Source organism: Dapis brunnea BLCC-M229, assembly GCF_050015995.1.
Taxonomy (GTDB): Bacteria; Cyanobacteriota; Cyanobacteriia; order Cyanobacteriales; family Microcoleaceae; genus Trichodesmium.
Genome location: NZ_JBNHEP010000180.1, coordinates 1 through 48,707 on the forward strand (window position 1 = coordinate 1; position 48,707 = coordinate 48,707).

Below are 48,707 nucleotides of genomic sequence, written 5' to 3' on the forward strand. Positions count from 1 at the left end.
ACTCTCCTGAAATATCCATTGAATGGCAAATTCATAACTTCTTTCTAATGTCCGCGTTTTATGCTAAATAAATATGTTGATAAAGCATAGGGAAAAAAGGGGGGAGAATAGCTCTCCTCTCCTTGTCGGAGAGGGGCTGGGGGAGAGGTCTTAATTTATCAAACTTACCCACAAAATAAATCTAGACACCCTACTACTTTAAGAATTTAAAAACTTGAGAAGGAGCATTTTTTAATAAACAATAATCTGCTGGGATGGTATTTTATTTAAAGGTAGACTAGGAAAATTTATTATCTGAATGTCACTGGAAAATAACCAACAAAACAACTTCAAAAATAATCTATTACAATGGCAGGAAAAATTAACTTCAACAATTCAACTAGGGATATTAATTCTAGGATTAATTATCTTTCTAATTGTGATGTGCTGCTTGAATATTTACTCATTTTTAGCACTAACCTCTCCGATAGAAGCTGATTTACTAATAGTTGAAGGTTGGATGTCAGACTATGCGGTCAAATCGGCGATCGCAGAATTTAATCAAGGTAGTTATCAAAAATTAATTACTACAGGTACACCGATAGGTAAGGGATTTTATCTATCAGAATATAACAACTTTGCCGAACTAACCGCAGCAACTCTGATTACCTTGGGTGTCGCTCCAGACCGAGTGGTGGCTGTACCCACTCCTCAAGTTACCAAGTATCGCACTACTGCTTCTGCTATGGCAGTGAAAGAATGGCTTCAAACTTCTAATCTCAAAGTAAACTCTATCAATATTTATACTTTAGGACCCCACGCTCGTCGTAGCTGGATGATTTATCGGAATGTTTTTAGTCCAGATATTCAGGTAGGTGTGATTGCTCTTGAACCCAAAGGTTATAATACTCACAGATGGTGGCAGTCGAGTGCAGGTATGCGGACTGTTATTGGGGAAGCGATCGCTTATTTTTATACCCGCTTCGTTGACTGGAAATCATGATCGATATTATTTTTTCATAGAAAAGCTTGCCTCCCTAATCATACCGGGAGACAAGTATAACAATTTATGGAAAACAGTTAAAAAAGAGGCGTTGCTGAATAAATGTTATGATATCTAGGAGTCAAAACTCAGGAGTCAGGAGATAGATTCAAGTTTTTTTCCGAACCAAAAGTGGGAACTAGATATGATTTGCACTTAATTAATGACTCTTACATATCTCAGTAGCGGAGTTTCTTTCATACCTAAAATTAGCAACGCCAACAAAGATAATTTTATTCTTGTTTGCGCTTGATAAGAGAACCAATAGCTAATGCACAAACTGCTAACAAACCTAATGTACCAGAGTTTTCAGGAACAGTTTCTCTTTCCACTTCCATATTTACAGCTAGAGCATTGATATCAAAACCATCACGATCTGCTGCAACTTCTGACAAATCTACTAATCTGACATATTGATATAAGTTGCTGTTACCAATATCTAGGGTGGCTCCCCCTATATAAGCTTCATCAGCAATATTCTCAATCACACCAATACTCAACCAATTTTCTAAATCATTTCCCACGAATACTTCTACTTTTTCATCATAGTCACTTTGAGAACTGTGATTTCCAAAAGTAGTCTCCCAAACTTTTACCTGCTCAGAAAACATCCCACCAAAACTAAATACAGCTTCTCCTGCAAAACCAAGGGCAAGAAAATTCTCTGTACCACTAGCTTCAGGTGCGCCAAGTGCATTATCTATGTTAGTTCTAGCAGCAATTTGATCTGAATTGTTGTATGTAAACTCGCCTTGAGTGTAGGACTCTACTATTTCTGCATAAGTGAAACTAGCTGCATGGGTGGAATTTGCAGAGATCGCTACTCCGATAGAAATAGGAAGTGCTATAGCTGCTTTGATTGCATTGTTCATAATTACTTACCTCTACTGTTATGAAGAAATTGGTAGATGCAATCTTTAAATAGCTAGCCTAATATATTACTTTTGACAATTCTTTGAATGCTCTATTGCATTTAACAGTTACCAATTTACTTGCAATAAAAGCTTAAAGACATCGGCTATTATACTGATATTTTATCTAGGCCAATTTACAATAATCATATAAAAAATTTAGGAAGTAGGGAATAAGGTTCATTAATTGATAATGGAGAATGAATAATTACCTCTGGTTAAAACCGTAACGGAATTGAATATCAGGAAATATCCTAGCACTTTTCTCGCATTGGTGATTGGATATGGTGTTTAGTGTTCGGCACAACGACCGCTTTTTCCCCTTGAAAATGTATTAATACCAAATCCGGTTATCAAAAGTACCTTTCCCCATCTCCCCATCTCCCCAACAGAATACTCTATAAACCTGATTTAGTATAAGGTGCGCCTAAACGCACCTCCAAAAATATTAATATATAGTTGATTTAACTAAAGTCTACCTTTAAAAATCCCACATAACGGGGCGATCGTCTAAAGTATCGGTCACTATCCGCCCAATAGCATCAATTTCTGCCAGCTCATCTGAGGATAATTTAACATCCGCAGCTTTAGCATTAGCAGTCGCTTGTTCCGCATTTCGCGCTCCAACAATAGCATTTGTCTGAGGTTGGGCAATCAACCAGGCGATCGCTAGTTGAGCCATAGTGCATTGTTTAGCTTCAGCAATGGGGCGCAGTTTTTCTATAGCTGTTTGCACTCGTTCGTAGTTTTCTTTAATATAAAATAATCTATTTTTAGCACGATGATCGCCTTGGGCAAATTTGTGGTCTGGTCCAAATTTACCTGTTAATAATCCCTGTGCTAAGGAGGAATAAGCAATAATAGAAATATTATTTTCAACACAGTAAGGCATTTCTTCTTTTTCTATTTTTCGCCAGAACAAAGAATAGGGTGGTTGCAGACTATCAATTTGACCATATTGAGATGCTTCTGCTATTTGTTTGCTTGAGAAATTAGAAACACCAATTGCTCTAATTTTACCCTGTTCTTTCAGTTTATTTAGAGCATTCATTGTTTCTTCAATTGGTACAATTTCACTGTTAAATGCACCAGAAGGCCAATGAATTTGATAGAGGTCAATATAATCAGTATTGAGATTTGTCAGAGAGCGATCGCAAGCTTCTATTACTTGGTCATATTTCATATGATTGGCAAAAACTTTAGTCGCTAAAACTACTTGTTCTCGGACATCTCCCAATGCTTGAGCAACAATTCTTTCTGAGTAACCATCTCCATAAACTTCAGCAGTATCAACTGTCGTAATACCTGCATCAAAAGCCGCTCTAATAGCTTTAATAGTCTCAGAATCTTCAATATCTGCCCATCCACGTTTTCCAGCTTGCCATGTCCCCATAATGATTGGGGTAATTTTAATTTCAGATGTGCCTAATGTTCGCTTTTCCATCATGGTTTGCTCATTATTTTGACTACAACTACAGCTATAACATATTGTGCATAAAGTCAAGATAAATAATTAATTTGCAAACATTAAGTAGCTTGGCATAATTAAAATTTCACTATGTCATTGCGACTTATACTCCGTGGAAGGAAGCAATCTCAATGATTTTTGCTGATTTATATTAGACTTCTTGCAGAAGTCAGGGAATAGGGAATAGGGAATAGGTATGGAGGGAGATGAAATTGTTGATTTTAGATCTTGAATTGATATAATTAAAACTTTTGCAAGAGGTCTATTTTGTTAAATAGACATCTCCGGAAAAGAGGGAACACTTAACACTTAACTGGGAACACTTAACCCACCCCTAACCCCTCCCAGGAGGGGAGTAATTGATAATTTCTGGATGAAAATTGATTTGATTTTTAATTTTCACCAGATGTCTAATAGTTATACCATTTCGACCTGATGTTGCGCTTAATAAAAGATAACAGCTATTAGTAAAATTCAGGTTTAGGTAAGAATTATTAAGCGCATTGTTACAGAGAAATAGTATTAGGTTTATTGATATCTACTAGACCGACACACCTAAAATAGTGCATTAGCTTTTTTCGTAATCACCCCATCACTCCATCTCCCCATCACCCCATCACCCCATCACCCCATCGCCCCATCGCCCCATCGCCCCATTTTCTAATGCACAAAATTAGCTGTGTCAGTCTACTACCTACTTAATGATGTTGTTATGTAGGTATAGCGCTACTTGAATCGGGAATAGGGAATAGGGAATAGGGAATAGTAAAGTGTCAAAGGGTTTCAGGATGTATAAATGTCCTAACCTTAATGCGTAGCGCTATAGTGGTGAAAAAGTAGTGATCTTCTTAAAAAAAATGGCGTTGCTGAACCAAGGGATGAATCTTTGCACAAAAGGTAAATTCTATCTTTTACTTCCTCTTTCTCTAAAGCTATAATTCCAGGACGCAAAAGACCCAACGCCCCCCACACCGACCACACGGACCACACTAATTCATCCCGCAAATATGCAACGCCAAAAAAATTAAGTGGGCAAGCAAATACTATTCCTCTCAAACTAAGAATTAGATATATTTTCTGTTGCCTGTTGCCTGTTGCCTGTTCCCTGTTGCCTGCCTCCACAATAAATCACAATCATCAAATGACTACCCTTATGTATAGATATTATTTGGTTTTTCAGTATATTTATTGAGTCCAAAAAATATACTTAAGTAATCGCCAATTCCTGATTTTTAATCCCAGATAAATATTAGTAAATATACGGTAGAAATTTGGCTTAAATTATGTTTTATTGAAGAAAAGGTTACTATTTTAGCTATTAAATGGTTAAGCTAAAGAAAGGTTAGAGGCAAGGGATTAAGTATTAAATAGTCTTATACAAAAATTTAAAAGAGAGGTAAATATATGGCGTCAAAATTGTTAGGCATGACTAAATCTATTCTTTTCATAGATCCAAATGTAGAAGACTATCAAATTCTTGTTCGTGGAACAAATCCCAATATTAAAATTGTTATCCTGGATACCTACCGCGACAGTATCCAACAAATTAGAGAAACTTTGGTTCGCAACCGGGGAGTGAAAACTGTTCATATAGTTTCTCATGGTGCCCCGGGATGTTTATATTTGGGCAATAGTCAATTAAATATTAATAGTATTAATAATGATTATTCTCAAGAGTTAGAAGCTTGGTCAGTTACTAATATATTGCTCTATGGTTGTAATGTCGCTGCGGGAGATGCTGGTACAGAATTTTTAGAAAAGTTGCAGCAACTAACAGGTGCAAATATTGCTGCGACCGCAAGACCAACTGGTAATGCTGCTTTGGGTGGTGACTGGGAGTTGGAAGTTATTAGGGGTGAGTTGGAGGTAGATGTACCTTTCACTCAGGAGACACAACAACAATGGAATTATGTTCTAGATCCATTTGAGGAAAAACCTGCCTTATTCCAAGTAATTAGTGGTGTACTTTTTCGACTTAACCCATTAACAGGAGGTTATGAGGAGATTGGTGGTACTGGTACACCAAGGTATAATGCAGCAGGTTATAACCCTAATGATAACTACATCTATGGTTTTGAAGTTAGTAATAGTAATCAGAAACTTCTGAGAATCAACTCAACTGGTACTGTTGAGTATGTCAAGAATGATGGTACAGTTACTACAGATGAAAATGATGCGGATATTTTTACAGTTAATCTTTCTCCAAATCCTACTGCTGGAGATATAGACCGAGACAATAATTTATGGATAACTAACGTCAATAGTAAAACATCAATACTTAGAATCAATCTTGATAACCCGGAAACAACAACAATAAATTTGACTGGCACACCTCCCAGTGGTGAGATGCCAGTAGATTTAACTTATATAACTTCTCAAAACAGTTTTTATGGCATCAGCAGTAACGGTGAATTAGTTACAATTGATATCTCTGATATTAATAATGCTACGATTAGCACAACTACAATACAGTTAGATAGTGGTGGAAATTTAGGTGCAGCAGGTTATGGTGCAGCTTGGACTGACGCAGAAGGAAAATTATATGTTAGTGCTAATACGGGACAACTCTATCACATCAGAGATTTTGCCAGGGCTCCAGTAGCTGAAGAACTCCTTCCTACAGAAACTACCATAAGTAATGATGGGATCTCCGAACCCTGGCTAACATCGGTTTTTGACATCCCACTAATAGACCTAGATGGTACCGATACCCCAGGAACTAACTACGAAACAACATTTACAGAAAACGGTGGTGCTGTTAATATAGTAGACATCGCGACAGGTGAGACTACAACAGATGGTTTACTTACTACTAATGGCTTGATTATTCGAGATTACATAAACAATGGTACTACTGCTGATGGCGATAGATTACAGGAAGCAACAATCACCCTGACTAATCCTATTGATGGTGACAATGAAAAATTTTTGGTTAATGGTGTAGAATTAACAAGTTCAGCTACAGTAACAGGTACAAACATAACTGCTACAGTAACTACAAACGGGGATGGCGAAAAAGTAGTTACTCTAACACCAACTACAGGAGATATCGCCAGCGTTGATGATTTTGAAACAGCACTAAAAGATATTCAATACCAAAACACCAGCGAAAACCCAGATACTACAGACAGAATTTTAGAGATAGTTCTTGGGGACGAAAATAGACACTTATCATCTGACATCTTCGGACAGGATAGTAACGAAGTTCATACTACTACAATTCAGGTTACTCCAGTTAATGATCCCCCCGTAGCTGATGACGAGTCATTCACCATGAACGAGAATGACAGCTCAATAACCCTAGACTTATTAACAGGAGACACAGACCCCGACGGCGATGACCACAACCTCAGCATCAAGTCCATCAATGGCACAGACCTAACTCCAGCTACAGCTCAAACAATCACCGTAGACAACGGGACAGTCAACGTAGCAGCAGATGGAACTATCAGTTTTACCCCAGATGCTGACTTCAATGGAGATATTATCTTTGATTATGTAGTCCAAGATGAGAATGATGGAGAAGATACAGGTACAGTAGCAGGAACAGTTAACCAAGTCAACAATAATCAGGAAGAAAACACGACACTCAATCCTGGAGACATTGCATTTGTTCAGTACAATGCTGATGGCACAGATAACTTTAAATTTGTCGCTTTAGTTGATATTCCTGCATCAGAAGAAATTAAGTTTACCGATAAAGGTTGGCTGGGCGATAATTCTGGTTTCCGTACAAGTGAAGGAATTGTTACATGGACAGCACCAGCAGGTGGTATTTCAGCGGGAACTATAGTTGAGATTGACAATACTCCATCTGCTTCTGTGGGAACAGTTTCAGGTAGCAGTTTGAACTTTGCTGCTACTGGCGACCAGATTATTGCTTATCAAGGTACAAATACTCCTATTGCTGCTCTGAATAATGAAGGAGCAGCAACCTGGCAAGCTGATGCTACTAGCACTACCACTTCTGCCTTACCCCAAGGTTTGGTTAATGGCACCAATGCAGTTGCGATTAATGAAATAGACAATGTAATATACACCGGAATTACAACGGGAGATAATGCAACACTTTTAGCAGCAATTAATGATAGTGCTAACTGGACAGGATCTAATTCGACGAATCAAACTTTTACTGGAAATTTTACCATAGGTAGCGGTGGTAATTCAACTCAAGCAACAGTCGAATACCAACTAGAAGTTTCTCAAGGTATTGGTGGTAGCGGTGATGACAAGGGCTTGGGTATAGCCACCGACAGCAATGGTAATGTTTGGGCTACAGGAGAATTCCAGGGCAGCATCGACATAGACGGAGATGGCAATAATGATTTGACCAGTAATGGCGAGGAGGATGCCTATATAGCTAAGTTCGATAGCAGTGGCAACTTGCTGTTTGCCCAAAATATCGGCGGTAGCAGTTGGGACAAGGGCTGGGGTATAGCCACCGATAGTAATGGTAATGTGTGGGCTACAGGAGAATTTTGGGGTAGCATCGACATAGACGGAGACGGCAGTAATGATTTGACCAGTAATGGCACTGTTGATAGCTATGTAGCCAAGTTTGACAGCAATGGCAACTTGCTGTTTGCCCAAAATATTGGTGGTACGGCTGGTGACTATGGCTATGGTATAGCAACCGATAGCGATAGTAATGCCTGGGTTACAGGATATTTCAAGCGCAGCATTGACATAGACGGAGACGGCAACAATGATTTGACCAGTAATGGCGTTGACGATAGCTATGTAGCGAAGTTCGACAGCAATGGCAACTTCCTGTTCGCCCAAAATATTGGCGGTAGCAGTTTTGACCATGGCTACGGTATAGCCACAGACAAAGATGGTAATGTATGGACTACAGGATATTTCCAGGAAAGTATCGACGTAGACGGAGACGGCAATAATGATTTGACCGGTAATGGTAGTTGGGATAGCTATATAGCGAAGTTCGACAGCAATGGCAACTTTCTGTTTGCCCAAAATATCGGCGGTAGCAGTTTAGACCGCGGCAATGGGATAGCCACTGACAGCGATGGTAATGTTTGGGCTACAGGATTTTTCTCTGGCAGCATTGACATAGACGGAGACGGCAACAATGATTTGACTGTTAATGGCCATCAAGATAGCTATATAGCGAAGTTCGACAGCAATGGTAACTTGCTGTTTGCTAAAAATATGGGCGACCTAGGCCATGGCATAGCCACCGATAGTAATGATAATGTGTGGGCTACAGGCACTTTCTCTGGCAGCATCGACATCGACTCTGACGGCAACAATGATTTGAGTAATAATGGTTCTTGGGATAGCTATGTAGCGAAGTTCGATAGCAATGGTAACTTGCTATTTGCCCAAAATATCGGCGGTAGCAATGTTGAACATGGCAATGGCATAGCCACAGACAAGGATGGTAATGTGTGGGCTACAGGAGAATTCGGGAGCAGCATTGACATAGACGGAGATGGCAATAATGATTTGACCAATAATGGTAATGTTGATAGCTATATAGTTAAATTTTCTCCTCTCTCTCCTCAAGACACCACTCCTCCCACAATAGCAACCCTCACCCCCGCCGACAATACCACAGATATTGCCATAGGGGCAGATTTAGTCATCAACTTTGATGAAAACATCCAAGCAGGTACAGGCAATATTGTTATCAAGACAGCCAGCAATGACTCAATAGTAGAAACCATAGATGTAACCTCTAATTTAGTCAACATCTCTAACGATACCGTTACCATCAACCCCACTGCTGACCTAGCAGAAGCAACAGAGTATTATGTCGAGATAGATGCAGGAGCAATACAAGACACTGCGGGCAATGATTTCGCTGGAATCTCCGATAACAGCACTTGGAACTTCACTACTGTTAGTAGTAATGAACCAGTCGAGTTTGATTTCAACGGCGATAGCAAAGCAGATATTCTCTGGCGAAATGACACTACCACAGAAAATCAAATCTGGGCAACTAACCCGACCAATATTCAAGGTCTTCCTAATCGTAGCAGTGATTGGAGTCTCCACCAAATAGGTAACTTTGATAACGATACTTCTATCGAAATACTCTGGCGTAATAATAACAGTGGAGAAAATCAAATCTGGAATGTGGATGGTACAACTCAAGTTAGCGGCTTACCTACTCGGAGTAGCCAATGGCAACCCCTACAAGTAGGAGACTTTGATGGCGACAATATTGATGAGCTTTTATGGCGTAATACTAACAATGGAGTGAATCAAATCTGGGATGTAGATGGTACTACTCAAGTTAGTGGCTTACTCACCAGAAATAACAATTGGACGCCAGTAGCAGTAGGAGACTTCGATGGCGACAATATTGATGAGCTTTTATGGCGTAATAATACCACTGGTCAAAATCAAATTTGGAATGTGGATGGTACGACTCAAGTTAGGGGATTACCTAATCGCAGTAGTAATTGGGAACTAGCTCAAGTAGGAGACTTTGATGGAGACAACATAGATGAGCTTTTATGGCGTAATAATACCACTGGTCAAAATCAAATTTGGAATGTGGATGGTACGACTCAAGTTAGGGGATTACCTAATCGCAGTAGTAATTGGGAAGTAGCTCAAGTAGGAGACTTTGACGGGGACAACATAGATGAACTGTTGTGGCGTAATAACAGCACTGGTCAAAACCAAATTTGGAATGTGGATGGTACAACTCAAGTTAGGGGATTACCTAATCGCAATAGTAATTGGGAAGTAGCTCAAGTAGGAGACTTTGATGGAGACAACATAGATGAATTGTTGTGGCGTAATAATAGCAATGGTCAAAATCAACTGTGGAATGTAGATGGTAGTGTGGGAATTAGTGGTATTTCATCTCAAACAATTGATTGGCAAGTTATTTGAGCCGAATCATTTTTGAGACAAATGATATAGTTGGGTTGATTTATTTCTGAAACTAGAGAAGTATTTGAATATGTCAATTACTAAAAATCAGCCATTAGTTAGTGTTGTCATCCCAACCCATAATTCCGTAAAGTATATTTGTCAAGCTATAGAAAGTGTATTGCGTCAGACTTATCCACATTATGAAATAATTGTTGTGGATGATGGTTCTGACGACAATACCAACAAAGTATTACAACTGCATACAAATCCCATCCAATACTTTTACCAAGAAAATCAAGGAGTTTCAGTAGCTCGTAATCAAGGACTCTACCATTCCCAAGGGGAGTTCATTGTGTTTTTAGATGCTGATGATTTTATGTTGCCACATAAATTAGAGGAACAAGTCCGGTGCTTTCAAAGCTATCCCCATGCAGGAATTATTCACAGTGGTTGGCATTTGGTTAATCAATATGGGGAAAAATTCGCCAATATAGAACCTTGGCAAAAAATTCCACAGTTGAACTTGGAGACCTGGTTACGTTGGAAACCTGTCATACCGGGTCCAATGATGTTTCGTCGAGAATGGTTAAATTGTGTAGGTGGATTCGATCCAGCTCTAAAATATGCAGAAGATAAAGACCTAATATTTCGTCTAGCATTAGCAGGTTGTGAGACAGTTTGGTTACCCCAACCAACGATTTGTTATCGTCAGCATAGTAGTAGTAAAAAAAAGAATAATATATTAGAAGTATTCAAAACTCAGAAATATGTACTAGAAAATTTCCTTGCGAAACCTGATATTCCAGAAAATATCCGCAAAATAGAAGACGAAATTCGTTATTATACACTATTGTGGATTGCTTGGTCTGCTTATAATTATGGTCATTTCACAGAAATGAAAGCATATTTACAGGAATCATTAAACTATACATCAGATGTGGGTATAAAAGTAATTGTAAATTGGATTGAAAATTTTCAGAAGTTTTCTTCGGCAAAAGGCGAAATCCTAGATACTTACTCTATAACTAGCTCTCTTGAATGGAAACAAGCAATACGCCAAGCTCTAAAATTAAATTTTCTCTCCAGTCTGACTGACAAAACTAGATAGGGTTTTCTCAATAAAGTCTTTTTAAGGAGTAATATAAAATTCGGATAATTACTATAGCTTGCGTCATTGCGACTGGAACGGAGTGGAAGGAAGCAATCTCATGGGTTTCGCGAGATTGCTTCCTATCGTCGCTGCGGACGAGTGTTCAAACGGATTCTATATGAGTGGGTGCTTCATGTATTGTCAAAAGCTCGCTTTGGAGTTGGGAGTGGTACAGAAGTAATAGGGGAAAAAGATTGAAAAATACTCTAATACCATTTTCATAAAATATTGCAGAGCGTGACAGAACAGGTAAAAGGAGATAGGAAACACCGGAATCAGGAAAGATAAATAGACAAAAAATGGAGGAAAAAACTTTAATGAGTGACAATGAATGCAAGCCATAAAGTATTAAACTGTAGGAATAAATCACAAAGAATGAATGTAACAGCCTTTTTTGAATTTGGTATAATATAAAATTCGGATAATTACTATAGCTTGCGTCATTGCGACTGGAACGGAGTGGAAGGAAGCAATCTCATGGGTTTCGCGAGATTGCTTCCTATCGTCGCTGCGGACGAGTGTTCAAACGGATTCTATATGAGTGGGTGCTTCATGTATTGTCAAAAGCTCGCTTTGGAGTTGGGAGTGGTACAGAAGCAATAGGGGAAAAAGATTGAAAAATACTCTAATATCATGTCCGGTTGAACAGTTATAAATAATTAGGGAGGAGTCAGGAGACAGGAGACAGGAGACAGGAGGTAAGAGGAACAAGTTTTTTTATCACTAATTATCCGGACATGATATAACTCACCCCATCACCCCATCACCCCATCTCCCCATCACCCCATCTCCCCATCACCCCATCTCCCCATCTCCTCATCCCCTCATCTCCCCATCCCCCCATCTCCCCATCCCAAATGGGTTCTATACAATAACGCTCTTTTGAACTGAAACAGTTAAAACTTTCTCAATGACTTGCTCCCATTCAGGTATTTTGGTTAATCGATCGGCATCAATAGTGTAGCCATATTCAGAAGCAAATCTAATAAAACTATCAACCCAGTCTGAAACAGTTTGCTCAGTAGAATAAGGAGTATAGTTAAAAGCTCGCTCCAGATATTTAGCCATTTGAGTTAGGTTTTTGTGGTGATACATAGACCATGCACCCCACACCCAAGTATTGTATCTAGCTCGACTTTCGAGAATACGCATCCAGTCAGGTACTTCAGGTAAAGAAAAATAGTTATCCAAAACCAACTCCAAATGTTCAACAAATTTGGGTGGGGTACTTGCTACCGTTCCCTCCTCCAAACGCAAACAATATGTTGGTTGACGTAACCAAGCGGTTTCAGTAAACTTAATACCCATACGAATCACAAAATCTACATCTGCAATATCTTCTTTGAGATGAGTGTTGAAACCTCCTAAAAGCTTAACCCGATCGCTACGAAACATCATCGCTTTTGTCGGAGCATATTTATAAATTTTCCATAGTTTCCAAATATGCCAATCTAACTCTGGTAAATCACACCAAGGTTTTACTGTTAAAGTAATTTCTCCACTGGAGTTAACAATTTGCCAACCACTATGAACAAAGTCTATTGAAGATGCACCTTTGTCAAAGCAGTTAACCTGTAATGCTAATCTCTCAGGTAGAAAATAACTATCAGGATGTAAAAATGTTATAAATTCACCTTGTGCTAGGTTAATACCATGATTTAGTGCAGCTAATATTTCTGGTTTCTGACCTTCAAGATAAACATATTGAATTTTATTCTGGTAAGGCTCTAAAATAGGACGAACTATATCTTTGGGTCCATTATTAACAACAATAATTTCGTAAGAGGTATATGTCTGCCTGAGAACACTTTCGATCGCTTTTTGAGTATATAAAGGTCTATTACGCGCAGGAATAACAACACTAACTCTAGGAGTATTATTGGACTGCTGAAATTTCAGACACCAGGTTGCATCAGATGTTCGACAGGAAAGAGGATATCCACCTAGCTCTCGGTTTCTCTGAGCTTCTATACCATGAAATGCAGTAAACTGACCCTTTGGCAAATGAGCATAGTCATGGTTTTGATGGACGCACATAATTACTTCACTGGCATCCACTACAGGATACTTCTTGATTAGAGCATTGTAAACCATCCACGTATCCCAGGCAGCACGTCCAATTGCAAATTCAGGTAACTGAGCAAATAAATGTCTAGGGTATGTAAAATAATCCATACCATAGGCTGTATTTAATACAGCTTCCTTATTTACTAATCTCCTTAATTCATTTTCCCAATTTTGTTGATTAAAGTCTATAAGAGTAGTGATGTTTATATTCCACCTTCTTCCTATAATCAAGAATTCTTCTAGCAATGTAGACACATACTTGACACTAGGAATAAAATCACTAACAAGCATGATGTCAGAATTAACATATGTCAAAATATCGTGGCTTGCTAGCTTGTGAGCTTGAGCAAACATATCACTGAGTAAAGGTGTTCCATACTCGTTGTGTTGAACATTAGGCACATGGCGTACACCTAATTCTTTAACAATATCTTCTGTACCTTCCTCTTCTCCAAAAATAATAATCTCTGGTTTTGGTTTGAGCAAAGTCCAGCTTTTAATTGCATTTGTTTGAATCACCCCAATGTGTTCTTTAAATGGTTTAGGTATAGCAAAAATTGTCATACCATTTTTTGCTGGTAGACTAGCTTGTCTGAGAGTTTCTTGGCTTTTGCTAGAAATCAGTAATAAGTTTCTGTTGGTACCTTCTGAAACAACTTGCCTAGTTTCTGATTTTGTTGGGGTTATAACTGAGTGTTGTTTTTGAGTGTGAATATTAGTTTCTTTTCCTAAATACCTTAATTTTTCCTGTGCTTCAGAAAAATCAGGCTCTGCTGCTAGAACTTTTGTTAATGCTTCTTCTGCTAAATCTAGTTTACCTAACTCCAAAGCAGATTTTGCTAAATACCAAGATGTACGCCAGTGAGTTCCAAGTTCATTAGCCTCAGCAAATTCAGCGATCGCTTCTGAATGTTTTCCTTGTTGTTGTAGCACTAACCCTGACCATAACCTTAAATACCCATTTTTCTGATAATAAGAACGATAATGAAAGATGCCACCTGCACCCTTACTGTAGAGTAATGGAGATGATTCGGCAATTTTTTTATCTGCATCTAAAAGTTCTTGAATATCTTGTGAAGTCATACTCACTAAGAATTGAGACTCTGTATTACCTATAGACTGAATAAACAAGTCTGCAGCATATAATTTCTGGGATTGATTAGCTTTTTTACCCCAGTTCTTTTTAGCCTTTGGCGATCGTATTAACTTTTGATAAAGTTTATGTGTTGCCTTAGCTGCATTTTCTCCTCCAAACATCTGCTCTGCGTATTTTCGAGCATTTTCCCCCAGTCTTTGCCGTTCTTCCGGGTGATGATATAAGTATTCAATTGCCTGCTTGTACTCTAACTCACTCTTGACAATCAGACCAGTGTAATTATCAACCACTGTTCGACTAGCTCCACCATAGGGAAAAATAACTGCAGGTATTCCTGCATACATAACTTCCTGTAATACTAGCTCAACAGTTGAATAGTTATCCTTGCAAAGAGGATAGCCAAAAACATCCATTACTTCAATTACAGAACGAATATCTTCTACATAACCTTGAAACTCAAATCTTTCTTTGACTTGTAAAGCTTCCACCTCTGTCTTTAATTTTGCACAAGCATCTCCTTTACCGCAAATAATAAACTTAATATTTGGAATATTAATTCCTGCACTCATTGGTACATAATTAGGGTGCATTTTCACGAATCCTACTGTACCGATGTAGCCAACATTAAAAGTATTGTGTGGTTTAGGAGAAAAATTAGCTAGTCGCGCAAAATCTGTTGCTCCATATATCATCCCAGTTTTTTCTAATCTGATTTTCTCTGGCAATTCTTGAAAAATCGTACTTTCGTGAGCATAGGGACTTGTAGCGAGAGCAAAATCAGCATAATCAATTAACTCCTTAGTAATAATTTGCGGTGGATAACATCCAGCTACATTGAACTTGATTAGTAGTCGCATTGGTGGAAGTCCAGAGCGTATAAACTCATAGATTTCTGGGCTATTCCAAAAATGCAAATGTACTATATCTGCATTGCCAATTTCCTGTAGAATTGCCTCGCGATTTAGCAGAGCTATTACATTTATACCAGCTTCTTCCGCTATTTTAATAGCAACTGGATCGGCAGAAAGTAGAGAAACAATACGTTGTTGATAATCTGAAAAGATTGATAAATATTTTGCTGTAGCTATTAGGGAACGAAAAGCTCCTCCAACAGAAGCTTGACGAATGATATGAAGAATTTTGATCATAATTTAGTAGTAGACATCTCCAGAAAAGAACGAACAGGGAACAGGAAACAGGAAACAGGGAACAGGGAACAGGAAACAGGGAACAGGGGGGAGTAATTGATAATTTATAGATCAGAATTGATTTGATTTTTCATTATAAAAGAGGGAACAGGGAACAGGAAACAGGGAACAGGGGGGAGTAATTGATAATTTATAGATCAGAATTGATTTGATTTTTCATTATAAAAGAGGGAACAGGGAACAGGAAACAGGGAACAGGGGGGAGTAATTGATAATTTATAGATCAGAATTGATTTAATTTTTCATTTTTGGAGAGATCTAGTGGTAAGCAAGTATTAATGAAGTCAGAAGTCAACCCACCCCTAACCCCTCCCAGGAGGGGAAGTAGGGGATTTGAGCAAGGCTCCAAAAATATTTCGCCTTAAAAGGCGGGGTTTTAGACCCATGTTATTTTGATAATAGGTAGTAGGGAAAAGAGCACACTGGAACTGGGATATGGGAGCCTTTTCTCAAACCTTTAGCAATAGAGAATCGAGAACACCGGAGTCGGGTATAGTTCTAATATCCTCACTATTTTAATATTACTCATAAATAACAAACTAAATTTACTCAAATTTAAAAATATTTTCAATTAAAAATTAGCTCATTAATTACCATTCATTTTTTATGAATTTACTGGTAGTTCTAGATACAATATAATCAAAATTTTTGATTGTAAACTTATTTTTTAAATTGTTGTAAAACGCAATATCCATCCCATTTTTTTGTTTAATAATGTCAATTAACTCTTGAGATACTTCTCGTTTATTTTTTCTATTTTTAGTTACTTTCTGTTTTGTATATGATTTATTTTTCCAACCCAAAATATTTTGTAAAACTTGTAAAAAATCATCAAAATTATCTTGTGTTCCCACTGCTAAAAAGTGATTACAAATATTTTGATAAGCTAAATCCATAGTTTCTTTTGCACTTCCTACCATTGAGCCTGCTATTTTCTTAACCTGTTCATTTCTAGGGCAATTTCTAGACAGTACAAAATCTTCTAAGCTGATATCTTTAGACAAAAATTCATTGTGTAGTCGATGAGCTGGTTCTTCACGAATAAAATAATACATGGAAATAATTCGATCGACTGGTTCTCGAATAAGAGTTATATAAATTGCTGGTTTAGCTAAATATTTATGAAGGCCGTATGGCATATGTCCTACATAACAATGAACCCTTTTGTTATCATACTCAGATATCTTTTGGGCTGCTTCAAGAGGAGTTTGGCTAACTTTAAGAAAGTGTACTTTTTCTTGAGAATATTGACTTAAAATCACAGAACGTAGAGTAGTCCCTGCTGTTTTTGGAATATGGGGAAATATCAATATTTTACTAGAAAGTTTTTGTTGGATATCAGATATATTCATAATTTTTGCACTCTTGAAAAATATAATAATTCTGCATTTTAGCTTATTAAAAGCTATATTTTTTCATTAGCTAAGGTAGAGTATAGCGTTTCTCAGGCTAATGAGGTACACCTATTTTTATATCTTTTCTATTCCCTATTCCCTGTTCCCTATTCCCTATTCCCTAAAACAAAGAAATTTTGTACCTTACCAGCATGGGAATTGCTATATTGTTTTAGGAGAAAGCAAAAATCTTTTAACTAGACTGAATTAATTAACTTTTTTTGAGCTAAAGCTTCAGCAAGTTTTTTATATACACCTATACCAATATCAGGTCTAAGTTGAATGGCTTTTTTGTAACAAGCAATTGCCTCGTTTAATTGACCTTCTTGTTGTAATGCTTCTCCGAGTAGATTGTAGACTCCATGAAATTTGGGGTTGAGTGTAATAACGTAACGGTAATTTTCTATTGCTTCTTGAAATTTTCCTTGCTTCATTAGTAAATTTCCTAGCTGATGATAGGCAATGAAATAGTCTGGAGAAATTTCAATTAAGCTCTTGTAAACTGTGATTGCTTCTTCAAAGCGACTTTGTTTAGTCAGAGCATTTCCCAATTTTTGGTAAGTTTTGGTGTAATTTGGGTTGATATCAATAGCATTTTTATATACTTTAATTGCTTTCTCGCAGAGATATTGTTTACTTGGAATATCAACTTCCCCCCATTCCATTTTTTTAATTAGAGCATTTCCCATACTATAATTAAATAAAAAATATTTTGGCTCTATGCTAATAGCATGATTATAATAACTTAGACTTAAGTCAATATTATTTTGTCTATCCAATTCTTGAGCAAGTACCCAATAAATCTCGGAACTATCGGGAAATCTTTTGATTGCATCTTGATAACTGTCTATATAATATTTTGAATTATTAGTAATAGCATAATTTTCTTCAATAACTTGTTTTAATTTTTTATATATATCAACTGATTCTGGTTGTATTTCCAATGCAGATTTATACATTAGAATAGCATCTTTATAATTTCTTTTTTGCGAAAAAATATCACCTAATTTTTGATATATTTCACAACTAAGAGGTTTTATTTTAAGTGCTTCACGATACCAGTAAATCCCTTCATCTAACTGTTCATCTTTAATAAAGATATCTCCAATTTCATCATAATACTTGAAACAATTAGGGTTATATTTTATAGCTAACTTATATACCGTTGTTAATTTGACATCCCACTGTGTTCTGGTTAAATTTACTTCTTCTATTTTTGCTAACGAACAATATAATTGTTTGTTTAATTCTAGAGCTTTTTTATACATACTAATAGCAATATCAAACTTATTTTGCTTCGTTAGGAAATTTCCTAGTTGCAAATAAGCTTCATAACTACTTGAATCAATTTCTGTGATACTTTGGTAGATAATTATTGCTTCATCAAATTTAGCTTTTTGAGCTAGCACATTAGCTAACTCTATACATAAATTAACATCTTGCTTGATTTCCAAAGCTGCATAATAAAGTTCTATATTTTGGGGATGCTTTTGAATAGCTTTTAAATAATAATTATACGCCAATTCTTGACTTCTTCTTACTTGCTGGTGTAGTGAGTTTGCTAACTTCTCTTCAATACTAGGTAAATCAAAATTTAGAAGTATAGCACAGCGATAAGCAGCTATTGCCTCATCCCAATCCTTCAACCTAACAAAAACATCTCCCAATTTATAATAACCCCAAGAAAAATCAGGATTCAACTCAACAGCCCGACGATAAGCAACAACTGCTTCTTCCCACTTATGTAATTTAACTAAAACATCTCCTAAATTATTATAAGACCAACAAAAATCAGACTTTAATTCTATCGATTTATCATAAGCAGCAACAGCATCTTCTAGCTCCTCTCTTTCCTGCAATAAATTACCTAATTTATGATGCACCTCCCATAATTCGGGTTGAATTTTAACGGCTTTTCTATAAACCTTTATTGCCTCTTCTTTCTCTCCTTTTTCTACCAAAGTATCACCTTGAAAATGGTAATCATCTGCCAAATTTGAGTCTACTTTAATTGTATCACCAGCAGCAACTTTTTCTAAATGCGACTTCCCTTGTGTAGCTAATATTTGCCCAAACTGCTCCGCTATTGTTAACTTCCCTCTAGCTTCTTGCTGCTGAAGCTTATTTTCTGCATCTGCCAAATACTGTTTTATCTCTTCCCAGTCAGGAGCTAACTTAATTGCTTTTTGGTAAGCAGCGATCGCTTCCTCCAATTCTCCCTTTTTCACGAAAACTTTTCCTAAGCAGAAAAAATTCTTTGCTTGCTTAACATTCATTTTTTGCACCCGATGATTTTATGAGTGTTTTAGGAATAAATCAATTTTTGGAATTTCCTGGTACCTCTTTACCTCAATTAGTATAATTCTTAAATGTACCCGATGGCCAGTAAAGGAGCATCCAAAATAATGTAGCCATGTAAAGGATGGCCACACTACAAGCTTTGTTTGGTTTGACATGAAGACAAACCTACGAGGTGATTAACTGTTGACTAAAAACAGATTTATACTAAATAGGAGGCTTGAAATACTAAATCGAATATTTTTTCATTCATTTTGCATAGGAACTTATTGACCTCCTGCTCCCTGTTCCCTGTTCCCTTTCTTAACAATGAATCAGGACTACTTTTTCATTCTTCTTGACTTTAATTATTTCTATAAGCAGGTACACAAAATTAATTACACATTTTTCCAAATTGAAACCTTTTTACTGCAAGGGTTCTAGAGAATTAGAGTAGGAAATCAATTCTGTGTAGGTGCTTAGTTTTTTCTATATAAAAAAATAGATTGTCCATGGGGTTCTTTTTCTGCTCTCCATTGGACCCCAGCCATATTCAATTCTTTTTGTGTAAATAAAGATTTTACAGGTACTAAACAATCTACGCCCAAAGCTTGCTGAATTAAATCTATAACGTCACCTCCGAAGATACGCACATGGTCTTTCTGCCCAAACTTTTTTGAACGTTCTTCATCAGACAAATATGGATTTAAGTTTTCAGTAGTAGTTCTTTGTTTTGAACTAACAGGAATTGTAAAAAGCATAGTCCCTCCTGGTTTTAAAATCCGATCAAAACCGCGTAAAACACCTTTGACAGAACAGAAAAGATGTTCAAGTACGTGGTTATGCAATATTAAATCCCATTGATCTGAAGGCATAGAGTATAAATCTTCACAAATATCCAAACGCCTAACTGTCTTTTTGGAATTTTTGTATTTTTCAGGAAACAAATCACAAACTTCATACTTTTCACCGTGACTTTCACTAAACAAGTTAATTAAACACTTTTCAGGAGCAAAATGTAGGATACAGTCGTTAGTACGAGGAATTCCCAGTTTCACCATAGTCATATAAATCACTCTAGTACGTTCTAGCGATCTACAACTCAAACACATATAATAAGGACGTCCAGTTAAATGTTTAAATGTTTGACCATTACAAATTGGGCAAGTTACTATGTTCATATTCAATTTCAATCACCTTATTCACATTTTATTTGGTAGCAATTAGAGATTATTTAGATAAATACTTCCGATCTATAGCTTTTCGGGAAAATCGTATTTGACTTCTTATGGCTTTAACATTTGAGATCATCAAACAACTTAAAATCATCGACATAAAGTTCATTAATAACTGCATCTAAGTCATCAACTAAGAAGGCAGAGACACTTGGTAAACTACCTTCTTTGACAAATCTATCATGAATTTTATATGCAGGTAAGTCAGCAGCATCATCATCATATTTTTTGAACAATGATGTAGCATTTACTTTTTTGCTAAAAAATTGATCGGCAACTTTCTTATCAAAAAGATGTTTTGCATTTTCATACAAATCATCAAGCAACCAAAGATGATTATACTTAACAGGAGCTAAATGTTCTTTCTGAGACCAAAAATGACAATCAAGGTTGTCATAATCTATTTTTGTTAAATACTCTGACAGAAATGCCCGGAAAGTTAATAAATGAGGTGAAATATCTATATTATCCTTGATAGAATTATACATATCAGACCTTTGTTGTTTGCCAAAATTCTGAATAAACTGATTTAGGTAGGCTGATACAACTCGTGAATATGGGTCTCTAATAATTGCTATTCTATTTTCAAATCTGTCTATTTCTTCTACAAGGTTTATTTTGTGGTATTTCACCATAAAACGATGAATTGTCTGACAATTGTTTAAATACTTTTTCATAGGAGACTTCGCAGCAAAAATTTTTTTAAAACTACTGCAAGCATTTTTTCTTATATAGGTGTAAACAAAATCAACACCATTTAATTTCAAGTGAAAATGATCGTAAGTTCTTTTTGGCATAGTAAGTTCTAATTAACTAATTTTATTTAGTGATTTTGAGCGACAAAACAAACTTTATTTGTTCAATAATTGAGATACTAGAAGATTCATAATGGTTGGTGTTGTTTCAGTAAAATAAGATGGAAAATATTTACTATTTGATACTTTGGGCATTTTGTTATATGTATACAGCTCATAAAAAAGTTCCTCATATCGCCTCGCTTGAATCATAAAGCTGAGATTTTTTTGTGCATATTTCCGGCAATTTTGAGACATATCTTTTCCGATCAAAGTCTTGTAAATACCTTCTGCTAAACCTTCTACATCTCCGATCTCAACAGTATAACCAGTAACTCCATCTTGAGCCATGTCAGGAATAGCTCCTGTTTTAAAACCGACTACTGGAGTTCCGCAGGAAATTGATTCTGCTGTAGTATTAGAAAAAGTTTCTTCCAAAGAAGGCACAATTACAACGTCAGCAGCGGAATATGCAACTGCAAGCTTTTGATTATCATTAATATAACCAATACTCTTATTGTCAAATTTAATCGCCTTATTAGCTGGTGTTTCATTACCTAAAAGCATCACAAATGGATTTAAGTCTTTGTATTTTTGCATCATTATTTCAAAAGCAGTAATTACCTCTTTATATCCTTTAACTGTACTAGAAAATGAAGGTACATAACCTATTATTTTTCTGTCAAGAGGCAATCCAAAAGCTTTGCGTGCTTCAAGCTTATTATGAGGTTTAAATACATCTGTTTCAATTGAATTAATTATCACCTCAATTCTACATTGATTGAAGTAAGGCACCCTTTTAATAATTTCTGCTGTATGTTTACTGATCGTGACAATAGTTATATTATCAAAATTGTAATAACGCCTTTTGGCATTCAATATCTTGCGAGGATAATCATCAAATGTATCAACAAGTTGGGGACAATTTCCACACTCATTTTGCCATTCGTTACAACCATGAAAATAATGACAACCTCCTGTAAGTGGGTGCATATCACGGATAGTCATTAATAATGGCTTACCTATCCTGCTTAATTGAGCAATATTTTCTATAGACAAGAAACGTGCTGCCCAATGTAAAGAAATCACATCAGCTTTTTCAACCATTGATGCGAGTTGCGTAGAAGTAAGAAATGGATGATTAAGACTAAAGATGGTAAATTCTGGTTTACTAAGTGAGGATTGTTGCAAGAGATTCCAAGCATTCCATGAATTTACATTTGGAGTAGGGTTATCTACAACTTTTACATTGGGATACTTTCGATGATTTCCACCTTTTGTATACATGGTAGGATTAATACTTGTGAACCTCAAGCCTTTATGCACTCGAAAAGCTGCATAACCAGCACCTTGTACTGTTGCAGAAGAAAACAATGCTGCATTTAATTTAGACTGAGTTACCTTGATAATTTCTTTTGCCAATGAAATAGATTGCTTTTTGTTTGAGAAAAATGATAGTCTTTCTTTGGCATATTTACTGTTATCAGCAAAGCATTCTCCCTTTTCAAAAAATTCTTGCAATGCTTTTCCTATAGCAATTCCGTCTCCATGGGGAACTATTTTCGCAAACTTGTTTTGGCCTCCTATAACCTCTGGTAAACCACCAGCATCACTACTAATAACTGGTAAACCAGCAGAAATTGCTTCTAAAATTGCTACTCCAAATGTTTCAGACTTCTTGAGTTTATCTTTAGAGTACGTTGAAGATTGTATGTATATATCGAAAGACTGGAAAAATTCTGGCTGTTTTGAGAAATCAACAAATGGAATTAGGGAAACCTGTGCAGCTAGATTTAATTTTTCAATTTCGGCGACTGTTTGTTTATAATAGTCTTCACCTTTACCATAAACAATTGTTAAATGTACATCTTTATAACAGTTATCTCTAAAGTACTTGAGTCCCTCTAACAAATAAAGATGACCTTTCCAATCTATCAATCTACCAATATTCAAAAGATTTAGTGTGCGGTCTTTCTTGAAATAATTGGATTCTTTCCTATAGGCAAAGAAGCGGTCGTGGACTGTATTGGGAATCACTGCAATCTTATTATTGGGAATTCCATGACTTTCTAATTCACTTCTTAGATAATTAGAAACTGTTGTAAAGAATGTATTTTCACGTTGGCAAAAATCTTCGAGTAAGTATTTTTTATACTCTGGTTTTTCACTGATTGAAAAAACATCAACGCCATGAGTCATGCTTATAGCTGGCACTGAAATACCAAGAGGCTCTATCCGTTGTCTGAGTTTCCATTCATTTACAGCAAAGTGCGCAATTATAACATCTGGATTAATCTTTTTAAAGATATACTTATATAATTCTACTCTTACTTCTTCTCGAAACCCTGCCCAATGAATATGTAAGCTTTTTTCATATGGTCTTTCTTGGGCTAGAAATTTATTGTCAAATAGTATGTAATTGTCAAATACAGTCTCTTTTTCTAGACGAGTCAGCAAATCGTAAATGAAAGTTTCAGAAGGCGTGGAAAAATTAAAAACGTAATGAAGAATTACTTTTCCATTAGTTTGTTTTTTCTTAGCCACTGCAGCATCAATAGACTCAATAATTTGGGAAAAATCACCATATCTTGTATTTATTCTGATGGATGATTTCGGGATAGATAGGAGGTCAGAAACTTCAATAAAAATCGGGAATAGGTTATTTGATTCTGTGTGGGATAGTCGAAAACCATCTCGGTATTTGAAACAGTAATCAATATATTTACCAAGACACCGAAGAAAAAATTCTTCCTGGGAGTATTTTTTAGCGATCGCCAGCATATTTGAGATTTTCTTTGGATCGAATCGAAGTTTATATATATCCTCCGCTTCTTGTGGATCTAGAAATTCAAATACTTCCCTAGTGCTTTCGATAATCTCAGAAAACATCAATTCTTTTCTCTTGGCATTACTACCAGAAGAAAGTCCGCCATGAGAGAAGTTAAACAAAAACTCTGTTACTAGGTCAAACTGTTCGCCATTTTGATATGCTTCCCGCTTCCATAGCATATCGCTGACAATTCGATATTTTTCAGAGTATTTGCCAATCCTGTTGTAACAATCTCGATGAACCAGAAAAGAAGCATGATTAATGTTAAGATGACCCAGGAAAATACCTTCATTCATTCCTGGTGTTACCCATTGACTATCGCCGTGATTGCAATAAGTGTATACAACTGACGAGCCTTTTTCTAGTGCCATTTTAACCGACAAACTGACAAAATCAGGAGCATACCAGTCATCAGAATTTAAAACGGTAATATAATTCCCACGAGCTAGCTCTAATCCCCTATTCATGGCATTATAAATTCCACCGTCTGGTTCAGAAACAAAATAATCAATTTTGTCGCTGTACTTGCTAATCAAATCTAGAGTAGGTCGATCACTACCCCCATCAATGACAATATACTCAATATTAGAATATTTTTGATTGATTACAGAATTAATGCAACGCTCAAAGGTAGTTGAGTTATTATAAACAGCAGTAATAATTGACACGAGAGGCTCTTCTGGAGTGCCACCTTTACTACCGCGAGATAATCTTAGCCCTCCTTCCGCCTGCCTTTTTCCTGTTAGATCTGGATAAGTATTATACTTTCCACACACTAAATTAGAAGTCTTCTGTAATGGCTTTATTTTTGGGGTATTGATGAAATCTTGATTGATATCTGGTACATCAATTTTTTCATCCGAATAGGATGCAACTGCCAGTTTACCATTATCCTGAGAAGTAGCAGATTGCTCGCACGATTCTACATCTTCTGGTTTTACATTGGAAGCGCTCGCTTTTTCTATTAGTTCCTCTTTCTCTAATTCCTCTTTCTCTAATTTCACCTTCTGTGGTAGTTGTGGATTTTTTTCCTCAATGGTCTTTTGGTTATCTGCGCTGAAATTAGGAGCGCGGAAGACCATAGCTTTTTCTGAGTTTCCTTTTTCATTAATTGTTACTCCAGTCAGATGGGATGAATTTAGAGTCCACAATTCTATTTCCAATTTAGATGGTTCATTGATCGCGACATTCGGGTAAACCCATGCTGTAGCACCCAGAATAGTACCACGAGTTTTATCATAAGCTCTTAATCCGCTTTCCTGAAAGTGTACTGTTTTAATATGATGACAAGGATTATAAACCTGAGCACCATGAACTGCAAATAAGTAAGCAATTTTATTATCACAGCCAGGTACTCCCAAGGGAATTCTCAAATCATTCTTGAAATATTCATTAAAATTATATTCCCCAAGCACAGCCCAAACATCTTGTGACCAATGAGGATTTTCATGCAGTATTTGCTTATTACTTTTTGTTTCATAACGACTCAGAGCCACAAACGCTTGAGGGTCAGCAGAAAATATTTCCCCGATCCGAGCAACTGATTCATCAAAATAGATATCAGTGTTAGCAAGTATTGAAATTCGACCGCGACACTTTTTCTCCGTTAATTCTACCCAATCAAGATAAGTCGCTCTGGAAGTTATTTTGACAATTTCAATCTTGGGATGTTCTAATTCTGGCCTATGATTATCATCTACCATCAAAACAATTTTTTCAATCTCAGGGCATTGTATATTTTTTTTCAGACAATAAATAAATTCATTTTGCCTTTCTAAGTCTTTTGCTTGGTAATAAGGAGTGAATAAGGTAATTTTCGGATATTTAGTAACTGCTTTTTGATGGGTAGGAATTTCTCCTTGGGAATCTTTTAAGCACTGTTGCAACTCCCCCAAAGCCTGCCCCAAAAGGAAGATAACCTCACCAGATTCACCAGAAAAAAGCACCGCCTGGCGATAATACTCCACTGCCTCTGACCATTGCCCCAATTTACCTAAAGCCTCAGCTAAACTCAAACAACACTCACCCCTATTGGAATTAATCTTCAAACTCTGGCGATAATATTCCACTGCCTCTGACCATTGCTGTTGCCCTGATTTAACTGCCCCCAAATAATAATAAGCTTCTGCTAGATGGGTATTCAATAGAGAGGTTGCATCTAATTTTTTATGTAGCTTTTCAGAAGTAGGGAGAGAATTTGAGGGAGACTGAATCGCCAATTCAAGGTAATCCTGTGCCTCTGACCATTTTCCTAACTTCACCAATGCTGCTCCCAAATTAAGACAAAACTCAGGCACATCAGTTTTCATATTAACCGCCTGACGTAAATAACCCACTGCTTCCTGAAACTGACCCTGTTGGTGCAACAGTGACCCCAACTTGTAAAGATACCATGGGGCTTGAGGATTTATGGCCACTGCCTGACGATATGCCTTAACCGCCTCTTCCGCATCTTCCAACTTAACTAAAACATCTCCCAATTTATAATAACCCCAAGGAAAATCAGGATTCAACTCAACAGCCCGACGATAAGCAACAACTGCTTCTTCCCAGTTTTCTAACTTAACTAAAACATCTCCCAAATTATTATAAGACCAAGAAAAATCAGGCTTTAATTCTATTGATTTATTATAAGCAGCAACAGCATCTTCTAGCTCCTCTCTTTCCTGCAATAAATTAGCTAATTTATGATGCAATTCCCATGATTCTGGTTGAATTTCAACGGCTTTTCTATAAACCTTTATTGCCTCTTCTTTCTCTCCCTTTTCTACCAAATCATCACCTTGAAAATGGTAATCATCTGCCAAATTTGAATCTACTTTAATTGTGTTACTAGCAGCAATTTTTTCTAAATCTGACTTCCTTTGTGTAGCTAATATTTTCCCCAATTTCCCTGCCATTCTTAACTTCTCAGTAGCTTCTTCCTGCTGTTCACCATTCGCTATTTTCTGCTGAAGCTGATTTTCTACATCTGCCAAATGCTGTTTTACCTCTTCCCAGTCGGGAGCTAACTTAATTGCTTTTTGGTAAGCAGCGATCGCTTCAGACCATTCTTCTTGTTTCGCTAAAACTTTTCCTAAACCGAAAAAATTTTTTGCTTGCTTAATATTTATTGTTTGTGGTTGTGTGGGTGGGGAAAAAAATGTTGAATTTTTTGACATCGTCTCTATTTTTTATTTCCTATTACTATCAAACAGTAACTTTAAACAAAATCCGGAAATCTTAATAAGAGAACAGAAAAATCAAATAAATTGAGGAGATATTAACGGTACTTTGATGTTTTTTATAGCGAAAATTCAAAACCCTTAAATTTATTTCAAGGGTTTTGAAGATGATTTTATTATTCTTGAATAAATCAATAACTTTTTTCGTACCAAATCAATGTTAAATCCAGAATAAATCCTGGTAATATCATGTCCGCTTGAATAGTTATATTTTGGTGAAAGGAAGGCAGAAGGTTTTTTGCCCATTTTGACCTTAATTTTATACACAAATGATGCTACCGGACATGATATAATATATTTTATCCTGAAGTTAATTTTCCTCATCTGCCAAAGATTTTTTTACTTCTTCCCAGTCGTGAGTTAACTTAATTGCTTTGCGGAAACAAGCGATCGCCTCTTCCCATTCTTATTTTTTTACTAACAGGACTTACGCAGAACCACCATATCTTGTAGGGGCGATTCGCGAATCGCCCCTACAGATGGTGTATGATTCGATCTTTTGCGTAAGTCCTGACTAAAACTTTTCCTAAGTTGAAAAAAATCTAAGAATTTTTTTGTACTATCTCTACCTCTTTAATTCTAATTTGCCTTGATAATATATTATTTAATTATATCGGATAATTTCTCTAGAGACTGCCTAGGTTTTTCCAATTTTTTAGTTTGAGTTTTCAGCCATTGAGCTGCTGCTTTTTTAAGTAGTACATAACTCATATTACTATGCCCGGAAAATTACAAATACAACTTAAATCATCCATATAAATTCCTATGCAAAATTAATTACACATCCTATAGATTTCCTGTTCCCTGTTCCCAGTTAAGTGTTCCCTCTCTCAACTAGGAAATTCCTAAAAGCACAACTACTTAATTAACTATTATATAATTACATATCTTTCATTGGACCCTGATATTTTCGTAATACTTCAATCAACTCTTGAATCCGGATAGGTTTACTTAAATAATCATTCATTCCGACATCAAAACATAACTTTCGATCGCTTTCCATGGCATTAGCAGTTACTGCAATAATATAAGGTATTTCTGCGGGTAAAATTGCTGATAAATTTTCATTGTTGCTGCCAAACCATCCATTTATGGCATTTGCATATCCATCAGGATAATATCATATTTCCGAAGTTTCAAAGCGTCTAAAACTTCTAAGCCATTTGCAGCAATATCTGCCAAATAACCTAATGTTTTTAAAATATTGATGGCAACTTTTTGGTTAACTCTATTATCTTCTGCTAATAAAATTTGCAAAGGTAGTTCCTCGGCTAATTTAGGAATTTCTATAGTTTTATCGTTCGGATTTTTTTTTGTTAACTTAATGGGTTGTTTCTGAAAAATACCCAACAATATTTGATAAAGTTGAGATGGTTTTATTGGCTTTTGTAATATTGCTACAAAATTTATTCGTGGTAGTAAATCTAAGGATTATAGACATTAAGTAAATATATATTATGTCTTTCAACTCTACTCCCTACTCCCTCCTCTCAAGAAGATTTAGTAATACTTTTGAGATTTGGTATAACATATATTAAATGGTATAATAAATTTAGGTTGGATTTAAGTAGGAGTTTTGTCAAAAAAACCCTACAATTGTATATTTTAGCTAACTGTTAATTTTAGTGGATATAATGGTTCTTTGCCGTTCAATTGCCAAATTCTAAATACTAATACAACAGCTACAGTTAACCACACACAAGAAGGAGCTAAAATTATTCCAGCTATAGGATTAGTTTGCCAGTAAAATATAGTAACTATTAAGGCAGATAACCAAGGACCGAAAATAACAACAGGAACAGCAGCACCTAATCTCCGTTCCACAGTAAAGATAGTATTCCAAGTATCTCCTAAAGCAAGATGTACTGCAAAAGCTATTAAAGGAAGCACTAAAAATTGTTGGTTCATTTGCTGCCAAATTAATAGAGAAGAAATTACTCGTAAAACTGCAATTGTCATCCAAACTATGGGAAAAGCTAAAGGTGGAGGTGCCCATTTTGGTCTGATAATACTATCATAAGTTTTGCTAGTACGGGTATTGTCTAATGGAGAAAAAATTCGCGAGCGAATACTCAATAATGTGAACAGTAATCCGGCAAATACTGTGCTTAACCAACTGGGAAAAGAAGAGTAATTATTAACTAAAATCACCAATTTTTCCATTCCCCAAAAAGCGATAATAATTATTCCTATTTGCAGGATAGTTCCTAATTTATAAATAGAAAGTGCCTTTAAATCTAGCTCTTTTGTAGAAACTATTTGTCTGTCTAGAGACTGGTTTTTATCTTCAGTTTTCACCCCCATCACTGTATTAACAATCTGTTCAACTGTTCCACCATCATTTGATTGAGTCATAATTAAAATACTCAGAAAATTATCAATTTATATCATGTCCGGTTGAATAGTTATAATTAAAGCTTGTAGTAGGGCTTTAGCCTGAGAAATTTGAGGGGCTAAAGCCCTACTACAAACAAAAACTTTTTTATCACTCATTATCCGGACATAATATTACATATTAACTTGAGTAGGGACGTTCCATGAAACATACCCACAAAAGTTTGATATAAAATCTGCTTGAAAAGTTGTCCGCAGCGACGATATGAAGCAACTTCGCACAACCCCTGAGATTGCTTCTTTCCACTCCGTTCCAGTCGCAATGACTATAATAACTAATCATCCGGATTTGATATGATATAGAATCCGGTTGAACAGTCGTCATTGCGACGGAAGGAAGCAATCTCAGGGATGCGCGGAGATTGCTTCCTTCCACTCCGTTCCAGTCGCAATGACGTAGGCTATAGTAATTATCCGGATTTTATATGAGAAAGAATTAATTAATTTCTGGAACTTAAACAGCAAAAATTAGTCCCCAGTCGAATATGATACTGGAGACCTATTCACGCCACTACATGAATTATAAATTTAACTTCTGACTTCTAACTTCTGACTTCTGACTTCCTTTTAACGTGGCCAAGAAATTCCAGCACTAGCAGCAAGATAACGAGCTACAGCACCAGCACCATAACGGTTAAGATGACTGGGGTCGAAGAAATATTTATTCTTTGCTAGTTGGGGTTGATATAAATTAAAATTCAGGAACTTAAAACCATTCTCTTGAGCGCGACGTTGCATCCATCCATGAAATTCTTCTTCAGCAGACCAACGTACAGAGTCTAAATAACTATCAGATAGAGGTAAATTAACAAAAACTAAAGGAATATTTCGAGATTTAGTAAAATTCATCACAGAATTTAAAGCTGTCGCCTGAGTACCCCCAAGATAAAAACCAGCATAGTCGCCATCGTAAATTCCTGCCACATAAGGTTTTCTCTGATAATAATAGGAAGGGTTAAACTGCTCATCTACTGACAAAAACCCATTAGCGTCAATAGCATCAGCAGCATTGGCGATCGCTACTGCTTGTACAGGTTGAGTAGAGTATTGGGTATTGGGGGTTGAGTTTGAGGAAGTTTGCCATAGGGGTTTATAGGAATATTTTGCATACTTAGTTGGTTTAATAGCGTTATAGTTAATCTCTATTGTCTCCCCCACCGATGTCTCCCAGGGAAAATTAGGAGTGGGTGAAAATACATTCAAAGGTTTGGGAAACTGATAACAGGTAGAAGCTAAGTTAGATTTCGCTTTAGGTAACTGGGGGCGAATGCCAGAAAGTAGTAGTCTTTTACCCTCAGAAGCAACAATTGAATTATAGGTTCGATCTACTCGCCCACTATTAAATGCTCGTACTCCATCTGCCCAAATAATTAATTTTGGCAGTTGCTTGGAGCTTAAAAGTTGTCGTAGTTGAAAGTCTACTACTTGAGCAGTAGCGCCATTAATACCAAAGTTAAATATGTTTAACCGAGGATAACCTTTAGCCATCAAATATTCTTGTAGTTGTTGGGGGGCAACCCCATATAAAGCACGGGAACTTCCGACAATTAAAACATCTGGCGCACCGACAGTGGCAATGTAAGACAGATAAAGTTCTAATTGGGTATCGAGAATATCACTATTAAAGGAAACAGGGTTAAACTGAGACGGAGCAGAAGCAGCTTGTTGTTGAGAATAAGCTAGGTTTCTCATATACTCAGCAACCTTTTTCTCAGCAAAAGCACGTCTGGGGTTTTCTGGCGGTACCGCTTGCATCCAAGCTACTGCCTGTACCCACTCTTGTGCTACTCTATCCCACTGTTGTTTAGTTCTAGCAGATTGAGCTAAATTTGCGGCTTTTGTAGCAAACCTAACTGCCTGACTAAAAGGGTCAATAGAAGCGCATTGAGTAGAATTGGAATTTTGAGAAACGAGAGAAATTTGGGGGTTATTTTCTTTGTCTAAAGTTAAATCGCAGTTATTAATTGAGATATGATTTTTCTCTAAAGTGGGAGATATTTTGTGTTGAAACTTTTGAGTGGGTATACATCCAACAGTTAGGGTAAGCAAAGTTATGGTTACTGTAAAACGTTGAAGTAAATTAGAATTACATTTACTACTGTTAATTTGATTTTTTATATTCTGTTGCCACCTATATTCAGGAGTGGCATCGGTTGAATGGATTTTAGTCACCTAGATTCCCCTCCACATCTATATATAATATTTGTGGTAGATTATAGTACCTTTCACTACAGACTAACCATTGGTTAGGAAGTCAGAGGTTAGAAGTCAAAAGTCATCTCTGACTTAGTTTTTCCTACAAAAATGCTCCGCAAACAGCATTTAGTAATCTCCGCCCCTTTTGCTTCGACTGCTATGGAACCCCTAAGTGTATCTTTTACATTGATTTTCCTTTCTACAACATTCGCGTTATAGCTGCCGCTAGGATCCGCCTTTCATGTCGCGAAGCGGAACGGAGTTCTATCCCTGAGAAAATATAAAATTTTTAGTTGAATAAAAAATCATGTATATGGGCAAGTTAATCGACCTAATTTTTATCATATCACAAAAATTCTGAGGATGCAACCGACAACTTACAGGGGAATTTTTTTCTGGAGCTTCACAAAATGAAAATGTTGGTGATTTTCCACTCAGGAGCGATGGATGGAAAGATTTGATGAGGGAAAAACAAGTATTTATGGGAGCTTCACAAGATGACAATATTTCTGGTGGAGCATTTTTCAATCTTTTTCCTGTATTGCCTCTATTCCACTGCCGACTCGTACCTCAAAAATTTAATCGCGGACAAATATACCAAATGACTTCTATATTGTTATTGTTTTAAGGAACTCAAAAATCAAAAGTCAAAATTTATCTAAATGGCGGAACGTAGTTTTATCGCTCACTTGCCAGACTATATATTCTTTAACTCCATTCCGAGTTCCCTAAAGTCCTAAAATTGTGTACCTCATCAACTCCGAAACTGCTGTAAGTCGGGGAGTCGCGCAGAAGTAATACAAAATCTGGTTATGGTTGTCAAAAGCTACTTTCTCAAATTGCTCTCTAACCGTTCTTAGAAACCTATGATTATCTATATAAATCTATGATTTTCTATAAATAACCTGTTCTATTCTTGCTTCAACCTGGCAACGTCGGCGTTATCCAGTCCACAAGCTGATACGGGCGAACTGCCCGCCATAGCTAAATTTAATGCTGCATTCAAGTCTCTATCACAACTAAAATTGCAGTGTTCGCAGTTGAAAACGCGCTCTGATAACAACAGAGACTCTTTTACAGTTCCACACCTACTACAGGTTTTAGAACTGGGAAACCATCTATCAACAATGATTAACTCAGAACCATATAATTTACACTTGTATTCTAGCTGTCTACGAAACTCGTAAAAACCCATATCAGCAACAGCCTTGGCTAACTTATGATTGGCCATCATTCCTGATATATTAAGGTCTTCTATTACTATTTGGCTGTGGTTTTTAGCCAAATAAGTGGTTAATTTATGTAATGTATCCTTTCTGATATTAGCTATTGTGTTGTGTAATTGAGCTATTTTGAGTTGTGCTTTCTTCCAATTAGACGAAAACTTAGTTTTATGTCGGTTTAAATATTGCAACCGAGAGAGCTTTGCTTCAAGCTTTCGGTAAGACTTCGCACCAACAAAAACTTCACCAGTTGATAATGTTGCTAAAGTTTTTACTCCTAAATCTACGCCAACTACATCGACTGACTTCTCAGTAATTTGAGGTATGGTTTCTACTTTAAAGCTTATAAACCAACGACCTGATGCCCTACTAATAGTTACAGACTTAGGAGTAACATTATCAGGAAGTATTTCGTATGTTTTAATCCACCCAATCCGGGGTAATTTTATACGGTTAAAACCTACTGATATCGAACCATCTAAAGTAAAACTATCATCTCTACCTTTTTTCTTGAATTTAGGTTGACCTGACACTTTGCTGAATCTTCGTTTCCAAGCGTCTGATAAATACCTCAAAGCATATTGAGGAGCGCACTTAGAAACTTCATAGTACCAATAGTTATTCGGTTTAACCATTGCTACTAAAAGTTTATGCAGATCGATTGCAGTAGGAAAAAATAGTTTACCATCAGGATTATTGGAATTGTGACTAAGGATATTTCTAGTTAACCATAATCCCCAATTCCAGGCGTGACGAGCTACACCTGCGTGTTTAGCCAGTAATGTTTTTTGCTGTTTATTTGGGTGTAATTCAGTTTTGAATCCAAGTAGCATAAACAGATAATCCCAGATTTTTATAGATAATACCAGATTTTAGCCAACAGTTACAAGCCCCTATACCTTCTGCCTTACCTTCATAATAAACCTTCTTACCTTCATAATAAACCTTCTGTCTAAACCTGATTTAGTACAATATCAAGTCTGGTAGCATCATTAGACATCTCCACAAAAGAGGGAATAGGTATGGAGGGGGAAATAATTGATAATTTCTGTAGGATAATTGATTTTATTTTTTATTTTTGGAGAAGTCTATTAGTATATAAAAGTCATAATGGAGAAAAGTCTTCTGCCTTCCTTCCACAACAGATTTAGAATGAAAAACCTATCTAACTTAAACTGCTAAAAATTTTTGGATTATCTCTTGAGTTAGGTCTGTGGTATTTCCTGACGCAACAATTCCTCCTTTTTGCATTGCATAATATCGGTCTGCTTTGCTTACAAAATGGAGATGTTGTTCTACCAAAAGAACAGAAATACCCCTACTTTCAATAATATTTCTGAGTGCAGTTTCTATCTCTAAAATGATAGAGGGTTGAATACCTTCTGTTGGTTCATCTAATAAAAGTAAATTTGGTTTACCCATCAAAGCACGAGCGATCGCTAGTTGTTGTTGTTGACCTCCACTCAAGTTTCCTCCCATTCTAAATAACATTGTTTTCAGAGTAGGAAATAACTCGAATATTTCTTCAGGTATTTCACTTTTTCCTTTTCTACCTTCTTTTCTTGCTTCTAAACCTAACAATAAATTTTCTTTTACTGTCAATCTAGGTATAATTTCTCTACCTTGGGGTACATAACCAATACCTAGACGAGCACGTTGGTCTGTTCTGAGGTTAGCGATCGCTTTACCCCATAAGTTAATTGTTCCTTTCCGTGGTTTTAGTAATCCCATTACTGTTTTTAATAATGTTGTTTTTCCGACTCCATTTCTACCAATTAAACATACCATTTCTCCTCGTTTTACACTTAAATCTACATCCCGCAGAATATGACTTTCTCCATAAAATACATTTAGATTAGATATTTGTAGGGTGGTATAATTAAGCTGATTTTTATCAGTTTTATCCTGGATATCAAAATTCATATAGCAATCCCCTGTATATTTGTGTATAAAAATCTTACTGCTTTTAGGGAACACTTAACTGGTGGGAATTTCAGTTTTTTTATCTACTTTTTGATTACCCGCAACCCATGCACGGATTGCTATAGTTTTTATTTTTGGTAGTGGTATACAAGTAGTGATATATTAAAAAAAGTCAAGTAGTCAAGGAAATACTATTTCTTTGAAACTAAGAATTTAAGATAATTTCTGTTAAGTGTTAAGTGTTAAGTGTTCCCTACCTCTACCCTAAATCACAATCATCAAAGGACTACCTTATTTTTTTTTATTTTTTATTTGAGTTTAAGGAAGAAGGAGGAAGAATAATTTAGTTATCTAGGCAGAAAAGGAGTAAATTTTGAAAAAAAAAGGGAACAATGATAGAAATAGCTGTCTAAAATGAATAGGAGCAACTCTTTTTAAAAAAGCGGTTAGGACTCAGCCAGATGATTTTTATAGTAGTTTTCATTAACATAGAATACAGAAATTTTGGCTTAAAGGCAGAAGAAGGCAAAAGGGAGACAGAGGGCAGAAGTTTTGTAGTCAACATTTTGGAAAACCGCTATAATCAGCGATTAAGGGGATTTCAACCCCGATAATACAATCCTGCCTATGCAGGGTAGCAGGTAATTTTAACCAGAGCCGCTGTCGCTAAAAGCTGAAGGCCGAAGTTCCGACCCAGGAGGCTAGCTGTTTGCGGAGCATTCCGGTACGGAAATGCTTTTAGCTGATAGCTAGTTAAACATCTCTGCTCAAGATGCACTTTTTTGTAGCATTCTTTTTTCAAAGTAGTATAATCCTGCTGAAAAGTCGTCATTGCAACGATATGAAATAATCTAGCGCCACCCCTGAAATTGCTTCCTTCAAGGAGTTCGAGTTGCTGCAGACCTACAATAACTAATTATATCATATCCATTTGTATTGTTTGTGTAAGTCGAAAAATATCTACCCCTCTTTTAAGTTCTTATTCCTTTCAAACCCACATTCCGCACTTCAATTTGTAGTATCAAGATTAGCATGAAAAGCAGTGGTTGGGTAAGTATTCATACTCTATAAATATCTCTATTTAACTTTCTCCTGAGTCAAATTTTCCGGAAAATTTTAAGCATAAATACTTGCTTAACTGTTGACTACTATGACTTTCTCCTAAATTCTGACTCCTGAATTCTGACTCCTGACTCCTAATTGAATATTACATTTTATCGTGCGGAATGTAGGTTCAAACCTTATTCCTTCTTCCTTCTTCCTTACTTCTACCAGAAGTTTCTCAACCTAAATAAACCTCTATAACTCTGGGATCATGCTGTACCTCATTCATATTTCCCTCACAAAGTACAGAACCTTGATGTAAAACAGTTACTTTTTTGGCTATTTGACGCACAAATTCCATATCATGTTCAATCACAATAATTGAATGACTAGCAGCCAAATTTAACAAAATAGAACCAATATTTTTTGTTTCTTCATCAGTCAAACCAGCTACAGGTTCATCTATTAACAATAACTCAGGAGATTGAGCAACTAACATCCCTATTTCTAAACGTTGTTTTTCACCATGAGATAAAAAAGCAGCCTTAATATCTGCTTTTCCAACTAAACCTATGGTTTCTAATAAACCAGCCACACTTCTAATCTCTGCTACAGGAACTTTACGAAATAAAGTAGCAATTACTCCTTTCTGGCGATTAATAACTAAATCTAAATTTTCTCTAACAGTTAAATTCAGATATACCCTTGGTGTTTGAAACTTACGCCCAATACCCATACAAGCTATCTTATCTTCAGGAATTTTAATTAAATTCTTACCTCTAAATAAAACTTTTCCTGTTGTTGGTTGAACTTTGCCAGTAATCACATCTAAAAAAGTAGTCTTTCCAGCTCCATTCGGACCTATAATAACTCGTAATTCACCAATATCCATCGTAAAATTGAGGTTATTCAGAGCCTTAAAATCATCAAAACTAACAGTTAAATTTTGAATTTCTAAAATTTTATCTACCACTTATTTTTCACCTCATATAAACCTAATTTTTATTTTTCTAGTTTTTCCAGTTTTTCTTTTTCTAGCTGAACTTCTGGATTTTCATCTATATTAGGATAGGTCATAAGTGGGTGAGAGTAACCAAGGAGCGATCGCAACTTCAACCAACCATATTCTTGCCACCAACCAACAATTCCATTAGGTAATATTGTCACAACTAATAAAAATAATGCTCCTTGAAAAAATAACCATATTTGGGGAAATTGTTCGCTTAAAAAAGTTCGTCCGAAATTAACTAATAACGTACCAATAATTGCACCGACTAAAGTTCCTCTACCCCCTACCCCTACCCAAATAACCATTTCAATTGAAAAAGCTACTTCCATATAACTAGGGGTAACAATGCCACTTTGAACTGTATATAACGCTCCAGAAATTCCAGCGATCGCCCCGGAAATAGCAAATACTAAAACTTTAAATTCGGTGGGATTATATCCAGAAAATCTGACCCTAGTTTCATCATCTCTAATAGCAATTAATAGACGACCAAATCTGCCACAGGTTAACCAACGACAAATTAAATAAATAACAATAACGCTAAAAATTGTTACTTCATAAAATATTAATTGTGATGGTTCTGAACCTGCTAAAATACCGAAAAAATTTTCCGTATCTGTTTTCAAACCATTTGTACCATTAATTAATTTTTGCTGACCGTTGAAGAAGTTAAAAAATACCAGTAAAGCTGCTTGAGTAAGAATAGAAAAGTAAACTCCTTTAATTCGATTTTTAAACACTAGATATCCGAGAATCGCTGCGGTCATAGCTGGAACAAATATAATTGCTAAAATTGTGATAGGAAAAGAGTGAAAAGGTTGCCAAAATAGAGGAAGTTTTTCTACACCATAAAGAGTAAAAAATTCTGGTAATTCTCCTTCTGGCAATTGTAATTTCAGGTGCATTGCTAAACCATAACCTCCTAGTGCAAAAAATATGCCATGACCCAAGCTTAATAAACCAGTATAACCCCAGATTAAATCTATACCTAAAGCCACAATTGCTAGGGAGAGAAAACGCCCTAATAATTTTAATCTAAACCCGGGTAAAGTTAATGGCATTACGATGGAAAATATTAAAGTTATTACTGCTATTATGCCGATTTTAGTTAATAATTTCTGATGTTTATTTTTAATCATAAAATTAAGGAATGGAAAATAGGGAGTAGTAGACTGACACAGCTAATTTAGTACAAAATTTCTAGTAGACTGTTTCATCTTATACCAATTTGAAAAAAGAATGTTACCAATAGTTTAGTCAACTAAAATAGTTGAAGTCAGATGCATATTTGTTCAAATAGATTGTTTGAGGGCAAAAAATGATAATAATAACTACTTCTACTGACTACTGACTACTGACTATTGACTACTAGAAACAGTATTAATATTTGTAGCAAACATTTATAAAATTGGTATTATACCAAATTCGATGATAGTAAGGAGATATTTATAAACACATAGGGAGTAGGAGGGAATTTTTGATGAATAAGAGTCGGATAATTGATTTTAGGAAGTACGGAGTAGGGGATAAAATTGATAAATAAGAGTCGGATAATTGATTTTATTTTTGATTATTGGAGATGTCTAATACTATTTCCCAAAAAGAATACTATATTTAATTAGGTGGGGAAGTGTGGGGACTGTGGGAGGTGTGGGGAGAGGTAAAAGTAGGAAGAATATATATTAACTGAACTTAAATTGTCACGGAGAGACTGGAAATCTTGGTAAATATTTAACTTTTGAAATATAGCTCAAGCACAGCATTACTTTTAGTAATTGGTATAATAGTCAGTAGCATTATTTTAGCTGAAACAGTTTACTATTTTGGCAGGCGATCACTCTTTTTGTCTTATACGCAGAAACCGGGTTTATCGACGAAATTTCGTGATTTAAAAAATAATCAAGCAAATAAACCGGGTTTATTATTTGGGTGCATAACTCCTGATAATTAATATTATTTGTTCAACGTTTGGAGGAACAAATTATTCCTACACAAGCACAACTCTTACAATGTTAGATCCTATCTTGTTGGGGAACAAAATTTTATTTACCAATTAACTTAATAATATTAGATGATAATAGTAAGAATACATTGATGTTAATTGGGAAAAATAGACCTCTTGCAAAAGTTGGTAGTCCTGCATAGTAATGGTGAATATGTATATTTTTTTTAATTTATTCCCACACTCCCCACACTTTCTCTACCATTACTATGCACCACCACCCAAAAGTTTTAATTAAATCAATTTAAGATATGAAATAAACTATTTTGTCCCCCTATTTCCTATTCCCTGTTCCCTGTTTCTTGACTTCTGCAAGAAGTCTAATATTGAGATTGAAATTCAACCTAAGGTCGAATGGAACCAATGAATAAAAAACATGATTTTAAAACTATGACTTATTAAGAGTTAAAAAGTTATGTTTTATCTCATCGAGATGATGATGAAGCTTTTTATGCTTATGTTGATAAAGTAAATGAAAGGAAAGATAGAGTAGTTTATCCACTTTTAAAATCATTAGAAGATTTGGATAAATATCCCGAAGTTATTGAAAAAATGCGTCAGTCTTCCCAGAAGAATTTTCCGAAAAATAATTGATTTATTGGTTTTAATTTTTCTCTTGGAATTATGGAGCGATCGCCCTGTTTCTTGTTTCTTTTATTATTCATCTCCTCTGGCTGGGTGCTTCAGAGAATGAATTTAATTATTGCTCTATACGCAATAGTAGGAAATTTTTATTATTCATCTCCTCTGGCTGGATGCTTCAGGAAATGAATCAGCTATTGCTCTATACGCAATAGTATTGGTCAGCTTTTTTTTCTGAATCAATCATTTTTTCTTAGCAGTTTGGCATTGGTATTTAGAGACTACTGTTAATTTTTAACTTTTAACTTTTAACTGTTAACTGTTAACTTTTGACTTTATAATTCCACTCCTCGACCTTTTTGCGGAAATAAACCTGCTGGTTTAAGTTGTAAAAAAACAATAATTAAAACAAATATCATTACTTTTGCCATAGAAGTAGTTGCAAAGAAATTGAATAAGTCAGTCAAAGGTTTGAGACTTTCCGTATTTCCCAAAATTAAAGCGATAGTTCCTGAACCAATCAAATAATTAGTAATGCCAATCCCCATTGCAGCAATAACAGTACCAAATAAATTCCCTACTCCACCAACTACAACCACCATAAAAGCATCTACTATATAACTTTGTCCTGTATTCGGACCGACTGAACCTAATAACGTAATTGCACAACCAGCAATTCCAGCCAATCCCGAACCCAAAGAAAATGTAATAGTATCAACCCGATCTGTTGGGATACCTAAACAAGCACTCATACTTCTATTTTGAGTAACAGCTTTAATTCTTAAACCCCAATTTGATTTATTCAAAAATAAGTAAATTCCTAGCAAACTTATAGCAGTTAAGATAATTATAAAAATCCGAGAATATGGTAATTGAAACTCACCAAGAGGTAATCCACCTTGTAACCAAACAGGGGCAGTAACATCAACATTTCTAGAACTAAACCAAGGTTTTGTTAAGGCAGGATTTGTCAATAAAAATCCCAAATTAGTAGCGATTGCTAAAGACAAGAAACAAATAATTACTATTGCTAAATTTTTGATTTTTTCCCAATCATAACGACGTTTTTTGAGGAAGTAAATACTGCCAAAATAGAAGATACAAAAAATTATGATGCCGATAGTTAATACCCCATTTACACTCCGAACAAATTGACGCAAAATCAGACTAACTCCCCAAGTTGCTAGTAGAGTTTCTAAAGGTCTGCCATAAAGAAAACGTATTACCCCTTTTTCTAAAATCAAACCAGCGATCGCTACGACTATAAAGGCAATAGGAATGGCGAAAAAAATATAAATATTAGAAATAGGTTTACCCATGCCATTACAAATATTTTGAACTACGAAAGTAGTATAAGCACCTAACATCATTAATTCACCATGAGCTAAGTTAATTACTCCCATTAATCCAAAAATAATGGCTAATCCTAGAGCGACAATTAATAAGACTGAACCAATACTTATACCGTTAAATATGGCGATTAATAATTCTTGCATTTTAATTAAGAGATTGTTTGTAAAGGAAATATAAAAAGGAGATAGGGAACAGGGAACAGGGAACAGGGAACAGGGAACAGGGAATAGGGAATAGGGAATAGGGAATAAGGAGGAAGAAATCAAGACAAATATTTGTCGCTTAAAAATCTAGGAATATATGTACTGAATACTTCTCTACCTACCAAATTTCAATCTCTTGAAGTATTACCGCTTTTAGATTTTAGTCACTCGCATGTTCTCTTAATACTTATTTTACAAACAGTCTCTAAGGTAAGGAAGAGGGAAGAAGGAAGAAGGAAGAGGGAAGAAAGGAAAAAAGGTTCAGGAAAATAATAATAGAGATAGGTCAGTTTTCGGATGAGATACAGCTACTTCTAGTACTTCTAATCAGAAATTTCCAGCTTTTCTTTTTTTCCATTCTTTTTGATAATTATTCCAGAATCAGGAAGAGAGAAGAAGGGAAATAATGATAAGAGATAGGTCAGTTATCGGATGAGACACAGCTACCTCTAAACATAAATTTCCAGCTTTCCTTTTTTCCATTCTTTTTGATAATTACTCCAGAATTAGGAAGAGAAAAGAAAGGAAATAATGATAGAGATAGGTCAGTTATCTGATAAAACTGAGCCACCTCTAGGCATAAATTTCCAACTTTTCTTTTTTCCATTCTTTTTGATAATTACTCCAGAATTAGGAAGAGAAAAGAAAGGAAATAATGATAGAGATAGGTCAGTTATCTGATAAAACTGAGCCACCTCTAGGCATAAATTTCCAACTTTTCTTTTTTCCATTCTTTTTGATAATTACTCCAGAATTAGGAATAAGGAAGAGGGAAGATACAAGAAAAAATTTAATAGTCAGAAGTTAGAATTAAAAAAATTTTTGGAGTCGATTAAGTAGAACATTTTACGAATTTTACCGAACGCTTAACTAAGAGTAAGGAACAAGGAAAATATATTAATATTCAACTTCACTTCACCATCTGGAAAAAGTGGTGTAATTAGTGAAGGATTTAAATCCATCAATAATTACACCACACAAAATCAGATATTTTATAGAAACATTAAACCTACATATTTATCCGTCACTCGTGCAAAATTCTACTCTAATTTCTGACGTAAGCATTTCTTGCGGAATGCTGCGCAAACAGCTATTAGCTATCAGCTAGCCTCCTGGGTCGTAACTACGTTAACAGCAACAAGACTCTCTCATATAGGACAGTGTTTAAATTAAAAACTAACTTTAAAGACAAGGGAGCCAACTTTTGTAGTAAGACAATTAATAAAGCTTTTATCCTAAATTAAAAGTAATAGCTGATAACTGATAACTGATAACTGTTAACTGACTTTATATTTACCACCTTTATTAGGGTCACTCCAGTCACAAGCAAACCCCTTAGTTGCTGGAACAAATTGATTCCAAGGTATAGGTTTAATCGCTCCTTCAGTAGACCAAACTATATTAAACAAACCATCATCACGAACTTGACCTATTCTCACAGTCTTAGAAATATGATGATTAGCATTCATAGTAACTAAACCTTCTGGAGCATCAAAAGTTTGTCCGATCGCCGCCATTCTTACTGCTTCTAAATCATCAGCAGAACCAGCTTTTTCCACTGCTTGTTTCCAAAGATAAACCATAATATAAGCAGCTTCCATCGGGTCATTTGTTACTCGGTCTGCACCATATTTTGCCTTAAAATTTGCCACCCATTTTTTATTAGCTTCTGTCTCAACAGTTTGGAAATAATTCCAAGCAGCATAATGACCTACAAGAAACTCCTTACCAATTTGTCTAACTTCTTCCTCAGCAATACTCACCGACATAACCGGATATTTTTCCGGAGTAATACCAGCACCCTTCAACTGTTTAAAAAAGGCAACATTACTATCACCATTAAGACTATTAAAAATAACTCCACCATTAGGTAAAGCCTGTTTAATCTTCGTAATAATCGGAGTAACTTCTGTATTTCCTAAAGGTAAATAATCTTCACCAACAGTAGTACCACCTTTAGCCTTTAACTGCTCCTTAATAATCGTATTTGCAGTACGAGGAAAAACATAATCAGAACCAACTAAGAAAAATTCCTTTCCCTTATTTTCTAACAACCAATCTACAGCAGGTTCAATTTGTTGATTAGGAGCAGCACCCGTATAAAAAATATTTTTCGAGCATTCTTGACCCTCATATTGCACCGGATACCAAAGCATATGATTCTTAGATTCAAAAACAGGCAAAACAGACTTCCTAGAAGCAGAAGTCCAACAACCAAAAACAGTAACTACCTGGTCTTGCTCAATAAGTTTATTTGCCTTTTCCGCAAAAGTAGGCCAGTCAGAAGCACCATCCTCTACAACCGCCTCTATTTGCTTACCTAATACACCACCAGCAGCATTTATTTCCTCAATAGCTAACTTTTCTGCTTCAACTACTGTAGTTTCACTAATTGCCATTGTGCCACTGAGGGAATGGAGAATACCCACTTTAATTGCGTTAGTCTCAGATGTAGTGTTATTAGCACCACCACAAGCTTTGAGAAAAATACTCGTACCTAGAGCAGCAGAACCATAAATTAAAAATTTCCGACGTTCTAATCTTTTACCCATGAAAAAAGCACTCTACTATAATTAATGTCAAACTTAACTTTACTACATTAAACATCTAGAGAAAAAGATATAGAGTTTTTTGTCAGAGTAGGCAACAGGTAATAAGGAAGATATTTTTAGGAAAAAGGTAGAAAAAATGTTAGTGACTTTTACTTATAATTCTATGCAATAGACATCTCCATAAAAGAGGGAACAGGGAATAGGGAATAGAGGTAAGAGTTGATAATTTATGGATAGTAATTAATTTTATTTTTTATTTTTTGACAAGCCTAATAGTTTAAATAAAATTATTTATTTTATCGAATAGATGCAAACGATGGAGACGTGGCGTTCTCTTCAGTCAAACTGGCGATCGCTCACTTGCCAGACGATATATTCTTTTACCCCATTCCGATTTCTAGGGGGGGGATAGAAATTGTCTTTTTTTCTCTAGGTAAGATTGTTGTCATTTTTGTCTCCTAGTAATTATTGCTAGTATTTGGTCGCCGGATGTAGCTATAGGAATTAAGGAAGTGAATGATTTTATTTATTCATTGGAAAAAGAAAATGCGATAATTTTTGATACGACAGAGATTTTAGCAAATGGGCAAGGAAAAGTTCGGCGAGAATATAGGATAAATTTGCTTCATATTAATAAGGCGGGATATGAGGCTTTGAATGAAAAATTAACGCCTCTTTTAAAAGAGTTATATATTTTGTTAAATTAGACAAAAAAACAAATATTTGTTATTCAAAAAGCAGCTTCAAGAATTGATAATTGATAATGCATAATTGATAATTACCTCTCCCTAAAAGGAAGAGGATTGAGACAAGGGAAGAAAATTTTTACTTTTTATTCTTAAAATAAGAGGCTTTCAACCTTAAATTAAGTAATTATTAATTGTCAATTTTCAACTATTAATTGGTAAAGTGATTACTATATTTCTATCGTTACTAACTACTAATTTTTCGTAAAAATGCTTTGTAGGAATATTTCATAAAGCAGGTTTAGCAATTATAAAAGTTAACTGAAATTAGTTGAGATTTTTTTGAGTGTAAGATAGTTGCTAAAATTATGGAAAAATGAGACTATCCCTATTTTCTCTGAGAGGAATTAAAAGAGTTTGTTTTTCTCTAGATCAAATCAGTCTTATTGTTTGATATGACTACTTTTTGGTAGTATTAATTTGACTTTAGGTTTGAGGAATTTTCGATTATGAATAAAAACAAAATAATAATTATCTTTTTATCAATAATTACATTAGTTTCACTATGGCTTAACTTTCTATTTTTTAACAGAAGCAGAAATTTTTATTTAAAATTAAATTCCCTGCAATTAAACCCACTTGCCATAAATTATTATCCCCTCGCTCCTAATCCTGAAGAAACTGGAAATTCCCAACAAAAGAATATAATTTTTTTTGGAGATTCTCGCGCTCGTGCTTGGAATTTACCTGAAGGTTTTGATGATTTTAATTTTATCGATAGAGGTATTTCTGGTCAAACTACAGGGCAAGTTTTAGGAAGATTAAATCGACATATTAAACCTTTGTATCCAGATATTGTCATAGTTCAAGTTGGTGTCAATGATTTATACAGAATACCTCTATTTCCTGAAAATAAAGAGACAATTATTTCTGAGTGTAAATCAAATATAAAAGAAATTGTGAGTCAGTCTCGTCAGCTTGGTGCTGTTGTGATTCTGACAACTATTTTTCCCCTTGCAGAAGTACCTCTTGAGAGAAAAATTTTTTGGTCGCCGGATATAGTAATTTCAGCAATTAAGGAAGTAAATGATTTTATTTATTCATTGGAAAACAAAGAAGTAATAATTTTTGATACAGGAGACATTTTAGTAAATCAACAAGGAAAAGTTAGGGAAGAATATAGTAGAGATTTTCTTCATCTTAATCGAGCAGGATATAAAACATTGAATGAAAAATTAATGCCTATTTTACAAGGGTTATAAAAATAATTTTTCATTTTATTGAATTTTGGGACGAAGTGGTAAAAAAGTTTCTCGGAGAGAAAGGAGCTAGAGCTAGTTATCCTGTAGTTTTTCTGATATCTTTAGGGATAGCTTATCTGTTATTTATCTCTATCGCCTTCACTTTTGGTTGATTATAACTCATTATCTATTTGTGAACCAGTTACATTACAAGGGAGATACAACCCTATTAAAACCCAAAATATTTTTCTGAAAGTTAACAAAAAAAATAAGACTGATCATAGTGAATAAGAAGAGGAAATACCAACAATAATTCTTTATCCACTAACAGGAACTTGGAATGTTACTTACAAATTTAAACAGGGAGGAAAACACATAGTTAGACTAAAAAAAAAAGATGTTGAGGATAAATAAATTACTCTCAAAAAGAAGACTATTAAGGTTATAAAAAATTGTTCCTAGTAGACCCAACTGTCATTGCGAGGAGATGAGAAAATATAATTCCCCGAAGTTACTAGAGATTGCTTCCCTTCGCTCGCAATGACGAGGTGGAAATGTAATTTTGCAATGACTATTTATATTAAGTATTAGTCTCAATTATCCCTTCTGCTTCTAGAGCGATCGCCTGCAATTTATCTAACATTTGTTGACTAGCAGACTGCCAGAAACCTCGTTGATTTGCTTCTAATAATCTTTCTGCCATATCTCGTAATGCCCAAGGATTTTTTGCTTGAATAAATGACTGTACATTTTCATCAAAAATATAAGCTTCTGCTACTCTTTGATACATAAAATCTGCTACACATTTAGCAGTTATAATTAAATACACATAATCAGTAGGTCGGGCAAATATATGTGTTTGTGAGATGAGTTGATAATTTTGAATATTTGCCCACCTTATTAGGTTTTTTTATTAAGTATTAGCCTCAATTATCCCTTCTGCTTCTAGAGCGATTGCCTGCAATTTATCTAACATTTGTTGACTAGCAGACTGCCAGAAACCTCGTTGATTTGCTTCTAATAATCTTTCTGCCATATCTCGTAATGCCCAAGGATTTTTTGCCTGAATAAATGATTGTACATTCTCATCAAAAATATAAGCTTCTGCTACTCCTTGATACATAAAATCTTCTACACATTTTGCCGTAGCATCATAGGCAAATAAATAATCTATTGTTGCTGCCATTTCAAAAGCTCCTTTATAACCATGACGCATTACTCCAGTTATCCATTTAGGATTAACAACTCGCGAACGATAAACCCTAGCAATTTGTTCTTTCAATTGTCTAACTTTAGGATTTTCTGGCATGGAATTATCGCCAAAATAAGTATGAGGATTTTTGCCAGTTAAAGCACGAACTGCTACAGTCATTCCACCTTGAAATTGATAATAATCATCGGAGTCTAATAAGTCATGTTCTCTATTGTCTTGATTATGCAAAACTATTTGCATTTGTTGGAGACGTTTGGAAAATGCTTCGGGAGAATTTATTGCCCTTGCTTCCTGACTATAACTATTATTAATTCCTGTATAAGCATAACTACTCCAATTAATATAAGCTCTGGCTAAATCTCGATCATCTTGCCAATTTTGAGATTCGATTAAACCTTGTAAACCTGCACCATAAGCTCCTGGTTTGGAACCGAATATTCTATATTGAGAACGTGCTTTTGCCTGAACTTCAGTCAACCCTAATTCTTGCCAATATTTGACTTCTTTTTTAACTTGAGCCGCTAAAGGATTTTCTGTTTCCGGTTCATCTAAATTAGCCACAGCAATAACAGCTTGGTCGAATAGATCGATAATATTAGGAAAAGCATCTCTAAAAAAACCAGAAATTCTTAAAGTTACATCTACACGAGGTCTTCCTAATATTGAAATTGGCAAAATTTCAAAGTCGATAACTCTTCGGGAGGGTCTATCCCAGACAGGTTTTACTCCTAATAAAGCAAGTGCTTCAGCAATATCATCTCCACCAGTTCGCATCGTAGAAGTTCCCCATATTGATAACCCTAAAGTTTGAGGATATTCGCCATTTTCTTGAGTGTATCTTTCGATTAAATTTTCTGCTGCTAATTGCCCTATTTTCCAAGCGGTTTCTGTGGGAATGGCGCGAATATCTACCGAGTAAAAATTCCGACCTGTGGGTAAAACATCTGGTCTACCTCTTGTCGGAGCGCCAGATGAACCACTGGGAATATATTTGCCATCTAATCCTATTAATAAATTGGTAATTTCTCGATCGGTTTTTTGCAGAGAAGGTAGAAGATTTTGGCGAATCCATTCTAATTCTTTATTTGTCTGTGGGAAGGGAGAGTTAATCAAATTTTGGTTAATTAAATTTTCGACTAAATTAGCTGCTTTTTCTTCAAGCAACTCAACAGCATCACCCAGGGTACGACAAAATTTTCCATCTATAATTAAACTCCCATTAATAATTGTAGAAAAATCGTCGGTGAGAGGATCAAAATCTAAGTTTAAGTCTTTAGCTAAAGCGCGAGTTAAACCTAAACGAGTAGTACTAGGATGACGAGCGATCGCTACGATTAAATCTCGTAGTTGTTGACCTTGAGGAGATTGACCGAATATATGTAAACCATCGCGAATTTGTGCTTCTTTTAATTCGCAAAGATAACCATCTACATTGGTGATTAATTTGGCAAATCTAGCATTTTCATCATTTTGAAATTTCTGCCTATTTTGCTCTGGGAGTGAGAGAAAGTCTGAGGATTTTTCGGAATTGGAAAATTCGGAAGTTACCTCTTCTGTTTCTG

The 48,707-nt window shown here is 35.5% G+C and carries 29 protein-coding genes and 2 pseudogenes; 10 read left to right on the plus strand and 21 right to left on the minus strand.

Annotation, left to right across the window (positions count from 1 at the left end; genetic code table 11):
* Positions 1-298: 298 nt before the first annotated feature.
* Positions 299-982: an ElyC/SanA/YdcF family protein gene (locus ACP6PM_RS20465; protein ID WP_426587856.1), complete on the plus strand. Its 684-nt coding sequence runs from the start codon at positions 299-301 to the stop codon at positions 980-982.
* Between the two features lie 272 nt (positions 983-1,254).
* On the opposite strand, the gene ACP6PM_RS20470 is transcribed toward ACP6PM_RS20465, so the two are convergent.
* Both ACP6PM_RS20470 and ACP6PM_RS20475 read right to left on the minus strand, forming a co-directional pair.
* The gene (locus ACP6PM_RS20470) at positions 1,255-1,893 is read right to left on the minus strand and encodes a hypothetical protein (protein WP_426587858.1); all 639 of its coding nucleotides are present in this window, start codon (positions 1,891-1,893) and stop codon (positions 1,255-1,257) included.
* 520 nt (positions 1,894-2,413) lie between these two features.
* Entirely contained in the window at positions 2,414-3,376 is a 963-nt protein-coding gene (locus ACP6PM_RS20475) for an aldo/keto reductase (protein WP_426588000.1), read from the minus strand.
* Between the two features lie 1,428 nt (positions 3,377-4,804).
* Here ACP6PM_RS20475 and ACP6PM_RS20480 point away from each other — a divergent pair.
* From ACP6PM_RS20480 to ACP6PM_RS20495, 4 genes are all read left to right on the plus strand, one after another.
* Entirely contained in the window at positions 4,805-10,267 is a 5,463-nt protein-coding gene (locus ACP6PM_RS20480) for a DUF4347 domain-containing protein (protein ID WP_426587860.1), read from the plus strand.
* 70 nt (positions 10,268-10,337) lie between these two features.
* Entirely contained in the window at positions 10,338-11,357 is a 1,020-nt protein-coding gene (locus ACP6PM_RS20485) for a glycosyltransferase family 2 protein (protein ID WP_426587862.1), read from the plus strand.
* A gap of 66 nt (positions 11,358-11,423) precedes the next feature.
* A complete protein-coding gene (locus ACP6PM_RS20490) occupies positions 11,424-11,597 on the plus strand; it encodes a hypothetical protein (RefSeq protein WP_426587864.1) in 174 nt (57 codons plus the stop codon).
* 245 nt (positions 11,598-11,842) lie between these two features.
* Entirely contained in the window at positions 11,843-12,016 is a 174-nt protein-coding gene (locus ACP6PM_RS20495) for a hypothetical protein (protein WP_293108284.1), read from the plus strand.
* 247 nt (positions 12,017-12,263) lie between these two features.
* Here ACP6PM_RS20495 and ACP6PM_RS20500 read toward each other — a convergent pair whose 3' ends face one another.
* The 10 genes from ACP6PM_RS20500 to ACP6PM_RS20545 all read right to left on the minus strand — a co-directional run bounded on the left by ACP6PM_RS20500 (position 12,264) and on the right by ACP6PM_RS20545 (position 32,090).
* The gene (locus tag ACP6PM_RS20500; protein ID WP_426587866.1) at positions 12,264-15,710 is read right to left on the minus strand and encodes a glycosyltransferase; all 3,447 of its coding nucleotides are present in this window, start codon (positions 15,708-15,710) and stop codon (positions 12,264-12,266) included.
* A 650-nt stretch (positions 15,711-16,360) separates the two neighbouring features.
* Positions 16,361-17,122: a sulfotransferase family 2 domain-containing protein gene (locus ACP6PM_RS20505; protein WP_426587868.1), complete on the minus strand. Its 762-nt coding sequence runs from the start codon at positions 17,120-17,122 to the stop codon at positions 16,361-16,363.
* A gap of 239 nt (positions 17,123-17,361) precedes the next feature.
* On the minus strand, positions 17,362-19,440 hold the full coding sequence (locus ACP6PM_RS20510) for a tetratricopeptide repeat protein (RefSeq protein WP_426587870.1): 2,079 nt from the start codon (positions 19,438-19,440) through the stop codon (positions 17,362-17,364).
* A gap of 480 nt (positions 19,441-19,920) precedes the next feature.
* Positions 19,921-20,502, minus strand: a complete 582-nt coding sequence (locus ACP6PM_RS20515) for a class I SAM-dependent methyltransferase (RefSeq protein WP_426587872.1) — start codon at positions 20,500-20,502, stop codon at positions 19,921-19,923.
* A gap of 233 nt (positions 20,503-20,735) precedes the next feature.
* Positions 20,736-21,473, minus strand: coding sequence for a sulfotransferase family 2 domain-containing protein (locus ACP6PM_RS20520; protein ID WP_426587874.1), 738 nt, complete (start codon positions 21,471-21,473; stop codon positions 20,736-20,738).
* Between the two features lie 54 nt (positions 21,474-21,527).
* Positions 21,528-27,461 (minus strand): tetratricopeptide repeat protein, encoded by a 5,934-nt coding sequence (locus ACP6PM_RS20525; protein WP_426587876.1) that lies wholly within the window; start codon positions 27,459-27,461, stop codon positions 21,528-21,530.
* Positions 27,462-28,404: 943 nt separating this feature from the next.
* Positions 28,405-28,617, minus strand: coding sequence for a response regulator (locus ACP6PM_RS20530; protein WP_426588002.1), 213 nt, complete (start codon positions 28,615-28,617; stop codon positions 28,405-28,407).
* Positions 28,614-28,877: a response regulator gene (locus ACP6PM_RS20535; RefSeq protein ID WP_426587878.1), complete on the minus strand. Its 264-nt coding sequence runs from the start codon at positions 28,875-28,877 to the stop codon at positions 28,614-28,616. The genes ACP6PM_RS20530 and ACP6PM_RS20535 overlap by 4 nt, the downstream gene beginning before the upstream one ends.
* Before the next feature lie 252 nt (positions 28,878-29,129).
* Positions 29,130-29,879 (minus strand): TspO/MBR family protein, encoded by a 750-nt coding sequence (locus ACP6PM_RS20540; protein WP_426587880.1) that lies wholly within the window; start codon positions 29,877-29,879, stop codon positions 29,130-29,132.
* A gap of 606 nt (positions 29,880-30,485) precedes the next feature.
* Positions 30,486-32,090, minus strand: coding sequence for a hypothetical protein (locus tag ACP6PM_RS20545; RefSeq protein ID WP_426587882.1), 1,605 nt, complete (start codon positions 32,088-32,090; stop codon positions 30,486-30,488).
* 484 nt (positions 32,091-32,574) lie between these two features.
* Between ACP6PM_RS20545 and ACP6PM_RS20550 the strand changes: the two genes are divergently transcribed.
* Entirely contained in the window at positions 32,575-32,742 is a 168-nt protein-coding gene (locus tag ACP6PM_RS20550; protein WP_426587884.1) for a hypothetical protein, read from the plus strand.
* A gap of 282 nt (positions 32,743-33,024) precedes the next feature.
* Here ACP6PM_RS20550 and ACP6PM_RS20555 read toward each other — a convergent pair whose 3' ends face one another.
* The 4 genes from ACP6PM_RS20555 to urtC all read right to left on the minus strand — a co-directional run bounded on the left by ACP6PM_RS20555 (position 33,025) and on the right by urtC (position 38,452).
* On the minus strand, positions 33,025-34,170 hold the full coding sequence (locus ACP6PM_RS20555; RefSeq protein WP_426587886.1) for an RNA-guided endonuclease InsQ/TnpB family protein: 1,146 nt from the start codon (positions 34,168-34,170) through the stop codon (positions 33,025-33,027).
* 337 nt (positions 34,171-34,507) lie between these two features.
* Complete coding sequence (urtE, locus tag ACP6PM_RS20560) at positions 34,508-35,260, minus strand: urea ABC transporter ATP-binding subunit UrtE (RefSeq protein ID WP_426587888.1); 753 nt, start codon at positions 35,258-35,260, stop codon at positions 34,508-34,510.
* A 1,282-nt stretch (positions 35,261-36,542) separates the two neighbouring features.
* A complete protein-coding gene (urtD, locus tag ACP6PM_RS20565) occupies positions 36,543-37,277 on the minus strand; it encodes an urea ABC transporter ATP-binding protein UrtD (protein ID WP_426587890.1) in 735 nt (244 codons plus the stop codon).
* Positions 37,278-37,306: 29 nt separating this feature from the next.
* Positions 37,307-38,452 (minus strand): urea ABC transporter permease subunit UrtC, encoded by a 1,146-nt coding sequence (gene urtC / locus ACP6PM_RS20570; RefSeq protein WP_426587892.1) that lies wholly within the window; start codon positions 38,450-38,452, stop codon positions 37,307-37,309.
* A gap of 877 nt (positions 38,453-39,329) precedes the next feature.
* Here urtC and ACP6PM_RS20575 point away from each other — a divergent pair.
* The gene (locus ACP6PM_RS20575) at positions 39,330-39,458 is read left to right on the plus strand and encodes a hypothetical protein (protein ID WP_426588004.1); all 129 of its coding nucleotides are present in this window, start codon (positions 39,330-39,332) and stop codon (positions 39,456-39,458) included.
* Between the two features lie 319 nt (positions 39,459-39,777).
* Positions 39,778-39,909 (plus strand): annotated as a pseudogene (locus tag ACP6PM_RS20580) (DUF6887 family protein); the annotation flags it as partial.
* A gap of 323 nt (positions 39,910-40,232) precedes the next feature.
* On the opposite strand, the gene ACP6PM_RS20585 reads toward ACP6PM_RS20580, so the two are convergent.
* The 3 genes from ACP6PM_RS20585 to urtA all read right to left on the minus strand — a co-directional run bounded on the left by ACP6PM_RS20585 (position 40,233) and on the right by urtA (position 44,005).
* The gene (locus tag ACP6PM_RS20585) at positions 40,233-41,393 is read right to left on the minus strand and encodes an ABC transporter permease subunit (RefSeq protein ID WP_426587894.1); all 1,161 of its coding nucleotides are present in this window, start codon (positions 41,391-41,393) and stop codon (positions 40,233-40,235) included.
* A 605-nt stretch (positions 41,394-41,998) separates the two neighbouring features.
* Positions 41,999-42,184 (minus strand): hypothetical protein, encoded by a 186-nt coding sequence (locus ACP6PM_RS20590; RefSeq protein WP_426587896.1) that lies wholly within the window; start codon positions 42,182-42,184, stop codon positions 41,999-42,001.
* 546 nt (positions 42,185-42,730) lie between these two features.
* On the minus strand, positions 42,731-44,005 hold the full coding sequence (gene urtA / locus ACP6PM_RS20595; RefSeq protein ID WP_426587898.1) for an urea ABC transporter substrate-binding protein: 1,275 nt from the start codon (positions 44,003-44,005) through the stop codon (positions 42,731-42,733).
* A 512-nt stretch (positions 44,006-44,517) separates the two neighbouring features.
* On the opposite strand from urtA, the gene ACP6PM_RS20600 reads away from it, so the two are divergent.
* Entirely contained in the window at positions 44,518-44,712 is a 195-nt protein-coding gene (locus ACP6PM_RS20600) for an SGNH/GDSL hydrolase family protein (RefSeq protein ID WP_426587900.1), read from the plus strand.
* A 488-nt stretch (positions 44,713-45,200) separates the two neighbouring features.
* Positions 45,201-45,953, plus strand: coding sequence for an SGNH/GDSL hydrolase family protein (locus ACP6PM_RS20605; RefSeq protein WP_426587902.1), 753 nt, complete (start codon positions 45,201-45,203; stop codon positions 45,951-45,953).
* Between the two features lie 559 nt (positions 45,954-46,512).
* Here the strand turns inward: ACP6PM_RS20605 and ACP6PM_RS20610 are convergent.
* Positions 46,513-46,746: pseudogene (locus ACP6PM_RS20610) on the minus strand (cobaltochelatase subunit CobN); the annotation flags it as partial.
* Between the two features lie 99 nt (positions 46,747-46,845).
* A partial coding sequence (gene cobN, locus ACP6PM_RS20615; RefSeq protein ID WP_426587904.1) for a cobaltochelatase subunit CobN occupies positions 46,846-48,707 on the minus strand: 1,862 nt, incomplete at its 5' end.

Coding starts and splice junctions, on each gene's coding strand:
- ACP6PM_RS20465 (WP_426587856.1), top strand. CDS start 299: ATGTCACTGGAAAATAACCAACAAAACAACTTCAAAAATAATCTATTA.
- ACP6PM_RS20470 (WP_426587858.1), bottom strand. CDS start 1,893: ATGAACAATGCAATCAAAGCAGCTATAGCACTTCCTATTTCTATCGGA.
- ACP6PM_RS20475 (WP_426588000.1), bottom strand. CDS start 3,376: ATGGAAAAGCGAACATTAGGCACATCTGAAATTAAAATTACCCCAATC.
- ACP6PM_RS20480 (WP_426587860.1), top strand. CDS start 4,805: ATGGCGTCAAAATTGTTAGGCATGACTAAATCTATTCTTTTCATAGAT.
- ACP6PM_RS20485 (WP_426587862.1), top strand. CDS start 10,338: ATGTCAATTACTAAAAATCAGCCATTAGTTAGTGTTGTCATCCCAACC.
- ACP6PM_RS20500 (WP_426587866.1), bottom strand. CDS start 15,710: ATGATCAAAATTCTTCATATCATTCGTCAAGCTTCTGTTGGAGGAGCT.
- ACP6PM_RS20505 (WP_426587868.1), bottom strand. CDS start 17,122: ATGAATATATCTGATATCCAACAAAAACTTTCTAGTAAAATATTGATA.
- ACP6PM_RS20510 (WP_426587870.1), bottom strand. CDS start 19,440: ATGAATGTTAAGCAAGCAAAGAATTTTTTCTGCTTAGGAAAAGTTTTC.
- ACP6PM_RS20515 (WP_426587872.1), bottom strand. CDS start 20,502: ATGGTGAAACTGGGAATTCCTCGTACTAACGACTGTATCCTACATTTT.
- ACP6PM_RS20520 (WP_426587874.1), bottom strand. CDS start 21,473: ATGCCAAAAAGAACTTACGATCATTTTCACTTGAAATTAAATGGTGTT.
- ACP6PM_RS20525 (WP_426587876.1), bottom strand. CDS start 27,461: ATGTCAAAAAATTCAACATTTTTTTCCCCACCCACACAACCACAAACA.
- ACP6PM_RS20540 (WP_426587880.1), bottom strand. CDS start 29,879: ATGACTCAATCAAATGATGGTGGAACAGTTGAACAGATTGTTAATACA.
- ACP6PM_RS20550 (WP_426587884.1), top strand. CDS start 32,575: ATGAGGGAAAAACAAGTATTTATGGGAGCTTCACAAGATGACAATATT.
- ACP6PM_RS20555 (WP_426587886.1), bottom strand. CDS start 34,170: ATGCTACTTGGATTCAAAACTGAATTACACCCAAATAAACAGCAAAAA.
- urtE (WP_426587888.1), bottom strand. CDS start 35,260: ATGAATTTTGATATCCAGGATAAAACTGATAAAAATCAGCTTAATTAT.
- urtC (WP_426587892.1), bottom strand. CDS start 38,452: ATGATTAAAAATAAACATCAGAAATTATTAACTAAAATCGGCATAATA.
- ACP6PM_RS20585 (WP_426587894.1), bottom strand. CDS start 41,393: ATGCAAGAATTATTAATCGCCATATTTAACGGTATAAGTATTGGTTCA.
- ACP6PM_RS20590 (WP_426587896.1), bottom strand. CDS start 42,184: ATGGAAAAAAGAAAAGTTGGAAATTTATGCCTAGAGGTGGCTCAGTTT.
- urtA (WP_426587898.1), bottom strand. CDS start 44,005: ATGGGTAAAAGATTAGAACGTCGGAAATTTTTAATTTATGGTTCTGCT.
- ACP6PM_RS20605 (WP_426587902.1), top strand. CDS start 45,201: ATGAATAAAAACAAAATAATAATTATCTTTTTATCAATAATTACATTA.